This is a genomic window from Amycolatopsis sp. cmx-11-12, from assembly GCF_046269425.1.
In the GTDB taxonomy this organism is placed as follows: Bacteria; Actinomycetota; Actinomycetes; order Mycobacteriales; family Pseudonocardiaceae; genus Amycolatopsis.
On sequence record NZ_JADNQM010000003.1, the window covers coordinates 113,788 to 170,521 of the forward strand.

Genomic DNA, 56,734 nt, shown 5'->3' on the forward strand with positions numbered 1-56,734 from the left:
GGCGTCGACGTGCCGGGACCCAACGCCGGGGGCAGCGGCGACCGGGTGCTCAGCGGGACGTCGTCGGCCGCCGCCCACGTCGCCGGGGTGGCCGCGCTGTACCGCGCCCTGAACCCCGCGGTCTCCGCGGCGGACGTCGCGAAGGCGCTCGTGGACACCGCTTCGGTCGACGTGCTGACCGGGGTCCACGCGGGTACCGCGAACAGGTTGCTCCAGAGTCCGGGCGCGCAACTCAAGCGGGGATGACGTCCATCACCTGGGCAACAACTCCCGCCCTCCGGGACCGAACAGGTAACGTGCCTCACCTACCGATCCGAAGATGGGAAGGACCGGCATGTTCCGCAAGGTACTGGTCGCCAACCGGGGTGAGATCGCCATCCGCGCGTTCCGCGCCGGATTCGAGCTCGGCGCGGGCACGGTGGCTGTGTTCCCGCACGAAGACCGCAATTCGCTCCACCGGCTGAAGGCCGACGAGGCCTATGAGATCGGCGAACCCGGTCATCCGGTGCGGGCCTATCTGTCGGTCGAGGAGATCGTGGCGGCCGCCAAGAAGGCGGGCGCGGACGCCGTCTATCCCGGCTACGGCTTCCTCTCCGAGAACCCGGACCTCGCGCGCGCGTGCGAGGAAGAAGGCATCACCTTCGTCGGACCGAGCGCGGACATCCTGGAGCTGACCGGGAACAAGGCCCGCGCGGTCAAGGCCGCGCGCGAGGCCGGGGTGCCGGTGCTGGGCTCCTCCGAGCCGTCCTCCGACATCGACGCGCTGATCGCCGCGGCCGAAGAGATCGGCTTCCCGGTCTTCGTGAAGGCCGTCGCCGGTGGCGGGGGACGCGGGATGCGCCGCGTCCAGGACCCCGCGCAGCTGCGCGAGTCCATCGAGGCCGCCGCGCGCGAGGCCGAGTCGGCGTTCGGCGACCCGACGGTGTTCATCGAGAAGGCCGTCGTCGAGCCGCGTCACATCGAGGTCCAGATCCTCGCCGACGGCGAGGGCAACGTGATCCACCTCTACGAGCGCGACTGCTCGGTCCAGCGGCGGCACCAGAAGGTCATCGAGCTGGCCCCGGCGCCGAACCTGCCGTCCGGACTGCGGGATCGGATCTGCGCCGACGCGGTCAAGTTCGCCCGCCAGATCGGCTACCGCAACGCCGGCACCGTCGAGTTCCTGCTCGACAAGGACGGCAACCACGTCTTCATCGAGATGAACCCGCGGATCCAGGTCGAGCACACGGTGACCGAGGAGGTCACCGACGTCGACCTCGTCCAGTCGCAGCTGCGCATCGCCTCCGGCGAGACACTCGACGACCTCGGGCTCTCGCAGGACAAGGTGTACCTGCGCGGCGCCGCCCTGCAGTGCCGCATCACCACCGAGGATCCCGCGAACGGCTTCCGCCCGGACACCGGGATGATCAGCGCGTACCGCTCGCCCGGCGGTTCCGGCATCCGCCTCGACGGCGGGACCGCGTTCTCCGGCACCGAGATCAGCGCGCACTTCGACTCGCTGCTGGTGAAGCTCACCTGCCGCGGCCGCGACTTCAAGACCGCCGTCGGCCGCGCCCGCCGCGCCGTCGCCGAGTTCCGGATCCGCGGGGTGGCCACGAACATCCCGTTCCTGCAAGCCGTCCTCGACGACCCGGACTTCCGCGAAGGGCGTGTCACGACCTCGTTCATCGAGGAGCGCCCGCATCTGCTCACCGCGCGCCATTCGGCCGACCGCGGGACGAGGCTGTTGACCTACCTCGCCGACAAGACGGTCAACAAGCCGCACGGCGAGCGTCCGCGCACCCTCGACCCGCAGGTCAAACTGCCGAAGCTGCCCAAGGGCCTCGAACCGGCGCCCGGCTCGAAGCAGAAGCTCACCGAACTCGGCCCGGACGGTTTCGCCCGCTGGCTGCGGGAGTCGCCGACCATCGGCGTCACCGACACGACCTTCCGCGACGCGCACCAGTCGCTGCTCGCCACCCGCGTGCGGACGAAGGATCTGCTCGCCGTCGCGCCGGTCGTCGCGCGGACCACGCCGCAGCTGCTTTCGCTGGAGTGCTGGGGCGGCGCGACCTACGACGTCGCGTTGCGGTTCCTCGCCGAGGACCCGTGGGAGCGGTTGGCGAAGCTGCGGGAAGCGGTGCCGAACATCTGCTTGCAGATGCTGCTGCGCGGCCGGAACACGGTCGGCTACACGCCGTACCCCACCGAGGTGACCCACGCCTTCGTCGAGGAGGCGACGGCGACCGGGATCGACATCTTCCGGATCTTCGACGCGCTCAACGACGTCGAGCAGATGCGGCCGGCGATCGAAGCCGTCCGCGAGACCGGTTCCGCGGTCGCCGAGGTCGCGCTCTGCTACACCTCTGACCTCTCGGACCCGGCCGAGAAGCTGTACACCTTGGACTACTACCTCAAGCTGGCGGAGCAGATCGTCGGCGCGGGGGCGCACGTTCTGGCCATCAAGGACATGGCGGGCCTGCTGCGGGCGCCGGCGGCGGCGCGGCTGGTTTCCGCGCTGCGCAAGGAGTTCGACCTCCCGGTGCACATCCACACGCATGACACGGCCGGTGGCCAGCTGGCCACCTACCTGGCCGCGATCCAGGCCGGGGCCGACGCCGTCGACGGTGCCGTCGCGTCCATGGCGGGCACGACCTCGCAGCCGTCGCTGTCGGCGCTGGTCGCCGCCACCGACCACTCGGACCGGCCGACCGGGCTGGACTTGCAGGCCATCGGCGACCTGGAGCCGTACTGGGAGAGCGTGCGCAAGATCTACGCGCCGTTCGAGGCGGGGCTTTCGTCGCCGACCGGTCGGGTGTACCACCACGAGATCCCCGGCGGCCAGCTGTCGAACCTGCGCACGCAGGCGATCTCTCTCGGCCTCGGCGAGCGGTTCGAGGACATCGAGGCGATGTACGCGGCCGCGGACAAGATCCTCGGGCATCTGGTCAAGGTCACGCCTTCGTCCAAAGTGGTCGGTGACCTCGCGCTGCACCTCGTCGGCGCGGGCGTTTCGCCGTCGGATTTCGAGGCGGAGCCGAACAAGTTCGACATCCCCGACTCGGTGATCGGCTTCCTGCGCGGCGAACTGGGCGACCCGCCCGGCGGCTGGCCGGAGCCGTTCCGTACCAAGGCCCTCGAAGGCCGCGCGAAGCCGAAGCCGGTGCAGGAACTGTCCGAAGAGGACCGCAAGGGGCTGGCCGAGAACCGGCGCGCGACCCTGAACCGGCTGCTGTTCCCCGGGCCCACGAAGGACTTCGAGGCGCACCGCGAGCAGTACGGCGACACGTCGGTCCTGCCGTCGAAGGACTTCTTCTACGGGCTGCGCCCGGGCGAGGAGTACTCGGTCGACCTGGAAAAGGGTGTCCGGCTGCTGATCGAGCTGGAGGCCATCGGTGAGGCCGACGAGCGCGGCCTGCGCACGGTGATGTCCACCCTCAACGGCCAGCTGCGCCCGATCCAGGTCCGCGACACCTCGATCGCGTCCGACATCCCGGCGACGGAGAAGGCCGACAAGTCCGACCCGAAGCAGATCGCCGCGCCGTTCGCGGGCGTGGTCACGTTGCAGGTGTCCGAGGGCGACGAGGTCGAGGCGGGTGCGACGGTCGCGACCATCGAGGCGATGAAGATGGAGGCGTCGATCACCGCTTCCACCGGCGGCAAGGTGTCGCGGCGCGCGATCAACGCCGTCCAGCAGGTCGAAGGCGGAGACCTGCTGCTGGTCCTGGAGTGACGTGAGCCGAAGGGGACTTTCACCGCTCCATCCATGCCCCCGCCACCACCCTCAACAGAGGCGCTACGCGCCCAGCCCTGATTCAATGCGGGGAAAGTCCCCTTCAGCCACTAACGTGGTCGGGTGCTGATCAACGCCGTACCCCAGTTTCAGGGCGCGCTGACCGAGCGTGCGCCCGACTTGCCCGAAGGTTGCGTCGCGCTCGCCGAGCTGGCGGGGCACGTCCTGGGCGTGCCGGTGCACCACATTCGCCAGACCCGTGAGACCTCGCCGGTCGTCGACGGTGTCGCCAACCGTGCCGTCCTCGTCGGTGAAAACCGGGCGGCGCAGCTCGCCGCGCTGGAGGCGCCGGGCGGGCCGGTGCTCACCATCGGCGGCGACTGCGGTGTCGAACTCGTCCCGATCGGGGTCGCGCGCTATCGCTTCGGCCCCGGTCTCGGCGTCGCGTGGTTCGACGCGCACGCGGATCTCAACACCGCGGAGACGTCGCCGTCGGGCGCCTTCCACGGCATGGTGCTGCGGTCGCTGCTCGGCGAGGGCGACCCGGATTTCGCCGCGAACCCGCCGGTCGAACCGGGCCGGGTCGTCCTCGCCGGGACGCGGGTCTTCGACGAGGCCGAGCAGGCCGCGGTCGATCGCGGGCTGGTGGTCGAATCCGCCGATGTCGCCGCCGGGCTGGCCGGCGCGGACAAGGTGTACGTCCATCTCGACCTCGACGTGCTCGATCCGGGGGAGTTCGACGGCCTGAACTACCCGGAGCCCGGTGGCTTGACGATCGAGCGTCTGGTGGCGATGCTTCGCGGGCTGAGCGGCTTCGAGGTCGTCGGTGCCGGGATCACCGAATGCGCGGGCATCGAGGTGCGCGTGCTGGAGCCCGTGCTCGAAGCACTCGGGGAATTGCTCACCGGCAGGCCGTGACGCTCCGTATTCATCGGCCGTTCGTACGTATCGCGCGAGGCGTTTGCCGGGCACTTGTCATCAAAATTCAGGGATGACCGGTGATTTTGTCACGATGGTGACAAGAAATCGGTTTCTTCTGCGGAAGGTGACACATTCACGAGCGAGTTCGCGATGTGTTCGTTGTCACCTCACGACGATTGTGCGGTGCGCGGACGCTGGGCGGAGCAAAGGAGCTGCGATGTCGTTGGAGCGCGGAATCGAACACACTCCGTCTCCGGCCGCGCTGCCGCGCAAACTCGCCGACATCCTGAGACCGGAGTTGGGCAGTCTCGCCAACGAGATCGTCGACGAGATCCGGGCGACCATCCCCGCGTACGCGCGCCCGCTCGACGGGCCCTACGGCAAGTCGATCCGCGCGGGCGTCGAGTACGCGATCACGCTGTTCGTCGCCCAGATCGCGGACCCCACCGTCTCGAAGGAACAGTCTCACGAGGTCCACCATCGGCTCGGGCAGAACGAGATGCGCGAAGGCCGCAGCCTCGACACCTTGCAGTCCGCCTATCGCGTCGGCGCGCGCGTCTCGTGGCGGCGCATCATGCGTGTCGGCCGTCGCAGCGGCCTTTCGTCCGCGGTGATGTCGCAACTGGCCGACGCCATGCTCGCGTTCATGGACGAACTCGCGTCCGTCGCGCTGGACGGTTACCTCGAAGCCAAGGCGCGCACGGCGGGTGCCTTGGACACCTGGCGCCGGAAACTGCTGCACCTGGTGCTGGAAACCCCGCCCGCGCCGGCGAAGGCGATCGCGGAACTCGCGCAGCTGACCGGCTGGACGGTGCCCGAGCGCGCGACCCCGGTCGTGCTGCATCCGGTCAACGACACCGTCAGACCCCGGCGGCACAACGTGGTCGATTCGGACGTCCTCGCCGAACTCGACTGCACTGAGCCGCGTCTTCTCATCCCCGGTGAGATCTCCGGCGCCCGCCTGACCACCTTGCAGGCCGCGCTGCCGGACTACCGGCTGTCGATCGGCCCGTGCCGTCCGCTGGACTCCGTCGCCGATTCGCTGCGCTGGGCACGCGAAGCCCTGCACCTGTCCGAACGCGGGATCATCCCGGCCCGCCGGGTGATCCGCGCCGAAGAACACCTCGCGACGCTGCTCGTGAACGCCGATGCCGCGCTGACCTCCCAGCTGCGCGACCGCCTGTTCGCCCCGCTCGCCGAGATGACCGGGAAACAACAGGAACGGCTGCTCGAAACCCTCCGTGCCTGGCTCGACAGCCAGGGCAACGTCGTCGACATCGCCGAGCGGCTCCAGGTGCACCCGCAGACCGTGCGGTACCGCATGCGGCAGCTACAGGCGACCTTCGGCAAGCACCTGCGTGACCCGGGGGCACGGTTCGAAATGGAACTCGCGCTGCGGGCGGGGGTCGCCCCTGCCTCGGCGCCCGCCGGTTACGCGCTGCCGGAGGTGCTCCCGGTGCCGCGCAAGAGTCCACAGTGGACGCCGAGCGGGTCTTGATCCTTCCGGCGCTGCCGAGTCCCGGATGCCATGAACGGCCCGTTACTTGCAAAATTTGCAAGTAACGGGCCGTTCATGGCACGCGGCGGGTGCGTGGGAGGGACGGTGTCGCCGCTGTCCCTCAGCGGCGGGCCACCGGCGGATCCACGTTGGGACACTTGCGTTCCAGGTCCCACGGCAGGCCGATCTGGTTGATCCCGACACATGCCTGGTTGCCCGGCCCCGACGCCATCCCGGTCAGCAGCGAGTCGAGGTCTTCCTTCACTCCGCAACCGGAGAACGCGGGCAAGGTGAAGTCCTTGTAGGCGGGGTCCTCCCACTGCGGATCGGTGCGCACGACGCCGCCGGTGAACATCCCGTACTTCTCGCCGCGAAGATTGATCTTGATCGGCTCGGCCGTGAGGCAGTTGCCGCCGACGTCGAGGCCGACCCCGTTGACGGTGACCTCGCTCAGCTTCCCGTAGACCTTGAGCGGAGTGAGGACCGTCGAGCTCCCCGACGGCTCCGGGATCGCCACACCGTCGACGTCGATGATGTGGTTGCCGGTGGCGTGGTCCTCGGGCAGCAGTTCCATGGTCGCGCTGATCGGGACGAAGCCGAAACCGAGGAACGTCAGACGGCTCGGCGGCATGATGAGCGAGCCGGTGACCTTTCCGGGCCCCTCGGTGTTCTCCAGGTCGACTTCCCAGACCGCGTTGATCATGATCGCGGGTTTCAGACGCGCGAACGCGCCGAGTTTCGTGATCGACGAAGTGCCCTGCAGTTCGAACGGCTGCAACGCGATGGGATACAGGCCGCTGGCGTGGACGTCGTCCGCGGCTCGCGTGCCGGCCTCGGGCTTCTTCTGCTCACCGGGCTTGCCGGACTGTGGCTTGGGTTTCCCGAGGGGCAGCAGCGCGACACTGCCGAGCAGGGTGTCCTGGTCCGGGGCCTGGGTGCAGGTGATCGGCTTGAGCGGTGTTTCGGCGGCGGTCAGCGCCAGGGACGGTACGCCGGTGCTCAGCCGCAGTTCGGACGGCACGTTCATCAGGATTTCGGGAACCTTGCCCGTCGCGACCAGCTTCAGTTCGCCGGTGGCGGGTATCTTCGTCGCCGGGATCGTCAGGGACACCGGTATCGGGGTCTTCTTGTCCCCGTTCGCGGCCGTGAGCTCGACGGTCGCTCCACCCGCGACTTCGGTGGCGGCCCCGAGTGCTCCTTCACCGATGGTGAAGGTCAGGGAGAAGTCCTTGACCCGCACCGGTTTTCCGGTTTGGACGACTTTCGGCAACGTGGCCTTGGTGTCCACTGTGACCGGTCGCTCCCCGACGGGATCCGGGAAGACGCAGGTGTTGGCCAGGGTCCGCTGCGCGGCGGCCTCGCCCTGCAACGGCGTCGTGGGCGGTGCCGTCGGATCGGTCGCCGCTGACGAGGCCAGCGCGCCGTTGACCCCCGCGAGCAGGATGACGCCCGCCAGAACGGGAAACCTCCCGAGTGCCCGGCGAACCTGCTGTGTCATAGGGGGTCCTTTCGTGTCATACGATGGAGCCCGTGCGGGGCGGGCGTCCCCGCCCCGCACGGATGGTTCATCAGGTGATCGGGATCGCCGGGCTGAACGCTCGGTTCTGCGCCGGGTTGGTGTTCTTCACGGTGCAGTTGAAGTTCCAAGCGGTCCAGGTGCCGTCCTTCTTGTGGAAGTCCAGCGGCGCGTTGATCGTGGTGCCGAGCGAGGCGGTCGACGAACCCGGCGTGCCCGCCGTGAACGTCGGGACGCCGGTGCCCGCGTCCTGGACGATGTTGAACGTCCGCGGCCCCGGCACGTACGGGTTGATCTGCGTCGGAACGTTCAGGTTCGTCACCGTCGCCGAAGCGGGAGTGGCGTTGGTGACCGTGACCGGCATGTTCGCCTTGCCGCGGACGCCGTCGTAGTTGGCGGCGTTGAGCAGCGCGTTGATGGTGGCGTTGATGGTGGCCGAGCCCCCGACGGACGCCGGGGTGAAGGTACCGCCGGACGCGACCGAGTCGGGTCCGCTGAAGTTGGCCTTCACGTCCAGCTGCTGCTGGCCGATGCCGGGGAAGTTGCACATGTACGCGACGCTGCCGGTGGCGTAGTTGGTCACGGCCGCGGCGGTGCCCGCGGTGAGCACGGCGACCGCGCCCATCACGATGCCGGTGGTGGCGACGCCTGCTGACAACTTGCCAAGTCTACGGGACATACCTGTCATCTCCTTTGATCCAGTTTACGTCTCGGGCGGCTTTCCCCATGCGCCTTTCGGCGGATTTTTCTGATCAAATATGCTCGACTTGAGCGGCTTTCTCGGTGGTGGGGTAAACCGAGGTTACCCGCGAGTTATGTACGTAACAAGGATTCATGTCGACATGTTTCAGAGTGGGCGAGGAGCCCGTTCTTTCTTGTCAGCCTGCGCTGAAAGCGATTATGAAGTTTGTCCGCCGATGACAAAGACGAGGCCGATCGGCGGAACCGGGCTAACATTTCGCGCATGGCTTCAGTCAATCGACTATCCACGACACGGCGCGTGACGACCACCGCGATAGCCGTAATGATCGCCACGGTTTCCCTTTCCGGTACCGCCGACGCCGCACCGACCGGCGAAGCGCGGCCGTGGGGGAGCAATGACTATGGGCAGGGGACCATTCCCGCCGCGGCGCTGGGGGCGAGCGCGGTTTCCGCTGGCGCGCTCACCCACCTGGCGCTCAAGGACGGCGGCGTCATCGCCTGGGGCAACGACAGTTACGGCCAGGCCACCGTTCCGGCCGCGGCCACGTCGGGCGTCTCCGCGATCGCGGCGGGCTGGGCGCACGAACTCGCACTCAAGAACGGCGGCGTCATCGCCTGGGGCAATGGCTTCTACGGCCAGAATGTGGTCCCGGCCGCCGCGACCTCGGGGGTCAGGGCGATCTCCACCAGCGCGTACTTCAACCTGGCGCTCAAAACGAACGGCAGCGTGCTGAGCTGGGGTTCGAGAACCGCTGTTCCCGCGACGGTTTCGTCCGGTGTCACGGCGATCTCGGCAGGCGGCGACCACGGGCTCGCGCTCAAGAACGGCGGCGTCGTGGCCTGGGGCAGCAACGGGAAAGGCCAGATCACCGTGCCCGCGGCGGCCGCGTCGGGGGTGTCCGCGGTCTCGGCCGGCTTCCGGCACAGCATCGCGCTGAAGAACGGTGGCGTCATCGCGTGGGGCGACAACGGCTACGGCCAGGCCACGGTTCCACCGGAAGCGCAGTCCGGCGTCGTCGCCATCGACGCCGGTTTCAACCACAACGTGGCGTTGAAGTCCGACGGGAGCGTCTTCGCCTGGGGCAGCAACGTGAAGTCGGAAAGCCGGGACACCAGCACCGAACCGCCGACGGACTTCTGGAAGTTCTCCGGCGTCTGCGTCCCGGTCTACGCCGTTTCCGCAGGTGACAGCACCGGGGTGGCTCTGGTGGACCCGGCCGCGCCGTACTTCTGCTGACCGTCCGTGAAGGCCTCCTTCCCTACCTTGAGGGTAGGCAAGGAGGCCTTCACGGACTTGGGCGTCAGGACAGGTTCGACTTCATGTTCAGGTTGATCGTGTTACCCGGACCGGAGATCAACGCACCCAGCGCGAGGTCGTTGATGAAGCAGTCCTTGAACTCGGGGATGGTGAACACACCCGACGACGGGATCGTCTCGGCGAACAGGTCCACGTTCTTCGACACCAGGGTCAGGTCGAGCGGGGTGACCGTCTTGCAGGCCTTCGGCGCCGTCGGGAGCGGGATGACCGGCCAGAACAGGCCGACCACGATGTTGTCGATCAGCATGTTCGCCTGAGAATGGGTGGTCAGATCGCCGTTGGCGAGTGTGCCGGTGACCGGGCCGGTCGGCTCGATCCGCACCCTGGCCTTGATCTTGAAGACGCCCGAGACCAGCGAGATGTTCGCGGTCGAGGGCGGCAGGGACAGGTCGCCTCTGATCCCGACGTTGTCACCGTCGATGACGAGGGCACCGTTGAGCTGACCGGGGCCGAGGTCGAGGGAGCCGCCGGTCTTCTTGACCACGGTCTTCCCGGTGACGGTGTAGGACACCGGGATCTCCACCGGGTCGTCCGCGAGGGCCGGGGTGGCGGCGAGGCTGCCCGCCACGGCGATCGCGGAGGTGAGGGCGACGACCGTGCCGAGACGGCGACGGGCGGTTTTCGGGCGCGTTCGACCGAACATGGGTTTCTCCTTGTTTTCTCTCCTGTTTTATAACGCGGACGAAAGGGGGAATGCCCGGTTTGTCACCGGGGGATGAGGTCGGTGATGACCCAGCTGTCGCCTTCGCGTTCGGCAGTGACCGAAAGCTGAGCGGCGGCCGTTGTCGAAGAATTGTTGTCGGCCCGGGTGGCCGCTTGATCGAGAAATACCAGCAGTCGCGCTTTACCGCCGTCGAGTTCTTGGACGGCGGATGAGGAGACGCGGGTGGTGAGGACGAGTTTCTGCGCCGGAGCCTTTTCCCTGACTTGGGCGAACAACAGGTTGTACGACTCCAGCGCCTTACCTCTCAGCGCCGAAGCGGCCGCCTTTTCGGTGACGTCGGTCCGGTCGTAGGAATAGGAGAAGACCTTGTTGAGCGCCACCGTCACCGCGGAGTTGACCTCGGCCGTCGCGCCGACGTCGGTGAGTGCGGTGTTGGCCGCCGACGGCGCCGCCGAGATCGACCTAGCCTCCAGTGTGAACCAGGCTCCCGCCGCCACCAGCACGGCGGCCGCGACCAGCAGGATCAGGGGCAACTTCGGCCGCCGGGACGGCTTCTCGGTGACTTCGTCGGCGACGACTTCGGGCTCGGTCTCGGGCTCGGTGACGGCGTCCGCGTCGGTATCGGCCGTGGCGGTCATCGCGCACCCACCGGGAGCTGGTCGAGCGCGCTGAGCTTCCAGCCTTCGCCGGTCCGGGTCAGCCCGGCGGCGAACCGGTTGCGTTTCGTCGTCGGCGCCGCGCCTTCCCTCGCCATCGTGATCTCCACCGAGGCCAGCATCTTGGCCGTTCCCGCGTGGTCGTCCAGTTCGCTGATCGCCGCGTCGAGCACCTTGCCCGTCGAGACCGTCGCGTTCTTGGTCAGCGTCTGTTTCGTCGCGTCGTCGGTCTTGCCGAGCTGATCGCGCAGCGGGCCGGTCGACGCGGCGAGCCAGTCGGCGATGCCCTGGTCGATCCGGTGGTGGTCGAGACTGGTCAGCCGGGCGACGAGTTCACGTCCGGTCTTCAGCGCTTCGTCACGCGAGGTCCCGTAGGCCACGGCCTCGGAGCTCGTCGCGGTGAACCAGGTGTACCCGGCCCATCCCGCGAACGCGCAGGCCGCGGCGAGCGCGGCGATCGCGATCTTCAGTTGCGCAGCCACAACATCTCCTCGAGGCTGGTGGACGTCGGCTGGCCGTCGGCGCCGAACCCGCCGGGGACGGCGGCGGGCGGGACGCCGCCCTTCGGCGCGTTCTGCGAACCGCGGACCGAACTCGGGTTGCCCTTTTCGAGCGTGCACGCGGCACCGGTGTTGAACGGCAGGGCCGAGAGGTCTCGGCTGTCACGGATCTTCGTGGCCTCGTAACCCTTGGTGCACGGCATCGGGTCGAAGAAGGTCAGGACCAGCTCGATCTTCCCGGACTCGTCGTCGACCGACGCGTCGACCGCCGACACCGCCTTCGGGGTGTTGATCAGCAGCTGCCGCAGGCCGTCGGTGCGTGCGGAGAACACCTGCGAGGTGGTGAGCAGGTTCGCCAGCAGGATCGGCAGCCCCGGTTCGTTGTCCCGCAGCAGCCCGGAGATCTGGGTCGCCGCGTCGGGCGCGGTCGCGATCAGGGTGCGGAGGTCACCGTCCGAACGGGACAGCTGTTCGGCGAACTGCTTGGCGTTGTGGCTGAACTGCCGCCACGCCTGTGACGAGTCGACCTGGGTCTTCAGCACGGTCGAGCCGTCGGTGAGCAGTTTCTCGGTCTGCGGCAGGTGGTTCGCGGCCTGCTTGGTGAAGTCGGTGGTGGAATCGAGCAGTACCTGGAGGTTCGCGCCGGAACCACGCAGGGCGTTGTCGAGTTCGTCGACAACGGTCCGCAGATCCTCGGTCGGCACGGACGCGGTCAGCGAGTCCAGGTCGGTCAGCAGATGCTGCACCGGCAGCGGAACGCTCGTCGCCTCCCGCGGGATGACCGAACCTTCGGCGAGGAACGGGCCGTCGCCGGTCCGCGGCTGCAAGTCGACGAACTGCTCGCCGACCGCGGACCGGTTCGCCACGACCGCCCGCGAGTTCGCGGGGATCGGCGGCGCGTCGTCGTCGATCAGCAGATCCGCTTCCATGCCACCGGCGGTGAGCCGCAGTTCGCCGACCCGGCCGACGGCGACGCCGCGGTAGGTCACCTCGCCGTTGGTGAACAGGCCGCCGCCGTCGGTCAGCGCGAGCTTCACGGTGTACCCGCTCGCCCCGAAAAGACGGTCGAGCCCCGCGTAGTTGGCCCCGACGAACGCCGTCGTGGCCAACGCGATGACGACGAACGCGATCACCTGGATCCGGATACGGGCGGTGAGCATCAGCTACCTCCGGCGGACGGCAGCGGCAAGGTCGGGAGATCCGGCGGGACGCCTTCGCCCGGCGGAGGGAGTTCGACGCCCGGTGCGGGGATCATCGAGGCGTAGACGTTCAGGTAGTCACCCTTGATCCCGTCCAGCACGGCGTCGGTGAAGGGGAACGTCGGCAGGATCTCCAGCGACTGCGGCAGGCTCTGGCCGGCGTCGGCCAGCCGCTTGAGGATCGGCGCGAGCGCGGTCAGATCGGCGACGAGGTCGTCCCGGCTCTTCTTGATCACGTCGACGCCGACGCCGGAGAGCTGGTCGAGCGCTTGCAGCATCGAGACCAGCTGGGTGCGCTGGTCGGAAAGGCTCTTGAGACCGGGGGTGAGGTCGGTGAGCGCGCCTTCGACCTGCTTCTTCCGGTTGGCCAGCGTCGTCGAGAGCTGGTTGAGCCCGTCGAGCGCCGAAGTGAGGTCGGAGCGGTGCGTGTCCAGGTTGGACACCAGTTGCTCCACAGTGGACAGGAATGAGCGGATCTCCTCTTCGTTGCCGTCCATCACCTTCGACAGTTCGCGGTTGATGGTTTGCAGCTGGCCGATGCCGCCGCCGTTGAGCAGCAGGGACAGCGCGCCGAAGATCTCCTCGAACTCGGGGTTGCGGTTCGTGCTCGCGACGGGGATGGTCGCGCCGTCGCCCAGCCTGCCTTCGGCCTTCGCCGCGCTCGGCGCGAGTTCGATGAACTTCTCGCCGAGCAGGCTGGATTGCCGCAGCCGTGCGATCGCGTTGGCGGGCAGGAGGACGTCGCCGTTGACCACCAAGACGGTTTCGGCCGTCCAGCCGTCTTCGCCGAGCTGGATCGTCTCGACGCGGCCGACCGGGACGTCGCCCACCTTGACCGCGGCCTGCGGCACCAGGTCGAGGACGTCGGCGAACTGCACGGTCACCCGGTACGGATGGTCGCCGATGTCCGCGCCGCCGGGAAGCGGCAGGTCGTAGACGCCCTTGAAGTCGCCGGAGCAGCCGGTGAGCGCGACGCAGCAGGCGGCGAGCACGGCGATGGCGCGTTTCCCGGTCATCAGCGCCCCCCGACGTAGGTGTCACCGGCGGGAGGCAGCGGGAGAGGGGCGTATTCGTGCAGGTTGCCGCGGCTCTGGAGTTTCCCGGTCTTCGGGTCGACGGCTTCGAGCACGTTCGTCACCGCCAGCGGGATCGTGTCGAGGGTTTCGGCCAGTGCGGCGCGTTTGTCGACCAGTGTCCCGGTGGTCGCCGCGAGCTTGTCCACATTGGACTTGATCAGTGCGCGGTTGTCGCGGATGAACTTCTGGATCTCGGCCAGCGCGCCGCCGAGACCGTTGAGGGCCCGGGCGAGTTCGTCCTTGTTCTGCGCGAGGGTGCCGGTGACCGAGGCGAGCTGCTTGTTGACCTCGCTGACGTTCCGGTCGTTGGTCGCCAGCATCGAGGTGAACCGCTGTAGTTCGTCGACGGTGGCGAACAGGCTCTCCGAGTTCCCGGACAGGGTCCTGGCGAGGTCGGCGAAATTGCGCACCGATTCGTTGAACGGCTTGCCGTTGCCTTGCAGGTTCTTCGCGCCGGTGCGCAGCAGTTCCGAGAGCGCGCCGTCGGCGTTCGCCCCCTTCGGGCCGAGTGCCTTGGCGAGGGTGTCGAGGCTGGAGTAGAGCTGGTCGAGTTCCACCGGCGTGCCGGTGCGTTCGACGGGGATCACCGCGCCGTCGTCCAGCCGGTTCCCGGAGCGGGTGAGCTTGGTGAACTGGACGTACCGGTCGGCCACCACACTCGGCGCCACGACCAGGACGTTGGTATCGACGGCGATCGGCGTCGCACCGTCGACGGTCAGCACGACCTTGACCTGTTCGCCTTCCGGGGCCACCGATTCGACCTGGCCGACCCGGACGCCGAGCACTCGCACGTCCGATCCACTGTAGACACCGACGGCACGCGAGAAGTACACGGTGACGCGGTCGAGCCCGCTGCCGGAGAAGATCCACCAGAGACCGCCGACGACGGCCAGCGCCAGCACGAGTGCCAGGGTGACGAATCTGCTGGTCATCGGCCACCTCCCGGCATCTTCGGGGTGCACGGGTCCCGGTTCTCCGGGACGAGACCGCACAGGTAGCTGTCCACCCAGCGGCCGTTGCCGAGCGAGTTGTTCACCACGCGGAAGTACGGCGCGGCGAGGTCGAGGCTCTTGGCGAGATTGTCGTTCTGCCGCTGAAGGATGTCGGTCACCTCTCCGAGCTGGCTGAGCGCGCCGCCGAGCTGGTCCTTGTTGTCCTTCACCAGGCCCGAAAGCTGGGTGGCGAGGTCTTGCGCGCCGGTGAGCAGGTCGTGGATCGCCTGCCGCCGGTTGTCCAGTTCGGTCAGCAGGAGGTTGCCGTCCGAGAGGAGTTTCGCGAAGTCGTCGTTCGAGTCCGCGAGTGTGCTGGTGAGGCCGTGGGCGTTCGACAGCAGGCTGGCGAGTTCGTTGTCCCTGGTGGACACGGTCTTCGACAGCGACGTCAGCCCTTCCAGTGCCTTCCGGATGTGCTCTGGCGAGTTCTTGAACGTGTCGCTGAGCGTGGTGAAGCTCTCCGCGAGCTGCTCGGTGTCGATCGCGCCCGCGGTGTCGGCCAGCCCGTTGAACGCCTCGGTGACGTCGTAGGGCGTCACGGTCCGGGTGCGCGGGATGACCTGCTTCGGGTTCTGCACCGTCTCGCCGGTCGGGCGCAGCGAGAGGAACTTCCGGCCCAGCAGGGTCTTGATCTTGATCTCGGCGGCGGTCTTGTCGCCGACCCACGCGTCCTTGACCCGGAAGCTGACCAGCACATGGTCTTCGGCCAGCGCGACGTCGCTCACCTCGCCGACCTTGATCCCGGCGATGCGGACTTCGTCGTCCTCCTGCAACCCGGCCGCTTCGGAGAACTCGGCCTGGTAGGTGGTTCCGGAGCCGATGATCGGGAGGTCCTGGTAGTTGAGCGTCGCGGCCAGCAGCCCGGCCGCGACGACGCTGCCGACGAGACCGATGACGATCGGGTTCCGTTCCTTGAAGGGTTTCACGACGTGCACCTCTCCGCCGTCGCCGGTACCCCGCGGGGAGGGGTGCTCTGGAGGACGGCCGAGCACAGGTAGAAGTTCATCCACGATCCGTAGGAGCTGATCCGCCCCAGTTCGTTCAGTTTCCGCGGGAGGACGGTGAGGGACTGCTCGACGTCCGCCTTGCCCTTCACGAGCTGTCCGGAGAGCAGGCCGAGACCTTCGATGCTGTCCTTGAGCGGCTTCCTGCCCTGTTCGAGCAGACCGGCCGTCGCGGTGGTGAGGTCCGCGATCCCCGAGATCGATTCCCCGATCTGGGTGCGGTCTCCGGCGAGGCCGGACACCAGTTCCCGCAACGTGGAGACCAAAGTGGACAGTGCGTCGCCCTTGCCGTTGATGGTCTTCAGCACCGTGTCCAGATTCGTGATCACGTCGCCGATCACCTTGTCGCGCCCGGCGAGGGTGGTGGTCAGCGAACCCGTGTGCGCCAGCAGGCTTTCCACCGTGCCGCCTTCGCCTTGCAGCACCTGGACGATCTCGCCGGAGAGCTGGTTGACGTCCTTGGGGGACAACGCCTGGAACAGCGGTTTGAAGCCGTTGAACAGTTCCGTGAGGTCGAGCGCGGGAGTCGTGCGCTCCAGCGGGATCTCCGCTCCGGGCTCGAGGAGTTCCGTGGTTCCCTTGCCGCGTTCGAGTGCGATGTAGCGCTGGCCGACCATGTTGCGGTACTTGATCACCGCGTTCACGTCGGCGGGCAGCCTGCGCTGGGAGTCGAGGGTGAACTTGATCCGGGCCAGGCTGTGGTCGGCGATCTCGAGTTCCTCGATCTGGCCGACCCGCACCCCGGAGATCCGGACGTCGTCGCCGACGTTCAGCGAAGTCGCGTCGAGGAATTTGGCGCTGTAGGTCTTGGTGTCGCCGAGGCCGGTGTTCGTGATGGACACCGCCAGCAGCACCGTGGCCAGCGTCGTGACGACGACGAAGATCAGCCCCTTGATCAGGGGGCTCACGAAGTTCCTCATCGGAGGGTCACCTCCGTGCCCCGGTAGAGCGGGCCGACGAGCACGCTGCCCCAGGCGGGGACCTGGTTGGCCGGGACACCCGCCGACGGCGCGACCAGGGTGGAGATCAGTTCCCTTTCCTGCGGTGAGTTCGCCAAGCCGAGGTCACCTTCCGTACCGGGCACCGAATCGCTGCCGACGGCCGCGATTCCCTGGCTCATCAGGCCGTTCGACGGATAGCAGCGCGGTTCACCGGTGGCGTTGTAGACCGGGTCGTCCTTGCCTGGCACGTACTTTCCGCGAGGCTGGGTGACGGTGATCTCCGCGTGCAGGCCGGGTTCGTCGGTGCCCTTGCCCAATACCTTGTCCATCTGCGGCTTCAGTTTGGCGAGCGCGTCGAGAGTGCAGGCGAAACTCGGGGAGTACTTCGCCCCGATTTCCAGCGGTGCCCGGCTGTCGGCGGCGAGCGCGATCATGTTGGCGCGGTTGTTGACGAGGAACGTGGTGACGTGCTGGGAAGACGACGTCACCTGCTGGTACACCGTCGCCAGTTCCGCGCGCTTCTCCTTGACGGTGTCGAGGGTGACCGCGGAGGCGCTCAACGCGTCGAGGAGATCCGGTGCGATGTCGCCGTACAGTTTGGAAACCGTGGCCAGGTCGCGGATGTTGTCGTTCAGCGCAGGGAGGTTCGGGTTGAACTTCTCGAGATAGTCCGCCGCGGTGGCCAGGGTGTCGCCGATCTGGTCGCCGCGGCCTTCCAACGCGGTGGCGACCGTGGTCAACGTGGTGGCGAGTTTCTGCGGCTGCACCGCCTTGAGCAGCGGCAACAGGTTGTCGAAGACCCGCTCGAGTTCGATCGCGTTGGCCGAGCGGTCCTGCGTGATCACATCGCCCGAGCTCAAGGGTGCGGCCGCCACTCCGTCCGGAATGGACAGTTGCACGTACCGTTCGCCGAACAGGGTCTTCGGCACGAGCAGCGCGGACACGTTCTTCGGCAGCTGCGAGACCTTGCCGGGCTCCATGGCGAGGTCGATCTCCGCGCCCGCCGTCGTCGCGCGGACGTCGCGGATCTCGCCGACCACCACGCCACGCGCCTTGACCTGCCCGCCGACGCGCAACTGATTGCCCACCCGGTCCGCCTGAAGCGTCACCGGGACCGACTCGACGAAATCCTTCTGATAGATCTTGATCGACAGCAGCACGAGGGCGGACATCACCACCAGGAACAACACCCCGGCCGTCCTGACCCCGGCTTTGCGCAGCCCGCGCCGGCTCATCCGGCCACCTGCACCGTCGTGGTCGCGCCCCAGATCGCGAGGCTGAGGAAGAAGTCCAGCACGCTGACCGCCACGATCGCGGTCCGCACCCCACGGCCGACCGCCACGCCGACCCCCGCGGGGCCGCCGCTCGCGCGGAAGCCGTAGTAGCAATGGGCGAGCACGATCACGACACTGAACACCAGCACCTTGCCGAACGACCAGAGCACGTCGCCGGGTGGCAGGAACAGCAGGAAGTAGTGGTCGTAGGTGCCCGCGGACTGGCCGTAGAACCAGACGGTGATCTGCCGCGACGCGAGATACGAGGTCAGCAGGCCGATCGCGTACAACGGGATGACCGCGAGGAAGCCCGCGATGATCCGGGTCGTCACCAGGTACGGGACGCTGGGGATGCCCATCACTTCGAGCGCGTCGATCTCCTCGGAGATCCGCATCGCGCCCAGTTGCGCGGTGAACCCGCAGCCGACGGTCGCCGACAGGGCCAGGCCCGCGACGAGCGGCGCGATCTCACGCGTGTTGAAGTACGCCGAGACGAACCCGGCGAACGCCGACGTGCCGACCTGGTTGAGCGCCGAGTACCCCTGGAGCCCGACGACCGTGCCGGTGAACACGGTCATCCCGATCATCACGCCGATCGTGCCGCCGATGACCGCGAGCGCGCCGCTGCCGAAGCTCACTTCGGCCAGCAGGCGGGTGATCTCGCGGAGGTAGCGGTGCACCGCGCGCGGCACCCAGGCGAGCGCCTTGAGGAAGAAGAGGATCTGGTCGCCGAGCGTGTCCAGGAAACCGAACCGGCGGTCCACGGCCTCGCGGACCCGCGCCGCGCGGGTGGGTGTCGTCGTGGTCATCAGCTGCCCTTCGCCGGGACGAGCTGCAGGTAAAGCGTCGTCAGCACGAGGTTCAACAGGAACAGGAGCAGGAACGTGATCACCACGGATTGGTTCACCGCGTCACCGACGCCTTTCGGGCCACCTTTGGGATTGAGCCCGCGATAAGACGCGACGATCGCCGCGACGAAACCGAAGATGACCGCCTTGATCTCGCTGATCCAGAGGTCAGGCAGTTGTGCGAGAGCGGAGAAACTCGCCAGATATGCACCCGGTGTCCCGTTCTGCATGATGACGTTGAAAAAATAACCGCCGAGGACGCCGACCACGCTGACCATTCCATTGAGGAATGCCGACACCCCCATCGCGGCGAGCACCCTCGGCACGATCAGGCGCTGGATCGGGGAGACCCCGAGCACCTCCATCGCGTCGATCTCCTCGCGGATCGTGCGGGACCCGAGGTCCGCGCACATCGCCGACCCGCCGGCGCCCGCGATCAGCAGCGCCGTCACGATCGGGCTGGCCTGCTGGATGATCGCCAGCACACTGGCCGCGCCGGTGAAGGACTGCGCGCCGATCTGCGCGGTCAGCGAGCCGATGTGCAGCGCGATCACCGCGCCGAACGGGATCGCGACCAGCGCCGTCGGCAGGATCGACACACTCGCGATGAACCAGAACTGCTGGATCAGCTCGCGGGCCTGGAACGGCCGCCGGAAAGTCAGGCGGACGACGTCGAGGCCGAGTGAGTAGAGCCTGCCGGTCTCCCGGAGCGCACCCGCGCCGGGAAATGAGGGTGCGTTAGTCCGGACGCCCACGCCGACCCTCCAGTTTTCCGGGCACGGCGAATAAACCCCAGGTTGAGCTATTCCTTTGCTCCGAATGGTGGAGCGGAATCGTTGAAATGGGTCAACGGGGTGTTACCGTGCTGTTTGCTACTGGTCGGTACGCTAATCACGTGCCTGCCTGGTGACAAGAACTTCGGTGTGATCAAGACGTCACGTCCTGGTAACCGGTGAATTCTTGTTCCTTTGTGACAAAGGCGGGTGGGGACCTTGTCGGTTCTTTCGTGTTCGGCGGGCTGGGTCGCTGGGGTGGGTGAGTCAGTACTCTTCTGGAGGATCGAGCGCCGCTTGAGTCCGTGGAGGCCGTGAAGGCCTCCTTCCCTACTTTGAGGGTAGGGAAGGAGGCCTTCACTACTTCGCGACCCGGCGTGGCAGCACGAGTGGGCGGGCTCCCCGGTGGGCGAGGCCATCCTGAGGCTCGGTCGCCGCCGCACCCCAAGCGCGTGAAGGCCCCCTTCCCTCGGCTCAGCCGAGGGAAGGGGGCCTTCACGCGGAACTCTCCAGGCGCAGGCAGGCAGGCAGGCCGCCGCAGGCAGGCGTCAGCGCGCCAGGTCGGACACCAGTTCGTACGAACGCACCCGGTCCGCCTGGTCGTGCACCATGGTCGTGATCATCAGCTCGTTCGCGTCCGTGTCGGTCAGCAGCGTCTCGAGTCCCTTGTGGACGGTCTCGGGCGACCCGATGATGCTGCTCGAAGCCCGGTCCTCGATGAACACGCGCTCGATGTCGGTGTACGGGTAGGCCGCGGCTTCCTCCGGTGTCGGCAGCGGGATCGGGCGGCCCTTGCGCAGGCTGAGGAACGCACACCCGCTCGGTGCGGCCAGGTACTGGGCCCGCTCGTCGGTTTCGGCGGCCACCACGGACACGCCGAGCATCACGTACGGCTCGTCGAGGACGTCCGAGGGTTTGAACGAGTCACGGTAGAGCGCGACGGCGGGAAGGGTGTTCTCGGCGCTGAAGTGGTGCGCGAACGAGAACGGCAGGCCCAGTTCGCCCGCCATCCGCGCGCTGAAGCCGCTCGATCCGAGCAGCCACACCGGCGGCTTGTTGCCCTCGGCGGTCACGGCGTTGACCGCGCGCTGGTCGGAGTGCTCGAAGTAGGCCAGCAGCTCCGCGAACTGCTGTGGGAAGTTCTCGGCGGTGAGCCCACCGGGGCCGCGCAGCGCCAGCGCGGTCCGCTGGTCGGTGCCGGGGGCGCGGCCGATGCCGAGGTCGATCCGGCCGGGGTGGAACGCCTCCAGGGTGCCGAACTGTTCGGCCACCACCAGCGGCGCGTGGTTCGGCAGCATGACCCCGCCGGAGCCGACCCGGATGCGTTCGGTGGCCGCCGCGACCTGGCCGATCATGACGGCGGTCGCGGAACTCGCGATGCCGGGCATGTTGTGGTGCTCGGCGAGCCAGTACCGGTGATAGCCGAGTTCTTCGGTCCGGCGGGCGAGGTCGAGCGTGTTGCGCAGCGAATCGCCCACACCGCCCCCGGCCACGACGGGCGAGAGGTCGAGCACGGACAGCGGGATGTCAGGCAAAGAGGTCACGCACCGGTACAACGCGGCGGGTACCCGATCCCTTCCCGTGACTTCGGGCACCCTGTCGGGCGATCGAAATTAACCGACGTGATATGCCCGGTACTCGGCGGACTTCATCCCTTTTCACGGTACGGTTGCCCCCGAATGCGACCGTGGGAAAACCACTGAAAAGAAAGGATTGAGGGTGCCGCGTCCGGAGCGACCTTTGGACCCCGGGGACGATCCGTTGCTGGAGTTCGCCGCCGATCTCCGGCGCCTGCGGGAGAAAGCCGGAAACCCGACGTACCGCGAGCTGGGCAGGCGCGCCCACTACTCCGCGGGCACCCTGTCCGAAGCCGCCGGCGGGAAGAAGATGCCCAGCTTGGCGGTGGCCTTGGCCTACGTCCGGGCGTGCGACGGGCCCGAGGCGGAGTGGGAGGCCCGATGGCACGACGTGACCGAGCGGACGCGCGCCGGAGTCAGCGATTCACCGCTTGTCCCGTTGAATGGGGAATCGGCCCCTTATATCGGCTTGACCGCATTCGGACCGGATGACGCTGGCCGATTCTTCGGGCGCGAACGACTAGTCGGGAAACTCGTCACCAGGCTTTCGGGGCAGCGATTTCTCGCCGTTCTGGGAGCGTCCGGTTCCGGTAAGTCGTCTTTGCTCCGAGCGGGCCTGATGCCCGCCGTCGGCGAAGAGTCCGTCACCTTGCTGATGACCCCCGGTTCCCGGCCGTTGCAGGAGTGCGCCGTCCAGTTCGGCGCCGCGCTCGGGCTCGCGCCCGGCGGGCTGCTCGCCGAATTCACCGAGCACCCGCGCAACCTCGGCCTCGCCGCCCGTCAGCTGGTCACCGACCGCGAGGGCGACGTCATGCTGGTCGTCGACCAGTTCGAAGAGGTCTTCACGCTCTGCCAGGACGCCGGCGAGCGGGCGGCCTTCCTGTCCGCGCTGATCACCGCGACGACCGAGCCGGAAAGCCGGACCCGGGTCGTCCTCGGCATCCGCACCGACTTCTACACGCACTGCGCACGGCATCCGGAGCTGGTCGAGGCCATGCAGGACGCGCAGATCCTCGTCGGCCCGATGAGCACCGAGGAACTGCGGCAGGCCATCTCGCGGCCGGCGATCGACGCCGGGTACCGCGTCGAGAACGCGCTGGTCTCCCGGCTCGTCGCCGACGCGACCGGGCAGCCCGGTGTGCTGCCGCTGCTCTCGCACGCGCTGCTGGAGACCTGGCGACGCCGCCACGGCAACACCCTCACCCTCACCGGCTACGAGTCCACCGGCGGGATCGAACGGTCGGTCGCGCAGACCTCCGAGCACACCTTCACCGCGCTGAGCGAACGTCAGCAGCGGCTCGCGAACCAGATCTTCCTGCGGATGACCGCGCTCGGCGAAGGCACCGAGGACACCAAACGCCGCATCACCCGCGACGAGGTCGACGCCGACGATCCGGACGTCGCCGTCGTGCTGGACAGGCTGGCGTCGTCACGGCTGGTCACTCTCGACGACAACGGCATCGAGATCGCGCACGAGGCGCTGATCCGTGGCTGGCCGCGTCTGCGCGAGTGGCTCGCCGAGGACCGTGAGGGCCTGCGTGTGCACCGCCAGCTCACCGAGGCGACCGACGCGTGGGAATCGGTCGGCCACGACGACGGCTGGCTCCACCGCGGCGCGCGGCTGGCCATCGCCGTGGAGTGGGCGGGGCAGCACGACAGCGCGCTCTCCCAGCGTGAACGCCGGTTCCTCGACGCGAGCGTGGCCATCGAGAACCACGAGCAGGCCATCGCGCGGCGCCGCACCCGGCGGCTGCGCCAGCTGGTCGCGCTGCTGGCCGTGCTGCTGGTGCTGGCGACGGCCGCGATGGTGTACGCCGTCCGTGCCGAGCAGACCGCGACCAGCCAGCGCAACAGCGCGCTCGCGCAGAAGGTCGCCGGGCAGGCCATCGAGATGCGGGCGACGAACCCGGCGCTGGCCGCGCAGCTCGCGCTGGCGGCGTATCGCATCGATCCGGGGGCGGAGACCCGCAGCAGTGTGCTCGGGATGTTCGAGTCGCCGTATTCGACCCGTCTCTCCGGGCACGCGAACCGGGTCAACTCGACCGCCCTGCGCGGCGACGGCCAGCTGCTGGTGACCGGGAGCTGGGACCAGACGGCCAAGCTGTGGGACGTCAAGGACCCCCATCGGCCGACCGAACTGGCCACGCTGTCCGGGCACGCGGCCAACGTCAACTCGGTGGCGTTCAGCGCCGACGGCGGCGCGGTCGCGACGGCGGGCTGGGACGACACCGCACGCCTGTGGAACGTCGCCGATCCGGCGAGACCCGGGCCAGGTGTGCTGGTCGGGGCGCACCCGAGCCGGGTCAACGCGGTGGCGTTCAGCCCGAAGGCGGCGGTGCTCGCCACCGCGGACGGCCAGGGCACGGTGCGGCTGTTCGACGTCCGCGATCTCGCGAAGCCGGCGCTCGTGGCCACCCTCACCGGGCACACCGGCAACGTCAGCGGCCTGGCCTATGCCCCCGACGGGCGGACGCTCGTCTCGACCGGCGCCGACAAGACCGCGCGGCTGTGGGACGTCGCCGACCCGCTCAAGACCAAGCCGCTCGGCGTGGCGACCGGGCACACCGGCCTCGTCCACGCCGCGGCGTTCAGCCCGGACGGCCGCACGCTGGCCACCGCGAGCGCGGACCAGACCGCGCGCCTGTGGAACATCGCCGACCCGCTGGCGCCGTCGCCGCTGGGGACGATGGCCGCGCACAAGACCATCGTGCGGTCCGTGGCGTTCAGCCCCGACGGGACGATGCTGGTCTCGACCGGTTTCGACCGTAACGCGCGGCTGTGGGACGTCACCGATCCGAAGGCCCCACGCGAGAAACCCTTGCTCACCGGGCACACCGCGGCGGTGGTCTGGGCGGTGTTCTCCCGTGACGGCCGCACGCTGGTGACCGCGAGCGACGACCAGACGGTGCGGCTGTGGGATCTGCCGGGGCCCGCGATCAGCGGCCCGGCGAGGTCGGCGTGCCGGGCGGTGTTCAGCTCCGACGGGAAACTGCTGGCCACCGGCAGCCAGGACGGCGTGGTCCGGCTGGTCGACGTCGCCGATACCCGGAACCCGCGCGAGCTGAGCAAGGTCACGGGTTTCGGGAAGGGCGTCTGCGGTCTCGCGTTCAGCCCGGACGGCCGGGCACTCGCGGCGGGCTCGTGGGACCACACCATGCGGCTGATCGACGTCAGCGATCCACGCAAGCCGGTCGACACCGGCGTCTTCACCAGACCGGAGGAAGAGGTCGACCCGGTCGCGTTCAGCCCGGACGGCCGGACGCTCGCGACCGCGGGCAGCGGGCACACGGTGAAGCTGTGGGACGTGGCCGACCTGCGGCGTCCCGTCGAACTCGCGACCCTCACCGGGCACGGCGACGACGTCCATTCGATCGCGTTCGGCCCGGACGGCCGCACCCTGCTGACCGGCGGCTGGGACCACACCGCGAGGCTGTGGGACATCTCCCTGGCGAAGGCGCCGAAGCAGCTTTCGGTACTGGAGGGACACTCCGACACGGTGTTCTCGGTGGCCTACAGCCCGGACGGCAAGTTCGCCGCCACCGGCAGCGCCGACCGCACCGCGCGGCTGTGGGACGTGACGAACCCGGCGGCTCCTCGCGAGGCCGCGATCCTCACCGGGCACACCGACAACGTCATCTCGGTGACGTTCAGCGGGGACGGGAAGACCTTCGCGACCGGCAGCTACGACCGGTCCGTGCGACTATGGGATGTCGCCGATCCGGGAGTGGTCCGCGAAACGGCGACCCTGACCGACGATGTCGACCGCGTCAACGCGGTGGCGTTCGCTCCCGACGGGCACACTCTCGCGGGCTCCGTCGCGGACGGCAGCGTGCGGTTGTGGGAAACCAGCCCCGAACGGGCTGCCGAACGCATCTGCGCGACCGTCCATCCGCGGATCAGGGCGGTCGAGTGGGAACAACACCTGCCGGGGCTCGATTACCGGCCTCCGTGCCCCTGACCACGGCCGAATCGTTGTTCGGCGTTGTTGTTCGGCGGAAACGCCGTGACACCGAACAACGATTAGGCGCTAGAAATACCCCTGGACGTGCGATGCGTCCCGACGTCGTTCACTCACCGGGGGTCTGAAGGGCTCCTTCAGGACATACACCAGTGCCCTGAAGGAGCCCTTCAGCTTTTTCGCGCCCGTCCCGCCCCGCAATTCGGCACCAGGTTGCGGTAGTTCGCATTGCCAACTACCGCAACCTGGTGCCGAATTGCGGGGTCTAGCGGCGGGAGTCAGGCGGCCGGGATCCAGTCCGGGTTCGAGGCCAGGACGGTCAGCTGCTGGGTCGCTCGCGTGAGGGCGACGTACAGCACCCGGCGTCCGGTGGTGGACTCCGTGATGAGGTCGTTCGGCTCCACCAGGACGACGGCGTCGTACTCGAGGCCCTTGGAGTCGAGGCTGCCGACGACCTTGAGCCGCTCGTCCGACAGTTCCGCGAGCCAGCCTTCGACCTCGGCCACCCGGTCCATCGCGGTGATCACGCCGACGGTGCCTTCGACGGCCCCCATCAGTTCCTTCACCGCGGCCTGCGTCGCCGCCTCCAGCCCGGCGGCCTCGACCGGACGGACCTCCGGCGTGATGCCGGTCTGCCGCACCGCGCGCGGGAGCTCGTCGGCCTCGGCGTGCCCGGCGACGACCTTCGCGGCCAGGTCGAAGATCTCCGCCGAGTTCCGGTAGTTGGTGCGCAGGGTGAACCGGCGCCGCGTGGTCTTGAGCCCGAAGGCCTGGTCCCGCGCCATCGCGGCCTCGGCCGGATCCGGCCACGAGCTCTGCACCGGATCGCCGACCACAGTCCAGCTCGCGTACTTGCCGCGCCGCCCGACCATCCGCCACTGCATCGGCGAGAGGTCCTGTGATTCGTCGATGACGACGTGCGAGTACTCGTCGTAGTGCTCGGGCCGGGTCGGGGCGCCACCACGTTCCGGGTTGACCTCGATGGTCTGCCTGCCCTTGCGCCGCTTCGGCGGCGGGCCGATCAGGACGCGCAGCTCGTCGAGCAGCGCGATGTCCGCGATCGTCCAGCCACGCGAGCGGTCGGCGAAATCGGCGGCGAGCATGCTGATCTCGGTGCGGTTGAGCAGGCCCTTCGCCGCGACGGCGAGCCGCTTCTCGACGCCCAGCCAGCGCAGGATCTGCGCCGGGTACAGGATCGGCCACCAGACCACCAGGAACCGGTGGAACTCGATGCGCTCGCCGAGTTCGCTGACCAGCTCGGCCTTGTCGATCTGACGGCCGTCGTCCTTCGCGTGCTGCTCGGCTTTCGAGGCCAGCGCGTCGAGCAGCATCTCCGCGGCGCGGATCCGCGACCGGTTCGGCGGACCACCCGCGGTGTGCACCTTGCGGCGCACCTTGTCGAGTTCGCGCGCGTTCAGCCGCAGCACCTCGCCGCGGTAGACGATCTTCATGTCCTCGGGCGCGTCCGGCGGGAGGTCGCGTAGCGCGCGAAGCAGGATCTTGCGCATCCGTAGCGATCCCTTGATCGCCGCCAGCGGTGCCGCGTCCTGCCTGGTCGCTTCGAGGCCGTCGAGGACCTCGCCGAGCGCGCGCAGTTCGACGTTCGTCTCACCCATCGACGGCAGCACCCGCGAGATGTAGCTGGTGAACACCCCGGACGGGCCGATCACCAGCACGCCCGCGCCGCCGAGCTGGCGGCGGTGACGGTAGAGCAGGTACGCCGCGCGGTGCAGCGCGACAGCGGTCTTGCCGGTGCCGGGGCCGCCGGTGATCTCCGTGACCCCGCGCCACGGCGCGCGGATGACCTCGTCCTGCTCCTTCTGGATGGTCGCGACGATGTCCCGCATCTTCTCGCCACGCGACCGGCCGAGGGCGGCCATCAGCGCGCCTTCGCCGACGATCCGCATGTTCTCCGGGACCGCGTCGGCGATCAGGACGTCGTCGTCGACGTCGAGCACGTTCTGGCCGGAGCACCGGATCACCCGGCGCCGGACGACGTCCATCGGTTCCTCGGCGGTCGCCTGGTAGAACGCCGCCGCCGCGGGCGCGCGCCAGTCGGTGACGAGGTTGTCGAACTCGGCGTCGCGGATGCCGAGACGGCCGACGTAGATGTGGTCGTTGTCGAGATGGTCGAGCCTGCCGAACACCAGGCCCTCGTACTCCGCGTCGAGGGTCTGGAGGGTCTGGTTGGCGTGGAAGACCATCATGTCGCGTTCGAACAGCATTGACGCCTGCTCGAAGATCGCTTCACGCCCGGCGCCATGGCCGATCTCATAGCCCTTGGTACGCATGGCCTCAGCCTGGGCTCGCAGTTCGGCCAGCCTGGTGTAGACCGTGTCCACATGGGCTTGCTCGATGGCGATCTCGGCCCGTCTGACCCGAGGTTCGGACACGCAACGCTCCTAAACGCTTCTATCGCCTCACGAGGGCGAAGGACGACTCTACGCGAGGTGAGCGGCGGGTTCACCAAGTCCCGTCGAACGTCACGGCGGAAGCCGTTGAGGCACGATGCTCCAATGACCAGGATCGTGGCGGGGACCGCGGGCGGCAGGCGGCTGAAGGTCCCGCCGAAGGGCACGCGGCCGACGTCGGAACGCGTGCGTGAAGCGCTGTTCAACGCGTTGGAGGTCGCCGGCGAACTGCGGGGGACCCAGGTTCTCGACCTCTACGCCGGTTCGGGCGCGCTCGGACTGGAGGCGCTGTCGCGGGGCGCGGGCGGCGCGCTGTTCGTCGAACACGACCGGCGCGCGGTCGAAGTGCTCAAGGGGAACGTCGCCGCGCTGGGGCTCGGCGGCACGGTCCGGGCCGGGACCGTCGAGTCCGTCGTCGCCGCTCCGGCGCCGCAAACGTTCGACATCGTCCTCGCGGACCCTCCTTACGCTGTGGATTCCACCCGCCTGGGGGAAGTCATGGCCGCGCTCGCGGCGGGCCGATGGGTCGCGGACGGGGCGTTGCTGGTGATCGAACGGGCCGCGCGGGACGGCGAGCCGGACTGGCCGCCGGGCTTCGAGCCGATGCGGACGAAACGCTACGGCGACACCGCGCTCTACTGGGCGGAATTCCAAGTGTGAGACGGCGCACGGATGAACGCGCAGGGGCGCCTTCTCCTTGGTAGCGTCCGCGCCATGCGGCGTGCGGTCTGTCCCGGGTCCTACGATCCGGCCACCAATGGACATCTCGACATCATCGAGCGGGCGGCAAGGCTGTTCGACGAGGTCGTCGTCGCGGTGGGGGTGAACAAGAGCAAGAAGGGCCTGTTCACCACCGAGGAGCGGATCGACATGCTGCGCGAGATCACCGCGAAGCTGCCGAACGTGCGCGTCGACTCCTGGCAGGGCCTCCTGGTCGACTACTGCCGTGAGAACGACATTGTCGCGGTCGCGAAGGGGCTGCGCTCGGTCAGCGACTTCGACTACGAGCTCCAGATGGCGCAGATGAACCGCGAGCTGACCGGGCTCGAAACACTGCTGATGGCGAACAACCCGGAGTACGGGTTCGTGTCGAGTTCGCTGGTCAAAGAGGTGACCGCGCTCGGTGGTGACATCGAGCACCTGGTGCCGCCGGTAGTGTTCAAACGCCTCGGGGAGAAGTACTCCGAACGAGGTTGACCCGAACGGCCGAAGCCGTTGGTCGGTCAGCGGTAGGCGGCGATGAAGAGTTCATCTCGACGCCTTCTGGTGAATACACGATCGGGTTACGGTCCGAAAATGACCAACAAACGATCGCGGATCGCCGCCGCGCTGCTCGTTCTGCTTGTCAGCTTCTTCGGCGGGATCAGTGCCGCGCAGGCCACGGCCGCCCCCGTCTCGATCCAGCAGAACCCTTGCGGGGATCTCACCGGGTTCAAGCACGTGTCGCTTTCGTCGCTGCCCGCCGAGGCGACGACGACGTACAACCTCATCCAAAAGGGTGGCCCGTTCCCGTACCCGGACAAGGACGGCACGGTCTTCTCGAACCGGGAGAACATCCTCCCGAAGTGCGCTTCCGGTTATTACCACGAGCACACGGTCCCGACCCCGGGCTCGCCCGATCGCGGTGCGCGCCGCATCGTCACCGGTAACGCCGGGGAGCACTTCTACACCGGGGACCACTACAAGACCTTCTCCGTGATCGACGCCAACGGCACGCCCGCTCCGAAGTGCGGTGACACCTCGAAGCTGACGAAGGTCGGCTACTCGACGCTGTCCTCCGCGGCGAAGTCCGTGGTGGACAAGGCCCGCGGCGGCGCGACCGGCACGGTCTACGAGAACCGCGAAGGCGTGCTGCCGTCGTGCGCCGCCGGCTACTACCAGCTGTTCCCTGTCGGCACGAGTGACCGCGTGATCTCCGGCAAGGGCGGCGAGATCGTCTACACCCCGGACCGCTACGCGACGTTCAAGCTGGTGAATCTCAGCGCCTGATCCTCCCGTGCAACGCCACGTGCCTCCCCGTCCGTGAGATACACCGGAACACGGACGAGGAGGCACGATGCGGTCTGGGGACGATGCGAGCTTCAGGGAGTTCGCCAGGGACAAGGCGCTACCGCTCAGACGGACGGCGTACTTGCTCTGCGGCGACTGGCACCTCGCGGAAGACCTGGTCCAAGTCGCGCTCATCAAGCTCCACCGGGTCTGGCCGAAGGTCAGCCGGAAGGGGCCCGTCGACAACTACACGAGGCAGATCCTGATGCGCTGCTGGCTCGACGAGCGGCGGCGACCGTGGCGGCGCAAGGAGAACCGCGACGGCGTCGTCCCCGAAGAGCCCGCGGCCCCGGCCACCGCCGGGATTTCGGATTCGTTGCTTCGCGCCCTCGCCGAGGTTCCACCGAAACAGCGCGCCGCCGTCGTGCTGCGCTACTGCGCCGATCTCCCGGTCACGGGGGTCGCCGTCGCGCTGCGCTGTTCGGAAGGGACGGTCAGGAGTCAGGCCGCGCGAGGGCTCGACGCCCTCCGCGCGGCCCTGCAGAGACAGCACGACGAGGCTGTCTCCGGGAGGAGCGCGTGATGGACGAACTCGAAAACAGGCTGCGCGGGATCGAACTGGCCGAGCCGCCGCTCGGCTTCGACCCGGACGAGGTCGCCGGGACGGCGGCGAAGAAGGCCCGGAACCGGCGAGGGGTCGTCGCGACGGGGGTCGCGACACTGGCGGTGATCGCGGCGGCAGTGGTCTTCGTGGCGCCGGGAGATGGCCCTGAGCGGCTCGCGCCCGCCGCGTCGTCGCAGCAGGCCCCGCCCGTGCCGAAGGACGATCTCCAGCACCTGAAGGACGTGGTACCGAAGGTGATCGTCGGCGCGAAGAACATCGAAGTGGGGAACTTCGTGGGGTACGGGGACCTGAAGACCTCGGAAATCAGGTACACCGACGAGGAAGGGAGGCCGCGGGGCGTCAACCTCACGATCAGCGGTCCGGCGAGCACCAAGGACGGATATCCGCGCGAAGGCAGGTGCGACCCGGAGAAGGTGGCCGACGGGATCGGGCCGGACCGCAAGCCGATGCGGTGTGTGGAGCTCCCCCAGCCGGACGGGAACTTTGTGGTGATCTCCGAAACCACCCCGAAGTCGGCGGTCGGGACGGAAGGCGACATCATCGTCGGCCAAGGCTTCTCGGTCAGGAATCCCGTCACCCGCAACGCGATCGCCTTCCGGCCCGGTGGCGGCTCGGTCAACATCTTCGACCTCGGCACGCTGGACGACGCCGACCGCGTTCGCCCGTCCCTGACCGACCAGCAGCTGCTGGCGCTGATCCTGGATCCGGCGTTCGTCCCGAAGTGATCATGGCGCGCGGTACCGGGCGGGACACGCCCGGTACCGCGCGCTTTCACCCCTTCCGGCGGCGATGAGGGCAAACTGAGCTCAGGGAATGTGGGGATCGCTGTAGGTAGGGAGTGGGCCGTGTACCGGGTTTTCGAGGCGCTCGACGAGCTCGTCACCATCGTGGAGGAAGCCCGCGGCGTGCCGATGACCTCCAGTTGCGTCGTTCCGCGCGGGGACACCCTCGAGCTGCTCGACGACATCCGCGACGCCCTGCCGGGCGAGGTGGACGACGCACAGGACGTCCTCGACAAGCGCGACCAGCTGATCCAGACCGCGCGCACCGAGGCGGCGGAGACCGTCTCGACGGCCAACACCGAGGCGGACCGCACGGTCGCCGACGCGCAGGCCGAGGCCGAGCGCATCCTCGCCGACGCCCGTGCCCGCGCCGAGCAGATGATGAGCGACGCGCACGGCGAGGCCGAGCGGATGGTCGCCTCCGGCCAGGCCGAGTTCCAGAGCCTCACCGACCGCTCGCGGGCCGAGTCGGAGCGGATGATCCAGGCGGGCCGCGACGCCTACGAACGCGCCATCGAGGACGGCCGCGTCGAACAGGCCCGGCTCGTCTCGCAGACCGAGGTCGTCCAGGCCGCCCACGGCGAGGCGGCCCGCATCGTCGACGAGGCGCACGTCGAGGCCGACAAGCAGCGAAGTGACTGCGACGCCTACGTCGACGGCAAGCTGGCCGAGTTCTCCGAACTGCTGGCGACCACGCTGCGGACGGTCGATTCCGGGCGCAACCACCTGCGGTCTCCGATCAACCTGCCGGGCAACAGCCGGACGTCGCTTTACGACTACCAAGCCTGACTCGGTCGCGGGTTCGGTCCGTGAAGACCTCCTCGCGACTGCCCAGTGGCAGTGTCGCGAAAGCCACTTTCGGGACATCAGACGTCCCGAAAGTGGCTTTCGCGACACCCCGGATGGCGGCCGTACGCAACGCTCCGGCCGGATGAGTCGCGAGTGGTAAGGACGGCTAGGGCGGACCTGTATCACTCACGAGGACCCTTGCCGCCTACCAGCCGTAAACCACTGGCGGCACCTGCGTACCCTGGTATCCGATGTCTGAGAACAAGTCGCCGCAGGCCAGGCCTGCGCAACTGGACAACCGAAGCCCCTGGGTGCTCGACACCCGCGAGCTCGGCCGTCACGCCGGCCTGAGCAAGGCCGTCCAACGCGCCATTCCCGTCGAGTCCGCGCTCGGTGTGCCCGACGTCATCACCATCGACGTCGGCTCCAGCCTGGAACTCGACCTGATCCTCGAGTCCGTCGTCGAGGGCGTCCTCGTCAGCGGCACGGCGTCCGCCGTGGCGACGGGGCACTGTGCGCGGTGCCTCGACCCGATCACCGAGGACGTCGAGGTCGACCTGACCGAGCTCTTCGCCTACCCCGGCTCCGCGACCGAGGAGACCACCGACGAGGACGAGATCCCCCGTCTGGTGGACGACCGGATCGACCTCGAGCCGACGGTCCGTGACGCGGTGGTGCTCGCGCTGCCGCTGGCCCCGCTGTGCACCGAGGACTGCCAGGGTCTGTGCATCGAATGCGGCGTCAAGTGGGCCGATCTCGAGCCCGGACACGGGCATGAGAAGATAGATCCTCGGTGGGCCGCACTGGTGAGGCGTTTCGGTGACGAAACGGACGATGACCAGGCTGATGGCCCCGGAAAGCAAGCCTGACGAGCACCAGCTCGTTCCGGAGAAGCAAGTTCGCTCGCGACCGCGGGCAGACCGTCTGAAGGAGATCTACTCGTGGCCGTCCCGAAGCGGAAGATGTCGCGATCCAACACCCGCGCGCGCCGCAGCCAGTGGAAGGCGGCTCCGGTTCAGCTGGTGCCCTGCTCCAACCGCGCCTGCAAGCAGCCGAAGCTCCAGCACATCGCGTGCCCGGCCTGCGGCCAGCACAACGGTCGCCAGGTCGTCGAGCCCGCCTGATCGGCAGCTGACGACATGGGGGGTAAGTCGGCCGGTGGACCACCCGCTGACCCCGCACCACTGCTCGAAGCGCTCGGGATCACCATCGAACCCGAGTTGCTGACACTGTCGCTGACCCACCGTTCTTATGCCTATGAGAACGGTGGGTTGCCGCCGAATGAGCGTTTGGAGTTCCTCGGGGACGCGGTGCTGGGTCTGGTCGTCACCGACCACCTCTACAACACGCATCCCGACCTGGCCGAAGGTCAGCTCGCGAAGCTCCGTGCCAGCGTGGTCAACATGCACGCGCTGGCCCGGGTCGCGCGCGGCCTCGGCGAAGGCGGGCTCGGTACGCACCTGTTGCTGGGCAAGGGCGAAGAACTCACCGGCGGCCGGGACAAGGCGAGCATCCTCGCCGACGGGCTCGAAGCCGTCATCGGCGCCGCGTACCAGCAGCACGGCATCGACCTCGCGCGCAAGCTCGTGCATCACCTGTTCGACGGTCTGCTCGCCGAAGCGCCGCTGCGCGGTGCCGGTCTGGACTGGAAGACCAGTCTCCAGGAGCTAACCGCGTCGGCAGGGCTGGGCGTGCCCGAGTACAAGGTCGAGGACACCGGCCCTGATCACCGCAAGGAGTTCAGCGCCACCGTGCTCGTCGGAGGGCGTGAACTCGGCTACGGCTCGGGGACGACCAAGAAGGAAGCCGAGCAGAAGGCCGCCGAGACGGCCTGGCGACAGCTTTCGGCCGAACTCGACATCGAACAGCCGCCGAAAACGACCTGACCGAGGCCAGTGGGAGAATCGGTTTCATGCCCGAACTCCCCGAGGTCGAGGTGGTCCGTGCCGGGCTGGAGGCGCATGTCTCCGGCCGCACGATCTCCGAGGTCGAAGTTCTCCACGCCCGTGCGATCCGTCGCCACGAACTCGGCGCGGAGGACTTCGGCGGACGGCTCTCCGGTACCAAGATCACCGCCGCGCGCCGTCGCGGCAAGTATCTGTGGCTGGATCTGTCGGACGGTCAGGCCATGCTGGCCCACCTCGGCATGAGCGGCCAGATGCTCGTCCAGCCCAAAGAGACGCCTGACGAGAAGCACCTTCGCGTGCGGTTCCGTTTCGCCGACAACGGGCCCGAGCTGCGCTTCGTGGACCAGCGGACCTTCGGAGGTCTCGCGCTCGCGGAACTCACCGAGGTCGATGGGACGGCGCTGCCCAGCACCATCGCGCATATCGCCCGTGACCCGATGGACCCGCGCTTCGACCTCGACCAGGCCGTCCGCGCGCTGCGGTCGAGGCGGACCGAGATCAAACGCGCCCTGCTCGACCAGACCCTCGTCTCCGGCATCGGCAACATCTACGCCGACGAGGCCCTTTGGCGGTCCAAGCTCCACTGGGCCCGCCCGACCGACAAACTCACCGCGGCCAAGGGCCGGGCCGTGCTCACCGCCGCCACCGAGGTGATGGCCGCCGCGCTCGTCGCGGGCGGGACGTCGTTCGACGCGCTCTACGTCAACATCAACGGCCAGTCCGGGTACTTCGACCGGTCGCTCGACGCCTACGGCCAGGAAGGCCTGCCCTGCGGCCGATGCGGGACGGCCATCCGTCGTGATCCCTTCATGAACCGTTCGTCGTTCTCCTGCCCGCGATGCCAGCCACGCCCTCGCGTGAGGTGAAAACTGTCGTGTATGAATGCGGGCACCGCGTCAACTAGCATGAACGGGCACGACATGTAGGGAGTGGGATGGTGGCCGCGACCGAGCCCGGCAAGACGACGCTCGCCGAAAAGATCGACAAGCTGTTCCAGATCGTGCTGAGACCCGATCGTGAGCCGTACAGCCACGAGGAGGTCGCCAAGGCCTGCCGTGAGGCCACCGGCGAGAGTTTCTCGACGACCTACCTCTGGCAGCTGCGCACGGGGCGCCGCGACAACCCGACGAAACGCCATCTCGAGGCGCTCGCCCAGTTCTTCGGCGTCTCGCCGGCGTACTTCTTCGACGACGAGCAGAGCGCCAAGATCGCCGAGGAACTGGCGCTCCTCGGCGCCCTCCGCGACGCAGGCGTCCGCGATGTGGCACTGCGCGCTGTAACGCTTTCACCCGACGGGCTCGACACCATCAGCGACATGATCGACGCGATCGCCCGCAGGGAATCCGGACGGGGCGGCCCGAAGAGGGAGGCGTGAGGTGGACCGCGGCCGTAAGGAATTGTGGCGACGCTGCCGGAATCTCGCTGACGGCGTGTCCCTGCCCGAGCCTTTCGACGCCGAGGCCCTCACCGCCGAACTGGCGGCCGAACGCGGCCGCCCGATCGAGCTGATGCAGGTCAACGTCCCCGCCAGCGGCCCGTGCGGGCTCTTGATGAGCACCGAACGCGCGGACTACATCCTCTACCCGACCAACACGACCGCCCTGCACCGGCGGCATATCCTCCTGCACGAGGTCGGCCACCTGCTCTGCGGCCACGTCGGTTCGGACGCGGGCGCCGACGGCATCGCGCTCGACGCCGCCGCCAGCAAGACCCTCATGCCGAACCTGTCGCCCGAACTCGTCCGCCGTGTTCTCGGCCGCACGAGTTACAGCGCCATCGAGGAACAGGAGGCCGAACTGCTCGCCAGCCTCCTCGCGCAGCGTGTCGCCAGGACGTCGGTGCGCGGAGCGGCGCACACCGACGAGAGCGGGAGCGACCTCGCCGGTGGGATGGCCAGGGTCGACAACCTCTTCGGCAGCCGGAAGCGGCGCCTGCCATGACCGAGACCATCGCGTACTTCTGCTGCGTGGTGGCCTTCGCGGGCTTCGGTTACAAACTGATCCAGGCCCGCCATACCCAGCCGTTGCGGCGGATGTGGTTCCTCAGCGCGTTCGGGATGTGCATCGCGGGCGGCATCATGCTGCTCACCCCGGCCATGGAGAACGCCGTCGGCATCGAAGAGCCCATCGGCAGTCTCCTGAACCTCGCGGCCGACTTGCTCAAGATCGGCGCGATGGCCTTCGCGGTCGCGTTCTCGCATTCGCTGAAACTGGGGGAGGGCAAGCGGATCGGCTGGCACGTGGTGCTTTCCTGGACCGTGGTGGCCGCCGAGATCGCGCTCTTCCTGCTCTCCGACAGCTACCGCGTCGGCGAACACACCGCCGCCGGCCCTGGCAGGCTCGGCTGGTTCGTCGCGTACAACGTCGTCTTCCTCGCGTACGGTCTGATCAGCCTGTTGACCTTCTCGATCGTCTTTGCCCGCTTCGCGCGCCATGCCGATCCCGGTCCGCTTCGCACCGGGCTCTGGCTGCTCGTCGGCGGCGGGGTCGCCGCGCTGGGCTGGACCTTCTGGGACGTCGACGACATCTACATCCTCGCCACCACCGGGGAGGTCAACGCCGGTGAGGACACGCTCTCGTCGATCCTGGCGGCGCTGAGCGTCGGCCTCGCCGGGGCGGGCGCGACGCTCAGCGTGTGGGGCCCGGCGCTGGCGACCCCGTTCCGCCTGCTCGGCACCTACCGGACCTACCGCCGGATCGAGCCGTTGTGGACCGCGATGCGCGAAGCCGTCCCGGGAATCGCGCTGGACCCGGGCCCCGGTATGCCGGGTGGTGTCGAATTCGCCTTGTACCGCAGGGTCATCGAGATCCGGGACGGCCATCTCGCGCTGCGCCCGTACTTCGATCCGGGCATCCCGCCGGTCGCGGAAGCCGAGGCTCGCAAGGCGAAGATCCCCGAAGCCCGCGTTCCCGCGACGATCGAGGCCGCGGCACTGGCCGCCGCGCTCGTCGCCTCCGAGGCAGGCCGCCGGTACGCCCCCGACGACGTTCCGGCGACCTACCTCGACGAGCCCGACATCGCCGCCGAAGCGGCGTGGCTGGTCGAGGTCACGCACGCCTGGCGACGGTCCACTGTGGTCGGACGCATCCGGGACCGAGCGCGCGAAGCCGCTTAGGCCAGCGCGAGGACGGCCGCGGCCGCGGAGACCACGCCGAGCCAGATCGACGGGACGACTTCCTTGATCCCGTCGCCCGCCCGCAGGTGCGAGATCGCCGCCCCGATCAGCAGCGCCACCAGGCCGATCGCCGCGGCGGCGCCGAGCGGCCGCCAGAACAACCCGGCGACCAGTCCGGCGGCGCCCGCGACCTCCAGCGCGCCGATCCCCTGGATCTGCCGGACCGAGAAGCCGAGCCGCTCGGTCCGGGAGATCAGCGACGGCTGCCGCAGGATCTTCGCCACCCCCAGCGGGACGAAGATCGCGACCAGCAGTACCGACAGCACCACATGAGCCACCGTCATCACAGAACTCCTTGGTGTGGAAGGACTTTCAGACCGTGACGCGGCGCATCGTGGCGAACCCGCCAACGGCCGCGATGGCCACCAGTACCGCGAGCACCCCGGTCACCCCGCCCACGGTCAGCGTGCTGAAGAAGGTGCCGATCTTCGACCAGGAGGCGGTCCAGGTGAGCACCAGCACGATGCCCAGCAGCACCAGGACCTGCGCGGCGCCGAACAGGACGACACCCAGCACCGCGGCGCGCCGGTAGATCAGGCCGTACCACATGCCGTAGACGAACATCAGCGTCAGGAACACGAACGCCGTGAGCAGGGTCAGGTACCAGGGGCCGTCGAGCAGCCAGGGCACCCGGAAGTAGTTGAGACTCAGCCCCCAGCCGCCGGTCGCCCCCTCGATCGCTTGGAACACCACGATTCCCACCGAGTACAGCGCGGACAACCCGGCGACGAGCAGGATCGTGCCCAGGTAGTACGACCTCCTCGACACGCCGAGCGCGAGCCCGAACGGCAGCGACTTCGTCATGCTCAAGGCCCCGCAGACGAGCATGAACACGAAGAGGGTGAACAGGCCGCCGGAGTAGTTCTCGTGGTCTTCTTGCAAGGTCGCGAAAATGGTGAGGTTCACCAGGAACGCGAAGAACGTGACGCCGACCGGGAGGACGAGGTATTGGAGCCGGTCCACCAGGTGGTAGCGCGCGACGTTGACCATGGTGTTCATGCGGACGCCTCCTCTGCGGTCTGTCCGTTGGAGGTGTGCACCATCAATTGCTGGAGTGACAACGGTTCCAGCTTCAGATGCAGGGCTTGTGCCCGTGCCTTCGCCGCCGCGTCGAGTGCGTCGGCGACGGTGACCGAAGCCCGCGAACCGATCTTGCGGCGGTGCAGTACCCGGCGGCCGGCGACGAAGGACTCCACCGCCGTGGCAGGCCCGCTGACCGTCGCGGCGGTGCCGCGCAGTTCGTCGGCGGGCGCGTCGAGGACGACGCGGCCCTTGTCGATCATCACGACGTGCTCCAGCAGATCGGCCACTTCGTCGATCAGGTGCGTCGAGAGCAGGACCGTGCGTGGGTGACTCGAATAGTCGTCGAGCAACCGGTCGTAGAACAGTTGCCGCGCGACGGCGTCGAGACCCGCGTACGGCTCGTCGAGCAATGTGAGTTCCGCTCGTGCCGCCAGCCCGAGCGTGATCGACAACGCCGAGCGCATTCCGCGTGAGAGCTTCTTGATCGGGCGCTTCAGCGGCAGGTCGAAGTCGCGGAGCAGGGTGTCGGCCAGTTCGGCGTCCCAGTTCGGGTAGAACCAGGACGCCGCCGCGAGGGCGTGCCGCACCTTGAAGTCCGGGAACTGCTGGTCCTCGCGGACGAGCACCATCCGCCGGAGCACCCGCTCGTTCTCCATCGGGCTTTCGCCGAATACGCGGACCGAGCCCGCGCTGGCGAACTCTTGCGCGGTGACAATGCGCAGGAAGGTGCTCTTGCCCGCGCCGTTGCGGCCGAGCAGGCCGGTGATCTTGCCTTCTTCGATGTCGACCGAGACATCGCCGAGCGCGAGATGGTCGCCGTAGCGCCGGGTCAGGCCGGTGGTCGAAATGGTCGGCGTCATGCGGCGGGTCCTCCGTTCTGATGTCCGTTCCCGCGGATCAGCGAGATCAGGGTTTCGTCGTTGATGCCGAGGCGCCTCGCTTCGCTCAGCATCGGCTCGAGGTACTGCTCGGCGAACCGTTTCCGCCGGTCGGTGAGCAGCTTCTCCCGCGCTCCGTCGGCGACGAACATGCCGATGCCGCGCCGTTTCTCGAGCAGGCCGTCGTCGGCGAGCACGTTGATGCCCTTGGCCGCCGTCGCCGGATTGATCCGGTAGAAGGCGGCGAGTTCGTTGGTTGACGGCACGCGTTCCCCCTCGGCCAGGCTTCCCTCGGCGATGTCGTCGGCGATTTGTTCGGCGATCTGCACGAACAGCGGTGTTCCCTCGTCGAGCACGACACCTCCGTCCCCAGTCTTCGTGCACCTGCGTCAGGTGCGGTGGTTCATTACTGGACTAAGTAACCCATGAACCCTTCGTCGAACGCAAGTCGCCTACGCTGTGCGCACTACTGTGCAATGCGTGGTACCTTCCCTTGCGTAAGACTGGGAGGGACGCGACTGTGGAGATCAGTCAGCTACTTAAAGGCGTGCTGGACCTCGCCGTTCTCGCGGTACTTCGCGGAGAGGACGGCTACGGCTACGACGTGCTCCGAAGACTTCGCGTCGCGGGGTTGCAGGAAGTCGGCGACGCCTCGGTATACGGGACGCTCCGGCGGCTGTACAAGGCAGGCCTGCTGACGTCGTACGTGGTGCCGAGCGAAGAAGGCCCGCACCGGAAGTACTACAGCCTCAACGAACCGGGTCGCCAACGCCTCGAAGAGTCGGGGCAGACCTGGCGGACTTTCGCCACGACAATGAACAGCCTGTTGGGAGAGGCAGCATGAGCACGCAGAATCCGACCGCCGTGCGGGTGTATCTGGCGAGGGTCAGGAGCGCGCTCGCCGACCTGCCCGAGAGCGAAGTCGAGGAGATCCTCGAAGACGTCCGGCCCCATCTCGCCGAAATGGAGGCGGAATTGGGGGAGAACCCCAAGGTCGACGCCTTGATCGAGCGTTTGGGCAGCCCCGAAAGCTATGCCGCCGAACTGCGGGCGTCCGGTGGCTATCCGCCGCGTCCGGCCGACGCGGGCGACAAGACCACCGTCCTGAAGGTGAAAACCGGGATCGGCGGAGCGCGGTTCGCGTTCTGGGGCCTGGTGTTCTCCGTCGGCGGGTTCGCGTTGTTCGGCTTCGCGGCCGCGATGTTGATCCGGATGGGACCGTTGCTGGGCCTGCTTTTCATCGCGCCCGTCCTGGCGATCAGCGTCATCTACGTGGCCAGGCGGGGTGTCGCCCCGATCGCGGAACTGCCCGAGGTGGTCAAGCTCCGCGAGATCGCGACGTCGTTCCAGGCCAACCGGAACGGCAAGGGACTGGTCTACTTCCGCTCGCTCAAACCGGCGTGGTGGGTCTTGTGCGCGGCGGTGCTGGTCGTGTTCGGCCTGCTGCTCGTGCTTCGCGAGACCGGGGCCGTGCTCCTGCTGCCACTGATGCTGCTGGCGGCCGTAGCGGTGGCCTGGGCGGGCCCGAAGCTGAAGGGTGACCGGCGGCTGCTGTGGCTGGCCGTGCCGATCTCGGCGTTCGTCATCGGCAGCATGCTCGGCGGCGCGGGCGCGGCGGTCGATCTGATCGCGAAGCGGTCCTACGGCGGCAGTTCGTACAATGGCTACCCGCCGAGCTCCGGCGACACGTACGGCAATCCGCAGTTGATGTACGGAAACCAGAGCGTGGACAACATCTACGCGTTCGACGCCGAGGGTAAGCCGCTGACCGGGATCTACCTCTACGACGAGGAAGGCCGTCCGCTCAGCACGACCCGGTACGCCTGCGAGAAGGGCACGGGCGAGAAGCGGAAGATCGGCGACGACAACCGCTACCCGCGTCCGCAGATCGAGCGGGGCGTCCAGGATTACGACGGAAACCGCGACGGCTACAACGGAAATCGCTCCTACTGCCAGGAGAAGACCGAGGTCCCGTTCAGTGCGGCGATCCCGAAGGGCGCGCCTGTGCCGCCTTCTTCGTCCGCCTCGCCGCCGTCGTCCTCCGCGGCACCGCCGCCGTCAAGCTCCACCCAGCCGCCGCGCTAGGTGGTCCGGGTGGAGGCGGCTGTCGGGGGCGCCTCCACCCGATTACGCATTTAGTCCTCTGGATGCGGTAGTTCGCGTTCCCAACTACCGCATCCAGAGGACTAAATGCGGATGCGAGAGGCGTGCGGGGAGGAACGGCGTCCCGCGCCCCATGCCCCGCCGTCCGGCCCTCGTCACCGGGCCTTCGAGGCCGCCGTTCGTCCAGGGCGGCGGCGAAAGTGCGGTGGTACCGCGAGTCCCCTGCTCGCCCGCACTCCCAAGGGATCGCGCATATCCGTACAGGAGTTGTGATGATCTCGCGTGTTCTCGTCGCCGACCTGCCCCGGCACGTCGGCGCACGTGTGCGAATAGCCGGCTGGGTGCACCGACGGCGCCGTCCGCCAGGCGACGCTGTTCCCGCGCGACCTGCACCGCTTGACCCCGTAGAAATGCCGCGACTCGGCACCTCCAACCGGAAGTGCCGAGTCGCGTGGGATTCAGGCGTGTTGTGATCGGCTCAGTGGAGGAACGCGCTCCTGGCGGCCAGGTCGGCCAGCAGGGCGCGGCCCTTCTCGGCGTTGCGCGGCTGGGCCAGGACGTCGTAACGACGGGCGACCAGCTGGCTCTGCGAGATGAACCCGCGCTTGTTCTTCGATGCCGCGTACCCCAGCGCGCCGAACAGCAGGTTGAACCCGATACCGCCGACGAGACCGACGAGGATCGGCACCAGTCCGGCGCCCGGGTTCAGCAGGCTCAGCACGAGGCCGAGGAACATACCGAACATCGCGCCCGACAGCGCCGAGCTGGTCAGCACCTTGCGCCAGCCCATCCGCCCGGCGATCCGCTCGACCAGGATCGGTTCGACACCGACGATGGTGACGTCCGTGATCGGGAAGTCGGTTCCCGCGAGGTGGTCGACCGCACGCTGCGCTTCGGAGTACGACTCGTAGGAGCCGATCGGCCACCCGTTGGGCAGCGTCGGGAGCTGAGCCCGGCCCTGGGGCTCGGTGAACGTGGTCTGCTGCGTGAATGCCTGTGTCATTCCTTCTCACCTCTCTTGATCCGTACAACGTTCCGGAGGTACGGATCTCCTCCCGTCCGGCGGGATTCACAGCATCTTCTCAGCCGGGCATCGCAGACAATCCGCCCAGGGATCAACTACAGTCCGCAATGGATAACGAACTGGACCATTGACCAAGTTGACCGGGTCGGGCTGACCCGGTAGGAAGAAGCCGCAAAGGTACCGCTTCGAACCTTTAGGTGAGGCTGATGGCGAACAGGCGCGGCATGCTCACACTGGATCGGCTCCGGGAACTCGTCGAGGACGGCACCATCGACACGGTGCTGGTGGCCATCACCGACATGCAGGGCAGGTTGCAGGGCAAACGCTGCGCCGCCGAGTACTTCCTCAACGAGGTCGTCGAGCACGCCACCGAAGCGTGCAACTACCTGCTCGCGGTCGACGTCGACATGAACACCGTCGACGGCTACGAGATGTCGTCCTGGGAGACCGGCTACGGCGACTTCGTCCTGCGCCCGGACTTCGACACGCTGCGCCTGCTCCCGTGGCAGGAGGGCACCGCGCTCGTCCTCGCCGACCTCGAACGGGTACAAGGTGGCGCCGTCGCCCCGTCGCCGCGCCAGATCCTGCGCGGGCAACTCGACCGGTTGGCCGCGCTCGGCCTCGGCGCCTACGTCGGCACCGAACTGGAGTTCATCGTCTTCGACGACACCTTCGAGTCGGCATGGGACAAGCGGTACCAGGGCCTTCGCCCGGCCAACCAGTACAACGTCGACTACTCGATGCTCGGCACCTCGCGGATCGAACCGCTGCTGCGCCGGATCCGCAACGACATGGGCGGCGCCGGGCTGTACGTCGAATCGGCGAAGGGCGAGTGCAACCCCGGCCAGCACGAGATCGCGTTCCGCTACGCCGAGGCCCTGACCACCTGCGACAACCACAGCATCTACAAGACCGGGTCCAAGGAGATCGCCGCGCAGGAGGGCAAGAGCCTCACGTTCATGGCGAAGTACAACGAACGCGAGGGCAACTCCTGCCACATCCACATCAGCCTGCGTTCCACCTCGGGTGAGGCCGTGCTGGCAGGCGACGGCCCCGGTGGGTTCTCGCCGCTGATGGAGCACTTCCTCGCCGGTCAGCTCGCCGGATTGCGTGAGCTGACCTACTTCCTCGCGCCGAACATCAACTCCTACAAGCGGTTCGTCCCGGGCAGTTTCGCGCCGACCGCGGTCGCGTGGGGTACCGACAACCGCACGTGCGCACTCCGCGTCGTCGGGCACGGGGACTCGCTCCGCACCGAGAACCGGGTTCCCGGCGGCGACGTGAACCCGTACCTCGCGGTGTCCGCGCTGATCGCGGCCGGGTTGCACGGCATCGAGAACGAACTCAAGCTGGAGCCGGAGTTCCATGGAAACGCCTATGGCTCCGACAAGCCGACCGTGCCGACGACGTTGCGGGAGGCCGCGGCGCTGCTCGACCGGAGCGAACTCGCCAGGTCCGCGTTCGGGGACGAGGTCGTCGACCACTACCTGAACGCGGCGAAGGTCGAACTCACCGCGTACGACGCCGCCGTCACCGATTGGGAGAGGATCCGTGGGTTCGAAAGGCTCTGAGCCGGTCATCGGGCTGACGTCCTATCTGGAGCCCGCGAAGTTCCTGGTGTGGGAGACCGAAGCGGCCTTGCTGCACCGTGTGTACGTGGACGGCATCGTCGCGGCGGGCGGGATCCCGGTCCTGCTGCCGCCGGTGAGCGACGCGCACGACAGGCTGGTGTCCGCCGTGGACGGTCTCGTGCTGGTCGGCGGCGCCGACATCGAACCGGCCCGGTACGGCCAGGAGCAGCACGCGACGACCTACGTCCGGCCGAACCGGGACGCGTTCGAGTTCGGGCTCCTTGAGTCCGCTTTGGCCGCGCGCAAGCCGGTTTTGGGCGTGTGCCGGGGCTTGCAGGTGCTCAGCGTCGCCCTCGGCGGGACGCTCGCCCAGCATCTGCCGGACACTTTGGACAGTGCGGATCACCAGCCCGCGCCGGCGACCTTCGGCACCACGACGGTGACCCTTGCCGAGGGCAGCCGGGCCGCGTCGATCCTCGGAGCCGAGACCAAGGTGCCGTGCTATCACCATCAGGCGATCGACAAGCTCGGTGACGGGCTGATGCCGGTCGGCTGGGCCGCCGACGGGACCATCGAGGCGGCGGAGCTGCCCGGCGACGATTTCGTACTCGGTGTCCAATGGCATCCCGAACAGAACCCCGACGACATCAGGCTTTTCGAGGCACTGGTGACAGCTGCGAAGGAGCGCGCATGACCAGGTTTGATGCCGCCTCCACGGGAGGGAACATGTCGGCGGTGTTCGAGGTGATCAACCCCGCCACCGAAGAGGTGGTGAGGTCGGTCGAGCTGACCTCGGCCGAGGAGACCGACGCGGCGATCGCCCGCGCACAGGCGGCGTTCCCCGCCTGGCGTGCGGTGGCCCCCGGCGACCGGGCGCGGCTGTTGCGCCGCTTCGCCGACGCCGTCGACGCCGACATCGAGAACCTCGCCCAGCTGGAGGTCGTCAACGCCGGTCACACGATCGGCAACGCGCGCTGGGAGGCGGGCAACGTCCGCGACGTGCTGACGTACTACTCGGCGTCACCGGAACGGCTGAGCGGCAAGCAGATCCCGGTACCCGGCGGGGTGAACATGACGTTCCACGAGCCGCTCGGCGTGGTCGGGGTGATCGTGCCGTGGAACTTCCCGATGCCCATCGCGGGCTGGGGGTTCGCGCCCGCGCTCGCCGCCGGGAACACCGTCGTGCTCAAACCCGCCGAACTCACCCCGCTGACCGCGATCAGGCTCGGCGAACTCGCCCGCGAGGCGGGGATCCCCGAGGACGTCTTCCAGGTGCTCCCCGGCAAGGGATCCGTGGTGGGACAACGGTTCGTGGACCACCCGGCGGTGCGGAAGGTGGTGTTCACCGGCTCCACCGAGGTCGGCAAGCAGATCATGGCGGGCTGCGCCGCGCAGGTGAAGCGAGTGACGCTGGAACTCGGCGGCAAGAACGCGAACATCGTGTTCGCCGACGCCGACCTGGAGAAGGCCGCGGCCACGGCGCCGTACGGCGTGTTCGACAACGCCGGGCAGGACTGCTGCGCGCGGTCGCTGATCCTGGTGCAGGCGAGCGTGTACGACCGGTTCATGGAGCTGCTGGAACCCGCCGTGAACGGTGTCGTCGTCGGGGATCCCCGTCTGGAGATGACCGAGATGGGGCCGCTGATCTCGGCCGGGCACCACGCGAAGGTGTCGTCCTATGTGGACGATGACGCGCCGGTCGCCTTCCGGGGCAACGCGCCGCTGGGGCCGGGTTACTGGTTCCCGCCGACCGTCGTCACCCCGCCCGACCTGCGGCATCCGCTGGCCTCGGACGAGATCTTCGGCCCGGTCGTCGCCGTGGTCCCGTTCGCCGAGGAGGCGGACGCGGTGACCATGGCCAACGACACCGAGTACGGCCTGTCCGGCTCGATCTGGACGCGCGACGTCGGCCGCGCCTTCCGCGTCGCGCGTGGGGTCGAGGCCGGGAACCTTTCGGTGAACTCGCACTCGTCCGTCCGGTACTGGACGCCGTTCGGCGGATTCAAGCAGTCGGGGCTGGGCCGCGAACTCGGCCCGGACGCCGTCGACGCCTTCACCGAGACCAAAAACGTATTCATCAGCACGGAGGAATGATGGTTCAGCGTTTCGAAGGCCGCGTCGCGGTCATCACCGGTGGCAGCAGCGGCATCGGTCTCGCCACCGCTCGGCGGCTGGCGAGCGAGGGCGCGAAGGTCGTCATCGGCGACATCTCCGCCGAGGCGGGCAAGGCCGCGGCCGACGAGGTCGGGGGCCTGTTCGTGCAGGCCGACGTCACCGACGCCGAGCAGGTCGAGGCCCTGTTCCAGACCACTGTGGACACTTTTGGCTCGGTCGACGTCGCGTTCAACAACGCCGGCATCTCCCCGCCCGAGGACGACTCGATCCTCACCACCGGCATCGACGCGTGGGAGAAGGTGCAGAAGGTCAACCTGACCTCGGTGTACCTGTGTTGTAAGGCGGTACTGCCGCATATGCAACGGCAGGGGAAGGGCTCGATCATCAACACCGCGTCGTTCGTCGCGGTGATGGGCGCGGCGACGTCGCAGATCTCCTACACCGCGTCCAAGGGCGGGGTGCTGGCGATGAGCCGGGAACTGGGCGTGCAGTTCGCGCGGGAGAACATCCGGGTCAACGCGCTGTGCCCGGGGCCGGTGAACACGCCGCTGCTGAAGGAACTGTTCGCGAAGGACCCCGAGCGGGCGGCGCGGCGGCTGGTGCACGTGCCGGTCGGGCGGTTCGCGGAGCCGGAGGAGATCGCGGGCGCCGTCGCGTTCCTGGCGAGCGACGACGCCTCGTTCATCACCGCTTCGCAGTTCCTGGTGGACGGCGGGATCTCGGGCGCCTACGTCACGCCTCTGTGAGGTTGCTCAAGTCCGGGAGCTGAAGGACGCTTTCACCGCATCTCACGCGGTGAAAGGGCCCTTCGCGGCCTTGGTCGCTGGCGGCCCGCCGCAAGTAGGGCGGCTACCTGCGGGGCGCCTTCACAGACTTCCGCAGGCACCCAGCTCACCGCCTCGATCCGGGAGTGAAGGTCCCCTTCCCTACTCTCAAAGTAGGGAAGGAGTCCTTCACGGACCTGGACCGGACGCGCCGTCCATCGCCTTTAGTCGGCTACTTGCGGTCCACCAGGTCTCCCGCCTCGGTCCTGGAGCTGAAGGACGCTTTCCCCGCGTCCCACGCGGTGAAGGGCCCCTTCACCCCACCTGCCGTCACTCGTCCCGGTGGCTGGGATGGCGTACCCCTGACCTGCGCGGTAGTTCTGGGACGCGGAGCCGCCCGGTTCCGCGATCCGAGAAGCGCGGAGGCCCCCAGGATGACCCGGCAGATGAGCACCGCCATGCGCGACTGCATCGACCTGTGCAACGAATGCCACGTCCGGTGCGAGGAGATGATGACGCGCTGCATGGAGATCGGCGGCGCCAAGCTCGGGATGATGATGGTGACCTGCGCGGACATGTCCCGCATGAGTGCCGACATGATGATGCGCTGTTCGGCCATGGTCGCCGACCTCGAGCTGATGCGCATGTGCGCGAAGATGTGCGGCCTCTCCTCCCAGATGATGCGCATGTGCGCCGAGGAGTGTGCCAAGACGGGTGACGCCGAACTCTCCGAGGCCGCCGACATGATGATGCGCTGCGCCGAGCTCTGCGGCACCATCACCGCCGAAATGATGATGGAGAACGCCTAGCCACGCCAGACGAGGCCGGACACGTCGGGCGTCCGGGCGAACGGGACCAGTGACGTGTCCGGCCAGAAGTAGACGCGCGCTGAACACGCCAGGTACGGTGTGCGCACAACTACAGATCGGGCCGTTGAGCTGGAGCGGGAGAGCCCTCACGAACGTGGTGGGGCACCGAAGGAGCAAACTCCCCGGAATCTCTCAGGTACTCACTACCGCTTCCGCGAGGCCACTCTGGAAAGCAGGCGCGCAAGTGCGCCTCACCCAAGGTGAAAGCCGTCCCTTCACGGGCGGTGAAACTCTCAGGTGCCATGACAGAGGGGGAGTTCCCAGCGCACCGGTCTATCCGGCGCCTGACCCAAGGAGCTCCCTTGACCAGTACGTCCTTCGACGACCGGCACATCGGCCCCTCGGAGTCCGAGCAGGCCAAGATGCTCGCCGAGGTCGGTTACGGCAGCCTCGACGCCTTGGTGCAGGCCGCGGTGCCGTCCGCGATCCGAGTCACCCGTGACCTCGAACTTCCCCCCGCCGCGTCCGAAGAGGACGCCATCGCCGAGCTTCGCGCGCTCGCCGCGCTCAACAAGCCGATGACGCAGATGATCGGCCTCGGCTTCCACGACACGGTCACCCCGGCGGTCATCCGCCGCAACGTGCTGGAGAACCCGGCCTGGTACACGGCGTACACGCCGTATCAGCCGGAGATCTCGCAGGGCCGCCTCGAAGCCCTCCTCAACTTCCAGACCATGGTCTCCGAGCTGGCCGGTCTCGCCACCGCGAACGCCTCCCTGCTCGACGAGTCCACCGCCGTCGCCGAGGCCGTCATGCTGATGCGCCGCGTGTCGAAGTCCAAGTCGAACAAGGTCGTCCTCGACGCCGAGTGCCTGCCGCAGACCATCGCGGTCGTGCGCACCCGCGCCGAGGCGATGGGCGTCGAGGTCGAGGTCCGCGACCTGCTCACCGGCCTGCCGGAGGAGTTCTTCGGCGTCGTCGTCCAGTACCCGGGTGCCTCCGGCGTGCTGCGCGGCGCGGGCTTCTACTCCGCCATCTCCGAAACCGCGAAGGCCGCCGGCGCGCTGTACACGGTCGCCGCCGACCTGCTCGCCCTCACGCTGGTCACCGCGCCGGGTGAGTTCGGCGCGGACATCGCCGCCGGTTCGACCCAGCGCTTCGGCGTCCCGCTCGGTTACGGCGGCCCGCACGCCGGGTACATGGCCGTCCGCGCGGGGCTCGAGCGCTCGCTGCCGGGCCGTCTCGTCGGGGTCTCGGTCGACGCCGACGGCAACCCCGCGTACCGCCTCGCCCTGCAGACCCGCGAGCAGCACATCCGCCGCGAGAAGGCGACTTCCAACATCTGCACCGCGCAGGTCCTGCCCGCCGTGCTCGCCGCGATGTACGCGGTCTACCACGGTCCGGACGGCCTCAAGCGCATCGCGACCCGCGTCCACGAACTCGCCGGCGGCCTGGCCGACGCCCTCCGCGCGGGTGGCGTCGAGGTCGTCCACGAGGGCTTCTTCGACACGGTCCTCGCCCGCATGCCCGGCCAGGCCGAAGCGGTCGTCGCCGTGGCCCGCGAGAACGGGATCAACCTCGGCCCGGTCGACGCCGACCACGTCCGCATCGCCGTCGACGAGGTCACCACCCCCGCGATCATCGCCAGGGTGCTCAACGCCTTCGGTATCGACGACCCGGCCGCCGAAGCACAGGCGCTGCCCGCCGGGCTGCACCGCGAGAGCGAGTACCTCACCCACGAGGTCTTCCACTCGCACCGTTCCGAGACCGCGATGCTGCGCTACCTGCGCAGCCTGTCCGATCTGGACTACGCGCTCGACCGCGGCATGATCCCGCTCGGCTCCTGCACGATGAAGCTCAACGCCACCACCGAGATGGAGCCGATCAGCTGGCGCGAGTTCGCGGGGATCCACCCGTTCGCCCCCGCTGACCAGGCCGAGGGCTACCACGTCCTCGTCGAGCAACTGTCCGGCTGGCTGGCCGAGGTCACCGGTTACGACAAGGTGTCGTTGCAGCCGAACGCCGGTAGCCAGGGCGAACTCGCCGGCCTGCTCGCGATCCGCGCGTACCACCACGCGAACGGCCAGACCGAACGCGAGGTCTGCCTGATCCCGTCGTCCGCGCACGGTACGAACGCCGCTTCCGCCGTGATGGCCGGGATGCGCGTCGTCGTGGTCAAGTGCACCGACGAGGGCAACGTCGACCTCGAAGACCTGCGCGCCAAGGTCGAGGCCAACCGCGACACGCTGTCCGCGATCATGGTCACGTATCCGTCCACACACGGTGTGTACGAGCACGGCATCGACGAGCTGGCCAAGATCGTCCACGACGCGGGCGGCCAGGTCTACGTCGACGGCGCGAACCTCAACGCCCTGCTGGGCCTGGCGAAGCCGGGTGAGTTCGGCGGCGACGTCTCGCACCTGAACCTGCACAAGACCTTCTGCATCCCGCACGGTGGCGGCGGCCCCGGCGTCGGCCCGGTCGCGGTCCGCGCGCACCTCGCGCCGTACCTGCCGAACCACCCGCTGCTGGAGAAGGCCGGTCCCTCCACCGGTGTCGGCCCGATCAGCGCCGCCCCGTTCGGCTCGGCGTCGATCCTGCCGATCTCGTGGGCGTATGTCCGCATGATGGGCGCCGGTGGGCTCACCGCCGCGACGCAGGTCGCGGTCCTCGCGGCGAACTACGTCGCCAAGCGCCTCAACCAGCACTACCCGGTGCTCTACACCGGCCAGGACGGCCTGGTCGCGCACGAGTGCATCCTCGACCTGCGCGGGCTCACCAAGGAGACCGGCGTCAGCGTCGACGACGTCGCGAAGCGCCTGATCGACTACGGCTTCCACGCCCCGACCATGTCGTTCCCGGTCGCGGGCACGCTGATGGTCGAGCCGACCGAATCCGAAGACCTCGGCGAGATCGACCGCTTCATCGAGGCGATGATCGCCATCCGCGGCGAGATCGACGCCGTCGCGCAGGGCCGATGGACCGCGGACAACAGCCCGCTGCGCAACGCGCCGCACACGGCGGAAACCCTGGTCGGCGACTGGGATCTGCCGTACGAGCGCGAACTCGCGGTGTACCCCGCCGGGGTGAATCGCAAGGCCAAGTACTGGCCCCCGGTGCGCCGCATCGACGGTGCGCGCGGGGACCGTAACCTCGTCTGCTCCTGCCCGCCGCTCAACGCCTACGAGAACTGAGGCACTTGATGTCGAAAGAGACGTCCCTGCACGGAGTCCACAAAGGACTGGGTGCGCTGTTCACCGACTTCGCGGGCTGGTCGATGCCGATCCGCTATTCCAGCGAACTGGCGGAGCACAAGGCGGTCCGCGAGGCCGCGGGCCTGTTCGACCTCTCCCACATGGCCGAAATCGAGGTGACCGGCCCGCAGGCAGCCGACACCCTCGACTTCGCGCTGGTCGGCAACCTGTCCGGCGTCAAGCCGGGCCGGGCGCGCTACACGATGATCTGCGACGAGAACGGCGGCGTGCTCGACGACCTGGTCGTCTACCGCCTCGCCGAGGAGAAGTTCCTGGTCGTCGCCAACGCGGGCAACGCCTCCGTCGTCGCGGAAGCGCTGGCCGAGCGGGTCTCTGGCTTCGACGCCGTCGTCGACAACAGGTCCGAGGACGTCGCGCTGATCGCCGTCCAGGGCCCGAAGGCCGTCGAGATCCTCGGCGCCGTCACCGACGCCGACCTCGGCGCGCTCAAGTACTACGCGAGCGTCCCGGCCGTCGTGAAGGGTCACGACGTTCTGCTGGCCCGCACCGGTTACACCGGCGAAGACGGCTTCGAGCTGTACGTCCCGGCCGGTGAGGCTCCCGCCGTCTGGCGCCTCCTCGCCGAGGCCGGCGAGCCGCACGGCCTGCTCCCGGCGGGTCTCGCCTGCCGCGACACGCTGCGCCTCGAAGCCGGGATGCCGTTGTACGGCAACGAACTCAGCCTCCAGCTGAGCCCGTTCGAGGCCGGTCTCGGCCGCGTCGTCAAGTTCGAGAAGCCCGGCGACTTCGTCGGCAAGGCCGCGCTCGAGGAACTGTCCAAGAAGGACGTTCCCCGGGTTCGCGTCGGGCTCAAGGGCTCCGGCCGCCGCGCCCCGCGCCACGGCTACACCGTCCTGGCGGGCGAGACCGAGATCGGCGAGGTCACCAGCGGTGCCCTGTCGCCGACCCTGGGTTACCCGATCGCCATGGCCTACGTGGACCGGGAGCACTCCGAGCCCGGCACCGAGCTTTCCGTCGACATCCGGGGCCGTATCGAGCCCGTCGAGGTCGTCGCCCTGCCCTTCTACTCCCGCGCCTGAAAGGCCCTTTCGCAACCATGAGCATCCCCCAGGAACTGAAGTACACAAAGGAACACGAGTGGCTGAACGTCGTCGACGGCGTCGCCACCGTGGGTATCACCGCCTTCGCCGCCGAGTCGCTCGGTGACATCGTGTTCGTCCAGCTCCCCTCGGTCGGTGACACGGTCACCGCGGGCGAGGTGTTCGGCGAGGTCGAGTCGACCAAGTCGGTCAGCGAGCTGTACGCACCCGTGGACGGCGAGGTCGTCGAGGTGAACGGGGCCACAACGGACACCCCCGAGCTGATCAACTCGGACCCGTACGCCGAAGGATGGCTCCTGAAGGTGCGTCTGTCCGGCGATGTGCCCGCCCTGCTCGACGCCCAGGCATACGCCGTGCTCACCCAGGAGAACTGACACATGTTCAACGCCGCCTTGTCCGAAGTGGACCCCGAGGTCGCCGCGGCCGTCGCCGCCGAACTCGACCGGCAGCAGTCGACCCTGGAAATGATCGCGTCGGAGAACTTCGCCCCGGTGGGCGTGCTCGAGGCGCAGGGTTCGGTGCTGACGAACAAGTACGCCGAGGGTTACCCCGGCCGCCGCTACTACGGCGGTTGCGAGCACGTCGACGTCATCGAGCAGCTGGCGATCGACCGCGCGAAGGCCCTCTTCGGCGCCGAGCACGCCAACGTCCAGCCGCACTCGGGCGCGCAGGCCAACGCCGCCGCCATGGTCGCCGTGCTCAACCCCGGTGACACCATCCTCGGTCTCGACCTCGCCCACGGCGGGCACCTGACCCACGGGATGAAGATCAACTTTTCCGGCAAGCTCTACAACGTCGTCGCTTACCACGTCGACAAAGAGACCGGGATCGTCGACGTCGAGGAGATCGAGCGCCTCGCCAAGGAGCACAAGCCGAAGCTGATCATCGCAGGCTGGTCGGCGTACCCGCGTCAGCTCGACTTCGCCGAGTTCCGCCGCATCGCCGACGAGGTCGGCGCGAAGGTCATGGTCGACATGGCGCACTTCGCCGGTCTCGTCGCCGCCGGGCTGCACCCGAGCCCGGTGCCCTACGCGGACATCGTCACCACGACCACGCACAAGACCCTCGGCGGTCCGCGCGGCGGAATCATCCTGTGCCGCCAGGAACTCGCCAAGAAGATCAACTCGGCGGTGTTCCCCGGCCAGCAGGGCGGCCCGCTGGAGCACGTCATCGCCGCGAAGGCCGTCGCGCTGAAGGTCGCCGCGACCGAGGAGTTCCGCGAGCGCCAGCAGCGTGTCCTCGAAGGTGCGAAGGTCCTGGCCGACCGCCTTTCGCGCACGGACTGCGCCGAAGCGGGCGTCCGCGTGCTGACCGGTGGCACCGACGTGCACCTGGTGCTCGTCGACCTGGTGAACTCCACTTTGGACGGTCAGCAGGCCGAGGACCGGCTGCACTCGGTCGGCATCACGGTCAACCGCAACGCCGTCCCGTTCGACCCGCGCCCGCCGATGATCACCTCGGGCCTGCGGATCGGCACCCCAGCGCTGGCGACCCGCGGCTTCGGTGCCGAGGACTTCGCCGAGGTCGGCGACATCATCGCCGAGGCGCTGCGCCCGGACTTCGACGAGGCGCTGCGCCAGTCGCTGTCCGCCCGGGTCGAACTGCTGGCGAAGAAGCACCCGCTGTACGCGGACCTCAACCGATGAGCGCGGTCCCGGAAGGACGCAAACTTCTCCGGCTCGAGGTCCGCAACGCACAGACCCCGATCGAGAAGAAGCCGCCGTGGATCAAGACGCGCGCGCGGATGGGACCGGAGTTCACCGAGCTCAAGGGCTTGGTCAAGCGTGAAGGTCTCCATACCGTGTGTGAGGAGGCCGGTTGTCCCAACATCTATGAATGCTGGGAGGACCGTGAGGCGACGTTCCTGATCGGTGGCGATCAGTGCACGCGGCGGTGTGATTTCTGTCAGATCGACACCGGTAAGCCTGCCGAGCTGGACACGACCGAGCCGCGCAAGGTGGCGGAGTCGGTGCAGGCGATGGGTTTGCGTTACTCGACGGTGACTGGTGTGGCGCGTGACGATCTGGAGGACGGTGGTGCGTGGTTGTACGCGGAGACCGTGCGCCAGATCCACGCGTTGAACCCGGGTACGGGTGTCGAGTTGCTGATCCCGGACTTCAACGCGGATCCGGAGCAGTTGGCCGAGGTGTTCGGTTCGCGGCCGGAGGTTTTGGCGCATAACGTGGAGACGGTGCCGCGGATCTTCAAGCGGATCCGTCCTGGTTTCCGGTATGCGCGGTCGCTGGAAGTCATCACGCGGGCTCGTGAGGCTGGTCTGGTGACGAAGTCGAACTTGATCCTGGGTATGGGCGAGACTCCGGAGGAGGTGGCTCCGGCGATGAAGGATCTGGTCGATGCGGGCTGCGAAATCCTGACGATCACCCAGTACCTGCGCCCGTCGCCGCGGCATCACCCGGTGGACCGGTGGGTCAAGCCCGAAGAGTTCGTCGAGCACTCCAACGCGGCCGAGGCGATGGGTTTCGCTGGTGTGATGGCCGGTCCGCTCGTACGCTCGTCGTATCGGGCCGGGCGGTTGTTCGCGCAGACGAAGGCCCACCGCGGCGAAGCGCTGTCGGAGAACCTGGCCCACCTCGCCGCCGAAGGGCCCGCGGCCCAAGAAGCCAGCTCACTGCTGGCCAGATAGGAAGGAGGGCAGATCAATGGCGATCAGCGTCTTCGACCTGTTTTCGATCGGGATCGGCCCCTCCAGCTCCCATACGGTGGGTCCGATGCGGGCCGCACTGACCTTTGTGGACGGTCTCGCCGACGACGGCGACCTGCCGGCCACGAGCCGGGTCCAAGCCGAACTGTTCGGTTCGCTGGGCGCGACCGGGTTCGGGCACGGCAGCGACAAGGCCGTGCTGCTCGGGCTGTCCGGGGAGCGTCCGGAGGAGATCGACACCGACACGGTGGCAGGCAAGATCGCGGAGATCCGCGAATCTTGTCTGTTGAAGGTGCGCGGTGAACACGAGATCGTTTTCACCGAGGACACCGATCTGACCATGCACCGGCGGAAGTCGTTGCCGGCACACCCGAACGGGATGATCTTCCGCGCGTTCGACGCCGACGGGAAGGTGCTGCGCGAGCGCACCTACTACTCCGTCGGCGGCGGGTTCGTGCGCGACGAGTCCTACGAGACCGACACTGTCGTCGTCGAGGACTCGACGCGGCTGGAGTTCCCGTTCCGCACCGGCGCGGATCTGCTGAAGCACTGTGAGGACACCGGGCTGCCGGTCAGCGAGATCATGCTGCGCAACGAACTCTCCTGGCGTACACGCGAGGAGGTCCGCGAAGGTCTGCTGGAGATCTGGCAGGTCATGGTCGAGTGCGTGCACAACGGCTGCGAGCACGAAGGTGTCCTGCCCGGCGGGCTGAAGGTGCCGCGCCGCGCGAAGGCGTTGCACGAGAAGCTGCTCGCCGAAGACGGCGTCGGCGATCCGCTGTACGCCATGGACTGGGTGAGCCTGTACGCGCTGGCGGTCAACGAGGAGAACGCCGCGGGTGGCCGCGTCGTCACCGCGCCGACCAACGGCGCCGCCGGGATCATCCCGGCGGTCCTGCACTACTACCAGCGGTTCATCCGGGGCTCGTCGGACGACGGCATCGTGACGTTCATGCTCACCGCGGGCGCGATCGGCTCGATCCTCAAGCAGACGGGCTCGATCTCGGGCGCCGAAGTCGGCTGCCAGGGCGAGGTCGGTTCGGCCAGCGCGATGGCCGCCGCCGCGCTCACCGAGGTCCTCGGCGGCTCGCCCGCGCAGGTGGAGAACGCCGCCGAGATCGGCGTCGAACACCACCTGGGGCTCACCTGCGACCCGGTCGGCGGGCTCGTGCAGATCCCGTGCATCGAACGCAACGCCGTCGGCGCGTCCAAGGCGATCCACGCCGCGCGGATGGCGATGCGCGGCGACGGCTCGCACATCGTGACGCTGGACAAGGCGATCAAGACCATGCGCGAGACCGGCGCCGACATGAGCGTGAAGTACAAGGAGACCTCGCGCGGCGGCCTGGCCGTCAACGTCATCGAGTGTTGACACCCCCGCAATTCGGCACCTGGTTGCGATGTATGCGTGCGCAAGTACCGCAACCAGGTGCCGAATTGCGGGCGGCCTAAACTCGAAGGGTGGAGTCGAGCACGGTCGCGAACGCGGGTGACGCGCTGTTCCGCCCGGTGCGCGCGGGCAACGCCTTCGAGGAGACCGTCGAAAGGCTGCTTCAGGCGATCCGGCTCGGCGTGGTGGGCGCGGGGGAGCGGCTGCCTTCGGAGCGGGAACTCGCGGAGCGGCTCGGCGTCAGCCGGGTGACGCTGCGGGAAGCGATCCGCGCGCTGGCCGACGCCGGATACGTCGAGTCGCGGCGCGGACGCTACGGCGGCACGTTCGTCAACGACGTCCTGCCCGATCCTCCCGCCGCCGATGGGCGGAAGGTCGACAACGCCACGCTGGAGGACGCGCTGGGCCTGCGGCACGTCCTGGAAACCGGTGCCGCCGAGATGGCGGCGTCGCGTTCCCTCACCCCGGCCGACCGGCAGCATCTGACCAGCACGCTCGCCGAAGCCGCCGCGGCCGACGTCGGCGATTACCGGCGCAAGGATTCGCGGCTGCACCTGGCGATCGCCGAGATCACCGCGTCCGGCTCGCTGACCACGGCGATGGCCGACGCGCGGATGCGGGTCAACCAACTGCTCGACATGATCCCGCTGCTCGAACCGAACCTGGAGCACTCGAACGCCCAGCACGAGGCCATCGTCGACGCGATCCTCGCCGGTGACCCCGAGGCGGCCCGCCGGGCGATGACCGAGCACGTCGAAGGCACCGCTTCGCTCCTCCGGGCCTTCCTCGCCTGACCCCCTCTCCGCAATTAGGCACCTACTTGCGGGGGCCTGGGGCCCCGCGCCGGGGTGGATGACCCGCGTTTCGGCACCTACTTGCGGTGGTTCGTGTCGCCAACTACCGCAACTAGAGGACGAAACGCGGAGAGAGGGTAGGACACGATTCGGTGATTTTCCCACAACCTTTTCACTCGTTCGGGCGTCTTACCTGGCGTGGAGAACCCGGATGACGAGACCGCACCCGAGTCGGAAACCACGGCCACCCCGGAGTCGAAGGGGAAGAAACGCAGGTGGCGCCGCATCGCCGCCTGGTCACTGGGCCTCCTGATCGGCATCCCGGTGGTCGCGTTCGGGATCGCGTACGTCCTGCTCGACGTCCGCAGTCCGCAGGAGGTGCTCGCCGACCTCGACAAGACCGTCGTCCTGCAGAACGCCGACGGTTCCGAACTGCTCAAGGTGATCCCGCCCGGCGGCGACCGGCTGTTCGTGCCCTA

54 protein-coding genes and 1 riboswitch (2 of these 55 running past the window's edge) are annotated in these 56,734 nt (G+C 68.3%); of the genes, 34 read left to right on the forward strand and 20 right to left on the reverse strand.

Going from position 1 to position 56,734, the window contains the following annotated elements:
- The 4 genes from ACLARN_RS05085 to ACLARN_RS05100 form a co-directional block, all read left to right on the forward strand.
- Positions 1-246 carry the 3' portion of a S8 family peptidase gene (locus ACLARN_RS05085; protein WP_409490371.1) on the forward strand. It extends 654 nt beyond the left edge of the window, so 246 of the gene's 900 nt are visible here — the last part of the coding sequence; its start codon lies off the left edge, out of view; it ends in the stop codon at positions 244-246.
- An 88-nt stretch (positions 247-334) separates the two neighbouring features.
- Positions 335-3,712, forward strand: coding sequence for a pyruvate carboxylase (locus tag ACLARN_RS05090; protein ID WP_409490113.1), 3,378 nt, complete (start codon positions 335-337; stop codon positions 3,710-3,712).
- Between the two features lie 123 nt (positions 3,713-3,835).
- Positions 3,836-4,630 carry an arginase family protein gene (locus tag ACLARN_RS05095; protein WP_409490114.1) on the forward strand — a complete coding sequence of 265 codons (795 nt, stop codon included), beginning with the start codon at positions 3,836-3,838 and terminating at the stop codon, positions 4,628-4,630.
- Between the two features lie 220 nt (positions 4,631-4,850).
- A complete protein-coding gene (locus ACLARN_RS05100; protein ID WP_409490115.1) occupies positions 4,851-6,131 on the forward strand; it encodes a PucR family transcriptional regulator in 1,281 nt (426 codons plus the stop codon).
- A gap of 121 nt (positions 6,132-6,252) precedes the next feature.
- On the opposite strand, the gene ACLARN_RS05105 is transcribed toward ACLARN_RS05100, so the two are convergent.
- Both ACLARN_RS05105 and ACLARN_RS05110 read right to left on the reverse strand, forming a co-directional pair.
- A complete protein-coding gene (locus tag ACLARN_RS05105) occupies positions 6,253-7,629 on the reverse strand; it encodes a DUF6801 domain-containing protein (RefSeq protein WP_409490116.1) in 1,377 nt (458 codons plus the stop codon).
- A 70-nt stretch (positions 7,630-7,699) separates the two neighbouring features.
- A complete protein-coding gene (locus ACLARN_RS05110; RefSeq protein WP_409490117.1) occupies positions 7,700-8,326 on the reverse strand; it encodes a DUF6801 domain-containing protein in 627 nt (208 codons plus the stop codon).
- Between the two features lie 345 nt (positions 8,327-8,671).
- Here ACLARN_RS05110 and ACLARN_RS05115 point away from each other — a divergent pair, with 345 nt between their 5' ends.
- Positions 8,672-9,586 (forward strand): RCC1 domain-containing protein, encoded by a 915-nt coding sequence (locus ACLARN_RS05115; RefSeq protein WP_409490372.1) that lies wholly within the window; start codon positions 8,672-8,674, stop codon positions 9,584-9,586.
- A gap of 64 nt (positions 9,587-9,650) precedes the next feature.
- On the opposite strand, the gene ACLARN_RS05120 is transcribed toward ACLARN_RS05115, so the two are convergent.
- The 12 genes from ACLARN_RS05120 to ACLARN_RS05175 form a co-directional block, all read right to left on the reverse strand.
- Positions 9,651-10,310, reverse strand: a complete 660-nt coding sequence (locus ACLARN_RS05120; protein WP_409490118.1) for a hypothetical protein — start codon at positions 10,308-10,310, stop codon at positions 9,651-9,653.
- A gap of 62 nt (positions 10,311-10,372) precedes the next feature.
- Entirely contained in the window at positions 10,373-10,969 is a 597-nt protein-coding gene (locus ACLARN_RS05125) for a hypothetical protein (RefSeq protein ID WP_409490119.1), read from the reverse strand.
- Positions 10,966-11,469, reverse strand: coding sequence for a hypothetical protein (locus tag ACLARN_RS05130; protein WP_409490120.1), 504 nt, complete (start codon positions 11,467-11,469; stop codon positions 10,966-10,968). The genes ACLARN_RS05125 and ACLARN_RS05130 overlap by 4 nt, the downstream gene beginning before the upstream one ends.
- A complete protein-coding gene (locus ACLARN_RS05135; RefSeq protein ID WP_409490121.1) occupies positions 11,454-12,647 on the reverse strand; it encodes an MCE family protein in 1,194 nt (397 codons plus the stop codon). The genes ACLARN_RS05130 and ACLARN_RS05135 overlap by 16 nt, the downstream gene beginning before the upstream one ends.
- Positions 12,647-13,702 (reverse strand): MCE family protein, encoded by a 1,056-nt coding sequence (locus tag ACLARN_RS05140; RefSeq protein ID WP_409490122.1) that lies wholly within the window; start codon positions 13,700-13,702, stop codon positions 12,647-12,649. The genes ACLARN_RS05135 and ACLARN_RS05140 overlap by 1 nt, the downstream gene beginning before the upstream one ends.
- Complete coding sequence (locus ACLARN_RS05145) at positions 13,702-14,694, reverse strand: MCE family protein (RefSeq protein ID WP_409490123.1); 993 nt, start codon at positions 14,692-14,694, stop codon at positions 13,702-13,704. Before ACLARN_RS05145 ends, ACLARN_RS05140 begins: the two co-directional genes overlap by 1 nt.
- Complete coding sequence (locus ACLARN_RS05150; protein ID WP_409490124.1) at positions 14,691-15,680, reverse strand: MCE family protein; 990 nt, start codon at positions 15,678-15,680, stop codon at positions 14,691-14,693. The genes ACLARN_RS05145 and ACLARN_RS05150 overlap by 4 nt, the downstream gene beginning before the upstream one ends.
- Entirely contained in the window at positions 15,677-16,678 is a 1,002-nt protein-coding gene (locus tag ACLARN_RS05155) for an MCE family protein (protein ID WP_409490125.1), read from the reverse strand. Before ACLARN_RS05155 ends, ACLARN_RS05150 begins: the two co-directional genes overlap by 4 nt.
- Positions 16,675-17,934, reverse strand: a complete 1,260-nt coding sequence (locus ACLARN_RS05160; protein ID WP_409490126.1) for an MCE family protein — start codon at positions 17,932-17,934, stop codon at positions 16,675-16,677. Before ACLARN_RS05160 ends, ACLARN_RS05155 begins: the two co-directional genes overlap by 4 nt.
- Positions 17,931-18,782: an MlaE family ABC transporter permease gene (locus tag ACLARN_RS05165; protein ID WP_409490127.1), complete on the reverse strand. Its 852-nt coding sequence runs from the start codon at positions 18,780-18,782 to the stop codon at positions 17,931-17,933. Before ACLARN_RS05165 ends, ACLARN_RS05160 begins: the two co-directional genes overlap by 4 nt.
- Positions 18,782-19,576 (reverse strand): MlaE family ABC transporter permease, encoded by a 795-nt coding sequence (locus ACLARN_RS05170; protein ID WP_076155564.1) that lies wholly within the window; start codon positions 19,574-19,576, stop codon positions 18,782-18,784. Before ACLARN_RS05170 ends, ACLARN_RS05165 begins: the two co-directional genes overlap by 1 nt.
- Before the next feature lie 566 nt (positions 19,577-20,142).
- Positions 20,143-21,138, reverse strand: a complete 996-nt coding sequence (locus ACLARN_RS05175) for an LLM class flavin-dependent oxidoreductase (protein ID WP_409490128.1) — start codon at positions 21,136-21,138, stop codon at positions 20,143-20,145.
- Between the two features lie 196 nt (positions 21,139-21,334).
- Here ACLARN_RS05175 and ACLARN_RS05180 point away from each other — a divergent pair, with 196 nt between their 5' ends.
- Positions 21,335-25,129, forward strand: a complete 3,795-nt coding sequence (locus tag ACLARN_RS05180) for a helix-turn-helix domain-containing protein (RefSeq protein ID WP_409490373.1) — start codon at positions 21,335-21,337, stop codon at positions 25,127-25,129.
- A 278-nt stretch (positions 25,130-25,407) separates the two neighbouring features.
- On the opposite strand, the gene ACLARN_RS05185 is transcribed toward ACLARN_RS05180, so the two are convergent.
- The gene (locus ACLARN_RS05185) at positions 25,408-27,522 is read right to left on the reverse strand and encodes a HelD family protein (protein WP_409490129.1); all 2,115 of its coding nucleotides are present in this window, start codon (positions 27,520-27,522) and stop codon (positions 25,408-25,410) included.
- Here ACLARN_RS05185 and rsmD point away from each other — a divergent pair.
- From rsmD to ACLARN_RS05250, 13 genes are all read left to right on the forward strand, one after another.
- Positions 27,472-28,200, forward strand: a complete 729-nt coding sequence (gene rsmD / locus ACLARN_RS05190) for a 16S rRNA (guanine(966)-N(2))-methyltransferase RsmD (RefSeq protein ID WP_409490130.1) — start codon at positions 27,472-27,474, stop codon at positions 28,198-28,200. The genes ACLARN_RS05185 and rsmD overlap by 51 nt on opposite strands.
- 54 nt (positions 28,201-28,254) lie before the next feature.
- Entirely contained in the window at positions 28,255-28,737 is a 483-nt protein-coding gene (gene coaD, locus ACLARN_RS05195; protein WP_409490131.1) for a pantetheine-phosphate adenylyltransferase, read from the forward strand.
- Positions 28,738-28,836: 99 nt separating this feature from the next.
- A complete protein-coding gene (locus tag ACLARN_RS05200; protein ID WP_409490132.1) occupies positions 28,837-29,529 on the forward strand; it encodes a ribonuclease domain-containing protein in 693 nt (230 codons plus the stop codon).
- 67 nt (positions 29,530-29,596) lie between these two features.
- Entirely contained in the window at positions 29,597-30,112 is a 516-nt protein-coding gene (locus ACLARN_RS05205) for a SigE family RNA polymerase sigma factor (RefSeq protein WP_409490133.1), read from the forward strand.
- Positions 30,112-30,879, forward strand: coding sequence for a hypothetical protein (locus ACLARN_RS05210; RefSeq protein ID WP_409490134.1), 768 nt, complete (start codon positions 30,112-30,114; stop codon positions 30,877-30,879). The genes ACLARN_RS05205 and ACLARN_RS05210 overlap by 1 nt, the downstream gene beginning before the upstream one ends.
- A 120-nt stretch (positions 30,880-30,999) precedes the next feature.
- Positions 31,000-31,725: a DivIVA domain-containing protein gene (locus ACLARN_RS05215; protein ID WP_409490135.1), complete on the forward strand. Its 726-nt coding sequence runs from the start codon at positions 31,000-31,002 to the stop codon at positions 31,723-31,725.
- A 251-nt stretch (positions 31,726-31,976) separates the two neighbouring features.
- Positions 31,977-32,594 carry a YceD family protein gene (locus ACLARN_RS05220; protein WP_409490136.1) on the forward strand — a complete coding sequence of 206 codons (618 nt, stop codon included), beginning with the start codon at positions 31,977-31,979 and terminating at the stop codon, positions 32,592-32,594.
- A gap of 72 nt (positions 32,595-32,666) precedes the next feature.
- Positions 32,667-32,849 (forward strand): 50S ribosomal protein L32, encoded by a 183-nt coding sequence (gene rpmF / locus ACLARN_RS05225; RefSeq protein WP_005160412.1) that lies wholly within the window; start codon positions 32,667-32,669, stop codon positions 32,847-32,849.
- Positions 32,850-32,864: 15 nt separating this feature from the next.
- On the forward strand, positions 32,865-33,611 hold the full coding sequence (gene rnc, locus ACLARN_RS05230) for a ribonuclease III (RefSeq protein WP_409490137.1): 747 nt from the start codon (positions 32,865-32,867) through the stop codon (positions 33,609-33,611).
- A 26-nt stretch (positions 33,612-33,637) separates the two neighbouring features.
- On the forward strand, positions 33,638-34,498 hold the full coding sequence (gene mutM / locus ACLARN_RS05235; RefSeq protein ID WP_409490138.1) for a bifunctional DNA-formamidopyrimidine glycosylase/DNA-(apurinic or apyrimidinic site) lyase: 861 nt from the start codon (positions 33,638-33,640) through the stop codon (positions 34,496-34,498).
- A 68-nt stretch (positions 34,499-34,566) separates the two neighbouring features.
- Positions 34,567-35,007, forward strand: a complete 441-nt coding sequence (locus ACLARN_RS05240; protein WP_409490139.1) for an XRE family transcriptional regulator — start codon at positions 34,567-34,569, stop codon at positions 35,005-35,007.
- Position 35,008: 1 nt separating this feature from the next.
- Positions 35,009-35,572 (forward strand): hypothetical protein, encoded by a 564-nt coding sequence (locus ACLARN_RS05245; RefSeq protein WP_409490140.1) that lies wholly within the window; start codon positions 35,009-35,011, stop codon positions 35,570-35,572.
- On the forward strand, positions 35,569-36,747 hold the full coding sequence (locus tag ACLARN_RS05250) for an MAB_1171c family putative transporter (RefSeq protein ID WP_409490141.1): 1,179 nt from the start codon (positions 35,569-35,571) through the stop codon (positions 36,745-36,747). Before ACLARN_RS05245 ends, ACLARN_RS05250 begins: the two co-directional genes overlap by 4 nt.
- On the opposite strand, the gene ACLARN_RS05255 is transcribed toward ACLARN_RS05250, so the two are convergent.
- The 4 genes from ACLARN_RS05255 to ACLARN_RS05270 are packed head-to-tail and all read right to left on the reverse strand — an operon-like array spanning position 36,744 to position 39,064.
- Entirely contained in the window at positions 36,744-37,091 is a 348-nt protein-coding gene (locus tag ACLARN_RS05255; RefSeq protein WP_409490142.1) for a DoxX family protein, read from the reverse strand. The genes ACLARN_RS05250 and ACLARN_RS05255 overlap by 4 nt on opposite strands.
- Before the next feature lie 28 nt (positions 37,092-37,119).
- Complete coding sequence (locus ACLARN_RS05260; RefSeq protein ID WP_409490143.1) at positions 37,120-37,806, reverse strand: ABC transporter permease; 687 nt, start codon at positions 37,804-37,806, stop codon at positions 37,120-37,122.
- Positions 37,803-38,690 (reverse strand): ABC transporter ATP-binding protein, encoded by an 888-nt coding sequence (locus ACLARN_RS05265; protein WP_409490144.1) that lies wholly within the window; start codon positions 38,688-38,690, stop codon positions 37,803-37,805. Before ACLARN_RS05265 ends, ACLARN_RS05260 begins: the two co-directional genes overlap by 4 nt.
- Positions 38,687-39,064 carry a GntR family transcriptional regulator gene (locus ACLARN_RS05270; RefSeq protein ID WP_409490145.1) on the reverse strand — a complete coding sequence of 126 codons (378 nt, stop codon included), beginning with the start codon at positions 39,062-39,064 and terminating at the stop codon, positions 38,687-38,689. Before ACLARN_RS05270 ends, ACLARN_RS05265 begins: the two co-directional genes overlap by 4 nt.
- A gap of 164 nt (positions 39,065-39,228) precedes the next feature.
- Between ACLARN_RS05270 and ACLARN_RS05275 the strand changes: the two genes are divergently transcribed.
- Positions 39,229-39,552, forward strand: coding sequence for a PadR family transcriptional regulator (locus ACLARN_RS05275; protein ID WP_005160429.1), 324 nt, complete (start codon positions 39,229-39,231; stop codon positions 39,550-39,552).
- Positions 39,549-40,793 (forward strand): DUF1700 domain-containing protein, encoded by a 1,245-nt coding sequence (locus ACLARN_RS05280; RefSeq protein ID WP_409490146.1) that lies wholly within the window; start codon positions 39,549-39,551, stop codon positions 40,791-40,793. The genes ACLARN_RS05275 and ACLARN_RS05280 overlap by 4 nt, the downstream gene beginning before the upstream one ends.
- Before the next feature lie 496 nt (positions 40,794-41,289).
- On the opposite strand, the gene ACLARN_RS05285 is transcribed toward ACLARN_RS05280, so the two are convergent.
- Entirely contained in the window at positions 41,290-41,814 is a 525-nt protein-coding gene (locus ACLARN_RS05285) for a general stress protein (protein ID WP_409490147.1), read from the reverse strand.
- Between the two features lie 227 nt (positions 41,815-42,041).
- Here ACLARN_RS05285 and ACLARN_RS05290 point away from each other — a divergent pair, with 227 nt between their 5' ends.
- The 13 genes from ACLARN_RS05290 to ACLARN_RS05350 form a co-directional block, all read left to right on the forward strand.
- The gene (locus tag ACLARN_RS05290; RefSeq protein ID WP_409490148.1) at positions 42,042-43,406 is read left to right on the forward strand and encodes a glutamine synthetase family protein; all 1,365 of its coding nucleotides are present in this window, start codon (positions 42,042-42,044) and stop codon (positions 43,404-43,406) included.
- A complete protein-coding gene (locus ACLARN_RS05295) occupies positions 43,387-44,100 on the forward strand; it encodes a gamma-glutamyl-gamma-aminobutyrate hydrolase family protein (protein WP_409490149.1) in 714 nt (237 codons plus the stop codon). The genes ACLARN_RS05290 and ACLARN_RS05295 overlap by 20 nt, the downstream gene beginning before the upstream one ends.
- Before the next feature lie 32 nt (positions 44,101-44,132).
- Positions 44,133-45,500 carry an aldehyde dehydrogenase family protein gene (locus ACLARN_RS05300; RefSeq protein ID WP_409490374.1) on the forward strand — a complete coding sequence of 456 codons (1,368 nt, stop codon included), beginning with the start codon at positions 44,133-44,135 and terminating at the stop codon, positions 45,498-45,500.
- The gene (locus ACLARN_RS05305) at positions 45,500-46,267 is read left to right on the forward strand and encodes a 3-oxoacyl-ACP reductase (RefSeq protein ID WP_037342142.1); all 768 of its coding nucleotides are present in this window, start codon (positions 45,500-45,502) and stop codon (positions 46,265-46,267) included. Before ACLARN_RS05300 ends, ACLARN_RS05305 begins: the two co-directional genes overlap by 1 nt.
- A 452-nt stretch (positions 46,268-46,719) precedes the next feature.
- The gene (locus ACLARN_RS05310; RefSeq protein ID WP_409490150.1) at positions 46,720-47,094 is read left to right on the forward strand and encodes a hypothetical protein; all 375 of its coding nucleotides are present in this window, start codon (positions 46,720-46,722) and stop codon (positions 47,092-47,094) included.
- A gap of 215 nt (positions 47,095-47,309) precedes the next feature.
- Positions 47,310-47,413, forward strand: a riboswitch (glycine riboswitch).
- 43 nt (positions 47,414-47,456) lie between these two features.
- Complete coding sequence (gene gcvP, locus ACLARN_RS05315) at positions 47,457-50,288, forward strand: aminomethyl-transferring glycine dehydrogenase (protein ID WP_409490151.1); 2,832 nt, start codon at positions 47,457-47,459, stop codon at positions 50,286-50,288.
- Between the two features lie 8 nt (positions 50,289-50,296).
- Entirely contained in the window at positions 50,297-51,388 is a 1,092-nt protein-coding gene (gcvT, locus tag ACLARN_RS05320; RefSeq protein ID WP_409490152.1) for a glycine cleavage system aminomethyltransferase GcvT, read from the forward strand.
- 17 nt (positions 51,389-51,405) lie between these two features.
- Positions 51,406-51,783 (forward strand): glycine cleavage system protein GcvH, encoded by a 378-nt coding sequence (gene gcvH, locus ACLARN_RS05325; RefSeq protein ID WP_409490153.1) that lies wholly within the window; start codon positions 51,406-51,408, stop codon positions 51,781-51,783.
- 3 nt (positions 51,784-51,786) lie between these two features.
- Positions 51,787-53,055 (forward strand): serine hydroxymethyltransferase, encoded by a 1,269-nt coding sequence (gene glyA, locus ACLARN_RS05330; protein WP_409490154.1) that lies wholly within the window; start codon positions 51,787-51,789, stop codon positions 53,053-53,055.
- The gene (gene lipA / locus ACLARN_RS05335) at positions 53,052-54,053 is read left to right on the forward strand and encodes a lipoyl synthase (RefSeq protein WP_409490155.1); all 1,002 of its coding nucleotides are present in this window, start codon (positions 53,052-53,054) and stop codon (positions 54,051-54,053) included. The genes glyA and lipA overlap by 4 nt, the downstream gene beginning before the upstream one ends.
- A gap of 16 nt (positions 54,054-54,069) precedes the next feature.
- Positions 54,070-55,443: an L-serine ammonia-lyase gene (locus ACLARN_RS05340; protein WP_409490156.1), complete on the forward strand. Its 1,374-nt coding sequence runs from the start codon at positions 54,070-54,072 to the stop codon at positions 55,441-55,443.
- 89 nt (positions 55,444-55,532) lie between these two features.
- Positions 55,533-56,255, forward strand: coding sequence for a FadR/GntR family transcriptional regulator (locus tag ACLARN_RS05345; protein ID WP_409490157.1), 723 nt, complete (start codon positions 55,533-55,535; stop codon positions 56,253-56,255).
- A gap of 198 nt (positions 56,256-56,453) precedes the next feature.
- Positions 56,454-56,734: the 5' portion of a transglycosylase domain-containing protein gene (locus ACLARN_RS05350; RefSeq protein ID WP_409490158.1), read on the forward strand. The gene runs 1,606 nt beyond the window's last position; 281 of the gene's 1,887 nt are visible here — the first part of the coding sequence; the start codon lies at positions 56,454-56,456; its stop codon lies off the right edge, out of view.

Coding starts and splice junctions, on each gene's coding strand:
- ACLARN_RS05090 (WP_409490113.1), top strand. CDS start 335: ATGTTCCGCAAGGTACTGGTCGCCAACCGGGGTGAGATCGCCATCCGC.
- ACLARN_RS05100 (WP_409490115.1), top strand. CDS start 4,851: ATGTCGTTGGAGCGCGGAATCGAACACACTCCGTCTCCGGCCGCGCTG.
- ACLARN_RS05105 (WP_409490116.1), bottom strand. CDS start 7,629: ATGACACAGCAGGTTCGCCGGGCACTCGGGAGGTTTCCCGTTCTGGCG.
- ACLARN_RS05110 (WP_409490117.1), bottom strand. CDS start 8,326: ATGTCCCGTAGACTTGGCAAGTTGTCAGCAGGCGTCGCCACCACCGGC.
- ACLARN_RS05115 (WP_409490372.1), top strand. CDS start 8,672: ATGATCGCCACGGTTTCCCTTTCCGGTACCGCCGACGCCGCACCGACC.
- ACLARN_RS05120 (WP_409490118.1), bottom strand. CDS start 10,310: ATGTTCGGTCGAACGCGCCCGAAAACCGCCCGTCGCCGTCTCGGCACG.
- ACLARN_RS05125 (WP_409490119.1), bottom strand. CDS start 10,969: ATGACCGCCACGGCCGATACCGACGCGGACGCCGTCACCGAGCCCGAG.
- ACLARN_RS05135 (WP_409490121.1), bottom strand. CDS start 12,647: ATGCTCACCGCCCGTATCCGGATCCAGGTGATCGCGTTCGTCGTCATC.
- ACLARN_RS05140 (WP_409490122.1), bottom strand. CDS start 13,702: ATGACCGGGAAACGCGCCATCGCCGTGCTCGCCGCCTGCTGCGTCGCG.
- ACLARN_RS05145 (WP_409490123.1), bottom strand. CDS start 14,694: ATGACCAGCAGATTCGTCACCCTGGCACTCGTGCTGGCGCTGGCCGTC.
- ACLARN_RS05155 (WP_409490125.1), bottom strand. CDS start 16,678: ATGAGGAACTTCGTGAGCCCCCTGATCAAGGGGCTGATCTTCGTCGTC.
- ACLARN_RS05160 (WP_409490126.1), bottom strand. CDS start 17,934: ATGAGCCGGCGCGGGCTGCGCAAAGCCGGGGTCAGGACGGCCGGGGTG.
- ACLARN_RS05165 (WP_409490127.1), bottom strand. CDS start 18,782: ATGACCACGACGACACCCACCCGCGCGGCGCGGGTCCGCGAGGCCGTG.
- rsmD (WP_409490130.1), top strand. CDS start 27,472: ATGGGCTTGCTCGATGGCGATCTCGGCCCGTCTGACCCGAGGTTCGGA.
- coaD (WP_409490131.1), top strand. CDS start 28,255: ATGCGGCGTGCGGTCTGTCCCGGGTCCTACGATCCGGCCACCAATGGA.
- ACLARN_RS05200 (WP_409490132.1), top strand. CDS start 28,837: ATGACCAACAAACGATCGCGGATCGCCGCCGCGCTGCTCGTTCTGCTT.
- ACLARN_RS05205 (WP_409490133.1), top strand. CDS start 29,597: ATGCGGTCTGGGGACGATGCGAGCTTCAGGGAGTTCGCCAGGGACAAG.
- ACLARN_RS05210 (WP_409490134.1), top strand. CDS start 30,112: ATGGACGAACTCGAAAACAGGCTGCGCGGGATCGAACTGGCCGAGCCG.
- ACLARN_RS05220 (WP_409490136.1), top strand. CDS start 31,977: ATGTCTGAGAACAAGTCGCCGCAGGCCAGGCCTGCGCAACTGGACAAC.
- rnc (WP_409490137.1), top strand. CDS start 32,865: ATGGGGGGTAAGTCGGCCGGTGGACCACCCGCTGACCCCGCACCACTG.
- mutM (WP_409490138.1), top strand. CDS start 33,638: ATGCCCGAACTCCCCGAGGTCGAGGTGGTCCGTGCCGGGCTGGAGGCG.
- ACLARN_RS05240 (WP_409490139.1), top strand. CDS start 34,567: ATGGTGGCCGCGACCGAGCCCGGCAAGACGACGCTCGCCGAAAAGATC.
- ACLARN_RS05250 (WP_409490141.1), top strand. CDS start 35,569: ATGACCGAGACCATCGCGTACTTCTGCTGCGTGGTGGCCTTCGCGGGC.
- ACLARN_RS05255 (WP_409490142.1), bottom strand. CDS start 37,091: ATGACGGTGGCTCATGTGGTGCTGTCGGTACTGCTGGTCGCGATCTTC.
- ACLARN_RS05260 (WP_409490143.1), bottom strand. CDS start 37,806: ATGAACACCATGGTCAACGTCGCGCGCTACCACCTGGTGGACCGGCTC.
- ACLARN_RS05265 (WP_409490144.1), bottom strand. CDS start 38,690: ATGACGCCGACCATTTCGACCACCGGCCTGACCCGGCGCTACGGCGAC.
- ACLARN_RS05280 (WP_409490146.1), top strand. CDS start 39,549: ATGAGCACGCAGAATCCGACCGCCGTGCGGGTGTATCTGGCGAGGGTC.
- ACLARN_RS05285 (WP_409490147.1), bottom strand. CDS start 41,814: ATGACACAGGCATTCACGCAGCAGACCACGTTCACCGAGCCCCAGGGC.
- ACLARN_RS05290 (WP_409490148.1), top strand. CDS start 42,042: ATGGCGAACAGGCGCGGCATGCTCACACTGGATCGGCTCCGGGAACTC.
- ACLARN_RS05300 (WP_409490374.1), top strand. CDS start 44,133: ATGTCGGCGGTGTTCGAGGTGATCAACCCCGCCACCGAAGAGGTGGTG.
- ACLARN_RS05305 (WP_037342142.1), top strand. CDS start 45,500: ATGGTTCAGCGTTTCGAAGGCCGCGTCGCGGTCATCACCGGTGGCAGC.
- ACLARN_RS05310 (WP_409490150.1), top strand. CDS start 46,720: ATGACCCGGCAGATGAGCACCGCCATGCGCGACTGCATCGACCTGTGC.
- gcvT (WP_409490152.1), top strand. CDS start 50,297: ATGTCGAAAGAGACGTCCCTGCACGGAGTCCACAAAGGACTGGGTGCG.
- gcvH (WP_409490153.1), top strand. CDS start 51,406: ATGAGCATCCCCCAGGAACTGAAGTACACAAAGGAACACGAGTGGCTG.
- glyA (WP_409490154.1), top strand. CDS start 51,787: ATGTTCAACGCCGCCTTGTCCGAAGTGGACCCCGAGGTCGCCGCGGCC.
- lipA (WP_409490155.1), top strand. CDS start 53,052: ATGAGCGCGGTCCCGGAAGGACGCAAACTTCTCCGGCTCGAGGTCCGC.
- ACLARN_RS05340 (WP_409490156.1), top strand. CDS start 54,070: ATGGCGATCAGCGTCTTCGACCTGTTTTCGATCGGGATCGGCCCCTCC.